Origin of the sequence: Nitrobacter sp. 62-23 (genome assembly GCF_001897285.1) — a bacterium.
Taxonomy (GTDB): Bacteria; Pseudomonadota; Alphaproteobacteria; order Rhizobiales; family Xanthobacteraceae; genus Nitrobacter.
In genome coordinates, this window is the sequence record NZ_MKSM01000083.1 from 1 (window position 1) to 47,481 (window position 47,481).

Genomic DNA, 47,481 nt, shown 5'->3' on the forward strand with positions numbered 1-47,481 from the left:
AATGTGACATTCGCCTGACAAGTTCGCTGCAAAGTGAGTAGCGAATGTCAAATTCACTCCACTAGCGACCCGCCTGCTCGCGTTGCAGGATGACGAAATGATCGAGCTCCGCCGATAATGCGTCCTGCCAGGCTGGCGTGGTCACTCCGAACCGGTCTTTCAAGCGCGACAGATCGAGCCTCGAATTGCCAGGCCGCCTGGCCTTTGTCGGGAAATCCGCAGTTGCAATCGGGGTGATCGTCTTGACTGCGAGCTTCACGCCGCGCGACTTCAACCCCGCGACAATAGCGCTTGCAAAGCCGTGCCAACTGGTCTCGCCGGCGCAGGCGAGATTAACGATACCGCTGCTGCGCGCGAACGACTGCTCGAGATTCGTCGCGTTCGGCAACACGATGGCAGCAACGGCGTCGGCTATTGCGCTTGCGGTGGTCGGCGCGCCCACCTGGTCGGCGACGATACGGAGGTCCTCGCGTTCGCCGGCAAGCCGCGCGATGGTCCGTAGAAAATTGGCTCCGCCCGCGGCGTACACCCACGAAGTGCGCGCGATCAGATGCGCGCCGCCGGCCGCCCGGATGGCGAGATCACCGGCGAGCTTGCTCGCGCCATAGACCGAGAGCGGGCCCGTGTGACTATCCTCGCGCCACGGCCCCTCACCCGATCCGTCGAAGACATAGTCGGTTGAAAAATGGACCAGCGGTACGCGATGACGCGCCGCCCACGTCGCGATCACGCCAGGCGCCTCGGCGTTGACGCGAAAGGCAAGCTCGCGCTCGTCCTCGGCGCGATCCACCGCGGTATAAGCCGCGGGATTAACGATGAGATCGGGTTTGAAAGAGTCGAGCGTCCTCGCAAGCGTCTCGGGCTTCGACAGATCGAATTCGGCGCGCAGCGGTGCGACGACCGAGCCGTCCTTATCCAGCACCGGCCGCAGCGCACCCCCAACCTGCCCGCTGGTGCCCGTCAGTAATATCCGCATCAGACCTGTCCATAGACCGGAAGATTCTTGACGTCGGCCAGCAGCGGCGCGTCCGCATCCTTGGCCGACAAAGACGGCGCCTCCACGCCCCAGTCGATGCCGATCGCAGGATCATTCCAGCGAATCGAGAGCTCATCCTTCGGACTGTAGAGATCGTCACATTTGTAAAAGAAGTCAGCGGTCTCGGAGAGAACGACGAAACCGTGCGCAAAGCCCCGGGGGACCCAGAGCTGGCGCCTGTTCTCCTCACTCAGTTCGACCGCAACGTGACGCCCGAAATTTGGACTGCCAACGCGCACGTCGACGGCGACATCCAGCACCCTGCCGCGTAGCGCAGTCACCAGCTTTCCCTGTGTAAGCGGATTTTGCAGGTGAAGCCCGCGCAGCACGCCCCGTGCGGAGCGTGACAGATTGTCCTGGATGAACGGGCGACTGACGCCGTGCTCGGCGTAACGAGGGAATTGATAGGTTTCGAGAAAAAAGCCGCGCTGGTCGCCGAACAGCCGCGGCTCGATGATGATGACCTCCGGAATCCCGGTCTCGATAACATTCATTTCATGTCACTTCGGGTTTATTAACTTACGGTAGCCGCACATTGATAACAACCTTGCTGACATAACACTATATGTTATAACGCCTGCGATATAATGCGAGGGGCCATGAAGGGGATTATTCTTGCCGGCGGGACGGGCTCGCGCCTTTACCCGGTCACGACGGTCGTCTCAAAGCAACTCCTGCCCGTCTTCGACAAGCCGATGATCTATTATCCGCTCTCGACGCTGATGTTAAGCGGCATCCGGGAAATTCTGATTATTTCGACGCCGCAGGACGCGCCGCTGTTTCACCGGCTGCTGGGCGACGGCAGCGAGATCGGCATGCGGTTCGCCTATGCCGCGCAGGCGACGCCGCGCGGGCTGGCGGACGCATTTATTCTCGGCCGCGACTTTATCGGCCCGGACGCGGTCGCGCTGGTGTTGGGTGACAACATTTTCTACGGCCACGGTTTACCGCCCATGTTATCCGCCGCCGCCACCCGCACGAAGGGCGCCACGGTGTTCGGCTATGTCGTGAACACCCCTGAACAATACGGGGTGGTCGAACTCGACGACACCGGGCGCGCGCTCTCCATCGAGGAGAAACCGAAACGACCGAAATCCAACATCGCCGTCACCGGACTGTATTTTTATGACAATGACGTCGTCGAGATCGCGGCCGGCATCAAACCCTCTCCGCGCGGTGAAATCGAGATCACGGACGTCAACAACGCCTATCTCGAGCGCGGAAATCTTTATGTCGAGGTGCTCGGGCGCGGCTTTGCCTGGCTCGATACCGGTACGCATTCTTCGCTCGTCGAGGCCAGCCATTTCGTTCAGATTCTGGAGCAGCGCCAAGGCTTGCGCATCGCCTGCCCAGAGGAGATCGCGCTGCGTCAGGGCTACATCTCGCTTCAGGCATTCGAGAAGGCAGCCGCAAAGAACGCGAAGAGCAGCTACGGCGAATATCTGAAGTCCGTTGCCCTTTCATACGAGTGTTGATTCCAGTTCACGAAGGCGATCACGATGCGCTTCAAGGCTTCGACCATTTTCGTCACCGGCGGCGCGGGGTTCATCGGCTCGGCGGTGGTTCGTCATCTCCTGCACACGACCCACGCCCGCGTGGTCAACATCGACAAGTGCACCTATGCCGCGAACCTCGACTCCCTGCCCGGCGCCAACGAAAACCTGAACTACGCTTTTGAGAAGCAGTGCATTTGCGACGGCTCCGGCCTGCGGTACCTTTTCGAAAAATACCGCCCGGACGCAGTGATGAACCTTGCTGCGGAGAGCCATGTCGATCGCTCGATCGATGGCCCCGGCGAGTTCATGCAGACCAACATCATCGGCACGTTCACCCTGCTGCAGGAGACGCTGCGCCACTGGCGCTCGCTCTCGCCCGAGAAACGCGGAACATTTCGTTTCCTTCACGTCTCCACCGACGAGGTGTTCGGTTCACTCGGCGACAAGGGCATCTTCACGGAGACGACCGCGTATGCGCCGAACTCGCCCTATTCGGCAAGCAAGGCCTCATCCGACCACCTTGTCCGCGCCTGGCGGGAAACTTACGATTTGCCGACGCTCGTAACCAACTGCTCAAACAATTACGGGCCCTACCACTTTCCGGAAAAGCTGATTCCCCATATGATTATCAAAGGCCTCGCCGGTGACCCCCTGCCCGTCTATGGCGACGGCAGGAATATCCGCGACTGGCTCTATGTCGAGGATCACGCGAAGGCGCTGGCGCTGGTGCTCGAGCACGGCGCCATAGGCGAAACCTACAACGTCGGCGGACGTAACGAGCGCACCAACCTGCACGTGGTCGAAAGCATCTGCGACCTGCTCGATGAGATTGCGCCGAAGACAACGGGCAGGCACCGCGACCTGATTACCTTCGTCGCTGACCGCCCCGGCCATGATCGTCGCTATGCCATCGACGCATCAAAGCTCGAGCGTGAACTCGGCTGGCGGGCGGAGGAGAATTTCGAGAGCGGGATCGAGAAGACGGTCCGCTGGTATGTCGACGAGCAATCATGGTGGCGCGCCATCCTGGCGCGAGGTTATGCAGCAGAACGCGTTGGCCTCAGCGGGTAATACGACCGCAACTGGTCAGGAAACGGCACGGCAGGCGCACGAGCACCTGCATCGTGGTGGTTCAGCGAGGAAGCAGCTTCTTCAACTCAGGCAGGAATTTCAGGATCGTCAGATCCTCGACATCGTTCCGGTCTCGAAGCGTAAAGAATTCCATCGCGCGGATGCGCTCGGGGTCACCTTCCCCTAGCGGCCTTCCCCGCTCCCGCTTCTTCAGAAGCTGCTGTCGGGATTTTGTGTAGTAATGATTGATGGCCAGCTTCCGGCACTTCGGCGCTGAACATCGTCCGCCGATCGGGAAAACCGGGACGCCGTCTTCCTGAACATAACATCCCAGCACAAGGGACTGATGGGGATGCAGATAGGCGACGATCATATCGGGCCGCACGATTGATTTCATTACATGGTGATCCGGAAAATCGTCAGGCGCCCGCCGCGTGAACGCCTCGATGCTGAGACCTTGCGGCCTCGTCTCGTGACCGTTGGATCCGAAATTAAGCCAATGAACCGCGACGGCCGGCGCGGCTGAGACCTCATCCAGCACATCCTTGATGCTGTTGCCCGCAACGGGATAGAGAAACTCGTCTGCATCGATAAAAGCGCACCATTCGGAACTGTTTCGATAGCTGTCGATCGCGTGATGAAATGCGCGTGCCTGACCGAAATCGCCCTCCACATAATGATACGTGATCATGTCCGACCAGGGGAAGGATTCAATGATCGATCGCGTCTCGTCGGTGCTTTCATTGTCGTACAAATAGAAGTGGTCGACGCCGACCAGCCTGTGAAAATGCAACCACTCGAGCAGATCGTCGGCTTCATTCTTAATCGCACACACGACAGACAATCGGTGTTTCTTCCCTTTCACGCCGGCATGCAGCTTACTGGCATCCATGACCCGCAGGAGACCTGCAAGTTCCCGGCGAAGATTCTCGCTCTGCGGGGCGAGAGCGAGGGCGGCAAGATAGGTGTCTTGTGCCTCTTGAGCGGAATCCATATTCAAATACGTTACCGCAAGCCGATGCAGAACACGGGAATCCGAAGCAAGCTCTCCGGCGAGACGCACCAGAATGTCGCGGGCTCGTGCAAAATCGCAGGCTTGAATAAGAACAGCGGCCTTCGCGAATTGATATTCGCTGAAATCGCCGAACTGTCCTTCCAGCTCCTTGACCGAGCGGATCAGTTCATCCGGATTCGGGTTGGCGATCCGGCCGGAAAAGAATTCTTTCAATATGCACTCAATCTCGTTCGCGGGAAGCGCATCGAGATCCCGGTCCAGTTCGAGCCTCGGCCGCGTCGAAGTTTCCGTGTTCACCCTGCAGCGCTCCACGCTTGTTCAAAACCAACATCGGCATGCCGGAAAATTCCCGCGGAACAGCGTGGTCCCGCAGGGGTGCGGTATAATCTTAACAAATATGTCCGACGACCTCACTCATTCCTGTGTGGATACACACTCCTGATGTTGTAAGGGTATTTGGAGGAAGATCAACAAATTCGTTAATGCCGCCTTCGCAAATGTTATGATGCGGGGGCGGGAGAGCGGAATGCAGGATGGCCGGTGTGACGCTGCAAACAATAGCTGCATCCGGCCCTGCCGAGCCATAAGCCGGCGCTCTGCTAAGCTGACGGAAACTGGCAGTGTCGGTCATCGCCAGGCGAGCGGCATGGTCCATTCGTTCCAATCCACAGTCCGATGGTCGGGCTGATACGGCGCGTATAATTGCTTCATCCAATAATTGAAGTTCGGATGGAGCTTGATGAATTTGTAGAATGCTTCGCCGAAATTGATCGGACTGAGGCAAGCTCGATTGACTGGCCGCCGGGCGATCGCATGGACACAGTACGACGACATGCAGGCTTTGGTCTCGTTTTCGGCGACATGGCTCAGGTTCCGATAACTGTTCGTCGAATGGAGCCGATACATATAGCGATCTGATTCCACATACCGGGGCTCGACCATGGTTACAGCGCGCAGCGCATATTCCCAGTCGTGGCAGTACTTGAGATCAGACAGCAATCCGACCTTCCGCACCAACTCCCGGCTCAGTACGAAATTGCCGGTCGAGGCGGCGATCTGCGAATCCAGAAATGCCCAGGATAGGGGGGACCCCGTTATCCGGGCCCGGTCGATGGCGTAGCGAAGGCTTGTCGGATATTGATGGGTCGTTATCCGCCCGCCCGCTTCATCGATCGGTTCGACGGCTGAAAAGCCAAAGAAAAGCTTCTCGTTGCCATGCTGGCTGGCGAATATGCGGATGCGATCCTTTGAAAACATGTCATCGGAATTCAGGAAGAAGATCATGCCTCCCTTCGCCAGCGACAGCGCCCTATTCCAGGTGCAGTGCGCTCCCAGATTGAGAGGATTCCTCACGAGCGTGCACGACACAAACCGCCTGGCGAAGGATTTCTTTCTGACGATGCGCCGCGCGATTTCAAAGCTCTTATCGGGCGAATGATCGTCGACGACGATGAGCTCGACGTCCTGGAACGTCTGTCCATAAACAGTCTCCAGGCATTCTTCGATGTAGGCTTCGTGCTTGTAGCAAGCGACGACGACGCTGGCCAACATGGGGGGCCTCAGCTCAACGGCGAACAATAATCGAATGATTGGACCTGACGAGCGCACGGCTCCCCTCGCCCACTTCCAGAATCGCGACCTGATATTCGCCGTCTGGCATATCGCGCACAAAAAAGGAAAGCTGGAAACCGAAATGGCAATCCCTGCTTTTCGTTTGCATATAGTTCTTGACGTCGAAGCGTTCGTGCCAGTCCACGACCAGGCAGTAACCGCTATGATCCTGCTTTTCAGCGTCCACTGAGAGGAGGAGCAGGAACGCTATTCTGTGCTTCGTCGCCTCAAACGTTCCGCCGGCACACACCCATCCCCGCACGAGGACAGTCGATCGCGGGTCGACCACCACCCGCTCGCTCGTTTGAGAATTGATATTCTCAATCACGAGCAATGATTCTGGCGGATTCTCCAATGCGCCTCGGGCTTCCACGGGAATCCCGCTGCGCGTGTGCTGCGAGCCCGAATGGACCAGTTCCGATCGATGAAGAGCAGCAAGCAGTTGAACATGGGTGGCCGATTCCTTCACCGCCACCTCAAGCTCCTGCCGGCTCAGGCAATCCAGCAGATCCGGATTTGAGCGGACCTGGGTCGAGATCGGCTCGGAGGATGCCACCCTCCTCACCGCCTCTAGAAATGCTCGTCCGTAGCGCGAGTCCGGCTCCAGGTGCGCTCCCTCGGCCCATTCGTTCCAGGAATTAATGAAAACGAGCGGCTCGGCAAATTGGCCTCTTCTTGCCCGACCAGCGGCATCCCTGAGCCAGACTTCGAACGCCTCCGGGCTCGACCTGTTGAAGATATGCGCGCGCGAACCCTTGCGGGGCGTATTGTCCCAGCGCGGCATGACGGCCGGGAAATAAGGAAATTCGTATGTCTTGCCCAACGACGAGCGTACGGCATCAACATAGTCGTAAACCTTTCCCGTAAAGCTCGCTGGCGCGCCCAGCTCCGGCAGAGATTGCTCCATCGTCGAGACGGTGTGCGGAGGAAACTCCACCGCCGCATCGCAATCGAGGTCGCGAGGATCGAACTCCCCGAACGTCATGGCGTTGCAGATCAGAAGCTCTCCAATTCCCAATTCCCTTGCTCTTACGCGCCAGATCTCGAACAGGCGCTGCCTGTCCGGCAGAAGCGACGGCCGATAGATGACGACAATCTTGCGACCGTCGACCGTGATGTAACGTTCGTCGAGCAGGAGCTTCGCCATATCGTCGATAAAGCGAACATCGTCGTCAAGTGAATGATTTTGCCCCAGAAGCAACTCGGCATCCGAGCCGTCCCAACGGCGCGACCAGTTTTCATTCGCCCAGCATATGCAGAACGGCAGATCTGGTTCGCCGTCTTCCAGAAGAAGCTCCAGCGGCCTTTCGAGAAGTCTGCGCCCCTGGAACCAGTAGACGTAATAGCAGAAGCCGTGGATGCCGTAGCGGCGCGCCATCTCGGCCTGTTGCCGGCGGGTGTCCTTCAACCTCACGTCATAGAAGCCGAGGTCAGCCGGAAACCACGGAGATTGATGCGTAGGAAACTGGGGACGCATGCGTGCGATATTTGTCCATTCGGAGAAGCCCGGTCCCCACCACCGGTCGTTCTCCGTGAACGAGTGGAATTGCGGCAAATAGAAACAGACGTGGCGCACCTGTTTCCCGGCCGGATCCACCGCTCCCCCGACTGTCTTGTTGTTGTTCGGAATCAGCAAGTCAGTGCAGTCATCGCTCGAAAATCCCAGTGCAACGACCAGTTCGTCGGGCGCGATATTGTCAAAGAGCGGAATCTCGAAAAATTCGCCGTCGTCCAGGCTGACGCGAAGATGGATCTGCGGCTGGCTTCGCTCCGCCAAAGCATGTCTGAGCGCGCGCGCCAGACGTCGACGCGCGCCCGCGGTCGCCAGATCAATACAGAAACCAGGTCTGCCAATTGTTTTGGTTGAACCAATTGCAACCGGAGCCGCGCGATCGGTTTTCGTCTCTTCGATCGCATGGGACCCAACAAAAAGAGAAAGAGAGACAGATGCCGCGAGCGATCTGGCATCGACGATCCAGCCCGAAATTTCCCGGCCGGAATATTCAAGTATCGCGCCACGCAGACGCGTGCCCGACTCCAGATCGCTCAGGTCCGGATCGAGGAACACGCTTTGAACGTTCTCTTCTTGCGAAATGGGACTGGCGATGGGCCGCATGCCCTTCACATTTCTGACGTCGCGCTCCGCAATCTTATTCATCGCACCCCGATCTCCTGCCAGCCGTCCCCGGCTCATGTTTTCCCGTCACGCGCTGCCGCAGACCTGAAGACAATTCCACCACATCCTTCGGGCGAGATCTTTGTCTTGAAAATCATCAGGAGCCGCACCAAGCCTTCAACGATCCATCCAGCCGGAAATGCTCAATCGTCGACCAGCGCCACGCCGATCGCGGCCAGACGGCGCGCGGCTCCTTCATGGTTTTGCCGCGCCGCCTGCCGATACCAGTGCGCCGCCGCGTCGCGGTCTTGAGCAACGCCGCTTCCCGACATCAACGCATCACCGAGCGCAACCTGCGCTGCCGCCATATCCTGCTCGGCCGCCTTCTCGAACCATTCGGCCGCCTTCTGTGGATCGGCCTCGCATCCCTGTCCCTTTCCAAGCATCACTGCGAAATTGAATTGCGCGACCTTGTGCCCCTGGCGCGCCGCCGCTTCGTACCAGCTCGCACCCTGGGCTACATCCTTGGCGACGCCCGCGCCGGTGCAATACATCACCGCGAGATGAAATTGCGCGCCCGCATGGTCGGCCTGCGCGGCTTTTGTCATCCATGCCGCCGCTGCCTTCGCATCGCTCATTGCGCTATTTTGATCGAGATACAGCAGCGCCAATGTGTACTGAGCCTCGACATGACCGGCACCAGCGGCGCGGGAGAACCACGGCACAGCGGCTTCGACATTTGCGGCACCGCCAAACCTGCCCATTTCCAAAACACCGAGTTGAAACGCAGCCGGCGCATGGCCTGTTTGAGCCGCCTCGCTCAACAGCGAGCGCACCTGCTCAAGCCGTTCAGCCGGTCCTTCTTCTTGATGCAGCAGGAAAAGCGCATAAGACAACTTGGCGTCCGGGTCCCCTCCCGTGGCTGCCTTGCTGAGCCACTCTCCCGCGCGCTTGTGATCGCGCGGCACTCCGTTGCCCGCCGAATACAGCTTGCCGAGTTGCAACTGCGCGGCGCGGATGCCGCCTTCGGATGCGCGCTCAAACCACTCGATAGCGGCTTTCACGTTGCGTTCGACGCCGGAGCCGTTGAGATAGAAGATGGCGATGTTGAACGCGGCGGTCGCATGGCCATTGCCGGCCGCGCGCTCGAACCATTTTGCAGCCTGACGGATATTCGGACCGACGCCGGTCCCCGTCGCGTAAAAGCGGCCCATGAAAAACTGCGCCTGCACGTCACCGCGCTCGGCTGCTTTTTCGTACCAGACGGCCGCTTCCCTCAAATCCGGTTCGGCGCCCGCGCCGTGCGAATAAAGATCAGCTAAAGCCTGGATTGCGGGAAAGTAGTCCTTGCGCGCCGCCTTGCGCAGCGCAGTTTCGGCCCGGTCGATATCCTTCGCAACGCCATGGCCTTTCAGACGCAAAAGGCCGATATTGTAGAGCGCGATCGCATCATCATGCCTCGCAGCGTTATGGAACAGGCGCGCGGCTTCCGTCGGAGCCTCTGGCATGCCCGTTCCTTTTAGGTTCATGAACGCGAGCGCAACCTGTGCCCTAACATGATCCCGTTCGGCCGCCTTGCGATACCAGCTTGCTGCCTGTTCGAAATCGACGGGAACGCCCTTGCCTTGATAATAGACGTCGCCAAGCGCGAATTCCGCGGCGGCGCAGTCCTGATCCGCCGCGGCCAGATACCATCCGAGCGCCGCATCAAGATCCTTCTTGCAACCGAGCCCCTCGCAATACATGTTGCCGAGAACCGTCTGCGCTTCTGCTTTGCCTCCGTCGGCTGCAGCCGATATCCAGCCGAAGGCTGCCTCGACATCCCTTTCGACGCTCGTTCCATATGGAAATACGAGATGATGGAGGTCCGATGCTTTTTCGCCCAGCCGCACGGCGGAAGACATGCGCCACGTTTCGTGGCGATAAGGACCAAGCAGCGGCTTGTCCCCCTGCAGAAGGATCAAGCCAAGTTGAAACTGCGCCTCGACATTGCCGAGCTGCGCCGCCCAGTCGTACCATGCCACGGCATCTGGCACGTTCCTGACGACTCCCTCGCCCTTCACATAGAGCATCCCCATTCGGTAGCCTGCTTCGGCCTCGCCGGCCTCTGACGCCAGCTTCCAGCACCTGATCGCTTCCAGGTAACGACCGCGCTCATATGCAGCCACTCCCTGCTCGAAAGGACCGGCGCGGGGCATTACGGACACTGGACGAATCCAATCCAGAAACGATCGCGGTGAAAGCATCATGGTTCACGCATAGCCTCGTGAATGCCCTTCAGCATTCCACCCAGCAGATACATCGCGACGGAACGCGTGCCGACATTAATATCGCCTTGCAGGGTCATGCCCGGAATCAGACGGAAGTTGCCTGGCACGCCCTTGAAATTATATGCGTCCACCGAGCACCGCGCCTTGTAGTAGGTGTAGTCAAGCGGCTTGCCGTCATCGTCGGTTGTGAACGCGCCCTCGCTGATCCAGCGCACATTCCCGCTCGCCGTGCCGTGCTCCGCCGCATTGAAGGCGTCAACCTTGATGGTGCATGGGTCGCCGGCCCGGATAAACCCGACATCGCGCGAGGAAATCCTGATTTCCGCTTCGAGCTTGGTGTCGATCGGCATCAGCGTGATGAAGGGATCTCCCGGCTTGAGCACCGAGCCGACCGAAAGCCTCGCCATCGTCAGCACCACCGAGGGTTCGGCAGCTGTCCAGCGCACCAGGTTTTGATGCTTGAGCGCCTTTTCGTAGGTCGCCCTCGCTTCGTCGAGCTTGTTGCGCGTCGTCACCAGATCCTGGCTCAATTGCGCGAACCATTGCTGTTTGAAGGCATCGCGATCGGCGATGACGGATCCCAAGGTATTCTGCGCCACGATCAGGCCATTGTGCGTATTCTCCAGTGTCCGCAGCAATTCAAGCCGGGCGTCCTGGGAGACGTACATGTTGAGCTGCGATCCCGTGCCATGCTCCGCGAGCGTCGTGCGCATCTTCTCGATTTTTTCCAGAACATCGTCGCGCTGCCGATATCGGGCATCGTCGCCGCGAAGCTTCTCGATCGTTGCCTGGGTCTCCTTGATCTTCGACTCGAAGCTGTTGATCTGGGCGGTATACTGGGCCACGCGCTGTCCGTAGAGCGCTTTCTGCAGAGCTGCATATTTCTGGAAATCCGGGTCCGACTTGTTGGCGAATACGAGTGGCTTCTGATTCAACTCGGCCTCGTCCCGCGCCACCTGCGTCTCCAGGCTCGCGATCTGCAACTTCGCCTGCGTCAGGTCGGCGGAGGTGAAGGTTGCGTCAAGCGTGGCGAGCAGTTGACCCGTCTCCACCTGCTCGCCTTCGCGCACGTTGATCGTCTTGATGATCGATGGATCCAGCGCCTGCAGGACATTGATATGACCGGCCGGCACGATATTGCCGGTCACGCTGGTGATGACGCGGTCGATCCGCGTCAGGCACAGGATTGCGATAATCGAAACGAGGAATGCGGAAAGTACGAACAGCGTGGCACGCGTGGCCAGCGGCTCGGCCGCCTCCCGGATTGCATCGGTCTCCGACTGGAATTGACGAACGGTCGCGAGCGCAGCCTGGCTATGGGACAAGGGTCGGGCTCCGGAGTTTCGGCCTGTCGCTGCGGACCGTCGGCGCGAGATGGGTGTTCTGCTGATACCAAAGCGAACTGTAGATATCGTTCCGCTCCAGCAACTCCGTGTGGCGTCCGATATCGTCGACCACTCCGCGGTCGAGCACGAGGATGGCGTCCGCCGCCGTCAGCGAGGACAACCGGTGGGAGATAATGATCAGCGTGCGGCCATTCGCTATCCGTGTGATGTTGCCGTTCACGATGGCTTCGCTGTCGGCGTCAAGCGCACTCGTGGCCTCGTCGAGAATGAGAATGGGTGGATCGACGATCAGCGCTCGCGCGATCGCAAGGCGTTGCCGCTGCCCTCCGGAAAGATTGGGCGATCCTTCATAGACACGGGTTTCATAACCGCGCGGCAGTTTGTCGATGAACTCCTCGGCGCCCGCCAGACGCGCCGCCTTGACGACGTCATCAAAAGTGGCGTCCGGCACGGCCGCACAAATGTTCTCGCGTATCGTTCCGCTAAAAAGAAAATTCTCCTGCAAAACGATGCCGACGTTCCTGCGTAGATGATCGACATCGTATTCACGAACGTCGATCCCGTCGATCTTGATCAGCCCGTCGTAATCGGAATGCAATCGCTGCAGGAGTCGCGTGATCGTGGTCTTTCCGGAGCCGCTCTTGCCCATCACGCCGAGCGTCGTTCCCCGGTTTACTTCAAAGGAAACGCCATTCAGCGTCGGCGAGACGGCGCCCTTATATCTGAAGGTGACGTTTGAAAATTCCACCCTGCCCTCGATCGGCGAGCGGACGCCATGCCCGGAACGCCCCTCTTCGGCAGGCTGGTTCACGAGATTGCGGACGGTCGCGACCGCGCTCCGCGCTTCATCGTATTGATTGATCAACTGAGCCATCTGCATCAACGGCGCCGACACCCGCTGCGACAGCATCAGGAACGCAAATAGCGCTCCGATAAAAACAGGGTCGCTGTTCGTCAGCGCGAGATAGACACCGACCGCATAGGAACCGCTCACCGCAAGCCGTTCCAGCGGTCGCACCACCGCCTGGATCGCGTTTCCGGTCATCCCTTCCGCCAATCTTGCCCTGGCGACCCGCGCAACCAGCACATCCCAGAAATGGCGCTGTCGCGCATCGAGCGCCAGCGATTTCACCGTTCGGATGCCGTTGAGCGTTTGAACCAGAAACGCGCCCTGTTCGCCTTCCGCGACCAGGACTGCGTGTGACGCCTTGCGATATGCCGGCAGCATCAGGATCAACCACCCGACAATCACCCCCGACAGCGCCAAAACGATCAGAGTCATGACCGGGCTGAAGAAAAACATCACGGGCAAAAAGAAAAACAGCGTCGTCGAATCCAGCAGCGTGCCGAACAACTGGCCCATCAGAAACGAGCGGATGCGGAACACTTCCCGGATGTCGCGCGCGACGAGGCCGACCGCCGTCTGCTCGAAATAGTCGATGGGAAGATTGAGAACCTTTTCGAAGACGTAAGTGGACAGCTTGACGTCAAGCCTGGTTGTCAGTTGATGAACAAGGACTTGCCTGAGGAACGCGAACATCGCTTCGAATGCGATGATGATCAGCATCGCAAGGCAAAGCACATAGAAGGTATTGTAAGCGTGATAGAAGAGCACCTTGTCCGACAGCAGGCGCCAGAACATGATCGGCGCAAGGCCGAGAAGTCCAAGAACCAGCGCAGCGATCGCCACATCCCGGACAATGCGTCGCTCGCGAAATATCAATGCCGCGACAAGACCGAAACTAAACGGCTGGGTTTCGTCGGAGATATCGTAGTTGCGCTTGGCGAGAATGACATCCCCGGACCAGATATCCTCGAAACGCGGCCGATCAATCACAAGCAGCGCATCTTCCGCCGCGTTCGGGTCCCTCAACGCGACCCGCGTATTGTTGGCGTCACCATCAACGCGCAACAACACCATGTAGCTTCCATTGCGCAAACCAACGATCGTCGGCAGCGCCTTTTTCAGATGAGAAAGCCCGTCCCAATCGAGTTGAACGTGCTTCGATCGCATGCCGGCCTTTTCGGCGCAGCGGACGAGCTGGCCGGGAAGCACCTCTTCGCCGCCGAGAAGATTGTCCTTGATGAGTTGCGTCGAGGTGAGATGCAGCCCGTGCTGCCGCGCGACGATGACCAGACATTCGAGTCCGGACGGAAGCAGCGGATCGATATCGGCACTCTCGGCGACGGATTGCGCGATCATGAAAACCCGGTCTGTTGTTATTACTTATCGAAGCGTATGTATCATTCCAGCCTGAACGATAACATGCTCCCATCAATAACATTAGACACAATAAAAGTGACGGAAACACGAACATTGGAGTGATAGCTGGACCTGCTGGCGGGGCGGCCCCATTGTTTCTCGTCGCCGGGCGGCGTAGCAGAGAAAGGCGTGAGCAGAAGCGCGCAGCAGCTTCTCTAGAAATTACGTAAAAACAAATGGATAGCGTATTGAAGGCGATTCTGCTTTCGCCGGATGGCTCCAGACGGCTGGGTTTCGATGCCTCGCACCGCTGCTGAAATGCCCCCGTGGTGTTCGAAGACAAATCGGCAGAGCGCGGTCATAGCGTTTTCGAGCAAAGCTCGTCCTCGGGCTTGACCCGAGGATGGATACCGGCTTGCGTGAAGAAACGCGTCAAATTAACAATTTAGGGTCGTTGACCGTTTCAGGCCACCACTTCCTGAAAGTTAAAGCCGCTTCCTAACAAAGCCTTCTTGATAGCCACGTCATCGGCCCCCGGCATCAGCGCCAATGCGCAGACCTCGAAATTTTCAGTCGCCACCGAGATGGTGGGAAAGCCCGCCATCAATAACAGATTTCCGAGCCGCTCGGCGGTGAATCCGGTGCGATGGGCCATATGCACGTGGCCTTCCTCGATTGCGCGGGAATGGCCGTAGAGCATGTCGAGCGGCCTGATGGGGCCTGCCGGAGAATGATAGGCGACGGCTGCAATGCCTTGCGCGACGATAAAATGAGCGACGGCTTCGATATCCGGAGTCATCAGCAAGGCGAATCCGTCCGGCTTCAGGATCCGCTGGAACTGGCGCAGCGTGGGAAAAACGTCGTGCGCATAAAGGTGTTCAAGGACATGCGACGACCATATCACGTCGAACGACTGCGGCTCAAAAGACTTCTCGAGTTCGAGGACCGAACCGACGACATCGGGTTGGACGCCGGGATCGATGTCGAACCGCACTTCTTTCAGATCCTGCTCATGGATCATTCGAGCAATTCGCCGCGCTGGTCCAGGCCCGGAGCCCGCATTGAGCAGTTGCTTGATACCGGACAAGATCGGCTCCTAACAACATCCGATCGGAGCTATCGGAAGCGAGTTGAACGGCTCCGGCCGACCTACCATCATCCTATCGATGTGGCCTCACAAAGGCATAAATTGTCTTTCAAGGCGTCTTCATATCACGAATTCATTTTACTAAAATTGAAGCATGACATGCTTTGACGCCTGGAAACGTCATTGCCGCATAGCCGCTTGAAAACGGCATCGTGCGTGCCTGACAAAGTAGGGGATGCGCCTCCACACATGACGGCGAAGCCGCCAAAAGCAAAAGCCCCGCCGGAAGGCGGGACTTTCGCATGTTGCGTCCTTCAGCGGCCGAACTACGAAAGTTTCGGCAGGGTGACGATCTGATCGCTAAAGTGAAGATCCTCAACTCCACTGACCGCAATCGTCTGGTCATCGCTGAAGTGGAGCGTGTAAGTGTTCGTGCTCGAATCGACGCCGATCTTGTCTACGTCGAAGAACGAACGACCGGTGAAGTCGACGGTATCCTTGCCAGCGCCGCCGAAGATCGTATCGTTGCCATGATGCGTCTGGATATGGAAGGTGTCATTGCCGGCTCCTCCCTCCAGCGTCGAATTGGCACCCGAAGCGCCGCCGTCAACCAGCCAGAACTGGTCGTTGCCCGCACCGCCCTGCATGACATCGCCTTGCACGCCAACCAGCGTGTCGTTTCCAGCGCCGCCGAGCAGCGTGCTGTGCCCCTGCACATTGCCGCCGGATCCTTGATCACCGCCGCCACCGGGTCCCTGACCACTACCCTGGTCATCTCCGTGACCATGACCGTGACCGTGACCGTGGCCATTGCCGTGCCCCTTGCCATGGTCATTCCCGTGCCCTTTGCCATGATCATCCCCATGGCCGTTGCCCTTTCCGAAGACCTGGTTGTCCGCGCTGGCAACACGCTGATTGGCATCGTGCGGCTGGCCTCCGCCGCCCGCGCCTGACGCCACCGCCCCCGACACCAGATAGTCGTTGCCCGCACCGCCGTCCAACGTGTCGTTACCGGTGCCTCCGAAGATGCTGTCATTACCGGCGCCGCCGAACAGCGAACTGTCACCGTGGCCTCCGCGGATCTCATCGTTGCCGCTGCCGCCATAGACCGTATCGTTGCCGCTATCATGCAGGTTGATGGTGTCCGAGCCCCTGCCCGCCGCGACGAATATGTCGTTGTCGCCTCCGTTCACGTCCAGCTTGGCGCTATGGTCATCCAGGATGATCGCTTTCAAGTTGGGATTCGTCTGGACGTTCGTCGATTGCGACACGTCCAAAATCTGAATGACCGGCGGAACCGGTCCGCCAGAAAACGGCCCCGACTGCAACCAACCCCTCGTGCTGTCATCGGTGTCGTGGAAGACACCGCTTTGTTCAAGCGAATCGATCAGCGCTGATCTTACGCCCGCCTCAATATTCCCGTTATGCTGGACGAAATGATCCAGTTCGGTCTTCGTTAAGTAGGAAACGGCCATGGCACCCTCTGACTGGATTCCCCAAGATCTGTGGCGAAGCAGATACCTCGGTCGACGCCAATCGACGCTAATATGCTGCGGCTCGAATGTGCTGTAGCTTGAAGCAGAACGAAACGGTCACGCCGTACGACAAAGACATCATCCCATTGTGTTAATGTTATGATGCACCGCGACATTTGTTATTCGTACGTTAATGTCGGGCGACGGATAGTGTCAAGGGTCAAATTCACGCGCTGTTAACGCACATTTGACTGATATTATCCCTGACGGGGTCGCACCGAGGGCGCCCACGCGTCCCCTGGGAGGATTATCCAGGTTGTTTTGCCGTTTTTTTGCTCGATCGAGCGGCGGATATTCGCAATTCGGGACCGAGGAACTCATGCGACGATTGCCAGGGCCCGGTTCGGGCTGATTGTTGATTTGTTATGATCGGTTAAGAGGGAGGTAACGCTGGCAGGTGTTTTGCAAGAAAATGTGAGATCATGTTATTATGACGACCGCATGAGCTTTCCCGGACCGATGCGGAGGATTATCACGGTTACCCAACGCAAAGGCGGTGTCGGCAAGACCACGATTGCGGTCTGCGCCGCCGCGGCACTCGCTCGCCGCGGACATGACGTTGCGCTGGTCGACAGCGATCCTCAACGCTCCGCTTCGCAGTGGGCGGAGCCAGGCAATCTCGAATTTCCCGTCTACGAGATGGCTTTGGAGCAAACGTCCGTGTCCGCCTGGGCCCAGGAGGTGCGCAGCATCCAAGCCGGCGTCGTGGTCATCGATACCGCTCCCAATGCGCGTGAGATGGGCGCCTCAATCGCCCTCGCCAACCTGATCCTCGTGCCATGCACGCCGTCCGGCCTCGATCTCGACGCGACACTGCAGACCCTTGCGATCATCGACGCGGCGCGAAGGCACCGGCGCGATCGAATCAAGGTGATTCTTGTGCCCAACAGGCTCGACCGCCGCACGCTTGAGGGACGGCAGTTGATCGATGAATTGAGCGGGCTTGGCGAGATCGTTGCACCGCCGGTCGCCGCCCGCACAGCCTTCGTCCGCTGCTTCACCAACGGTCAGTCGGTCACAAGCTTCATGCCGGGAGATGCCGCCGACCAGGAAATCCAGCAACTGGCGGATGCGATCGAATACGCCGAGCGAGAGGAATAGCCAATGCCGATACCGTCGATCGAAAATCGCCCGCCGACGACCTGCTACCTGGAATCTGCGGGACCGAGCAACGCCTGGATCGCGCCTTGCGTGCCTGACTGACGGGACGACGCGGTAACCGCCGCTTCCTCCAGCCTCATTTTCTCAAGCAGGAGATCCGTCACTATCTTTCGAAGCCGCTGGTTCTCCAGCTTAAGTTCCTCCAGAACATGGCGCATCTCATCCATCGCCGGCGGGCTGGTGAGCGCTTTACCGTCGTCGGCGCGATTCTGGAGAATATCCGGTTCAGGCTTGGACAGGGGCAGCTTTCTCCATCGGTGAAGCGTCATGACGCTCACGCCCAGCGCCTTGCAAACGTCCACCTGGGAATTGCCGGCGCGAGCAAGCTCGTCCGCCCGGGCCAGCTTCAAAAGAATTTCCTCGTGCGAATGCTTCTTCATCTTCCCGTCCAAATACGCCCGGTTCACTGTCCATCGACGAGTCGCCTAAGCCGACGCCAGAACCAATATAAATACACTCATCATAGAAAATAACACTATAATAGCAATATTTGGTGATTTAGTGCTAACCAGTGTCGATCATCGTCCGGTATTAGCGCAAGTTAGCCATTGGTGTTAGTTGCAGTGCAATGTAAACTGCGAACGAACAGCCAGCCGGTCCCCAGCCGGCTAATGGCTCACGTCCCGATCGAAGACGGCCAAATATCAGCCGAGCGACATCATCGCCGCATTCTACGGCGAGGCATGCCATGGGGCAGACCTGCTTCTAACAATATATCATACTCGATATCATACTCGCTTGCACATCGGGTCGATCGATGCGATTTCCCCATGCAGCGGACGCGCACGCCGGGCAACCTCCTGCAAGACTACCTGGCTGCGTCCTGGAGTCTGATCCTTTTGATCAAGCGTGATCTTACCCGAAAGCCGGTTTTCATTTTTCGGGATCATGCTCCAGGGTAGTTGCCGCAGAGCAATTGATCAGTTCGGACCGAGACGCTGTTGCGCCGATTCATATCGCACCGATCTACGCGAGGGCGGCCAGCGGAAGACGCCGCTCCTTGAGTGGCCATGTGCGAGCGACGCCGTTCTTCGAACGGGTGTGGCCGGCATGATCCGTTCCGCGAAGGCTCTCATGATAGTCATGACCAAACGGGATTCCGTGATGAAGTCAGTGGCGCTGGCTGGCAACGCATCCGCACCCCGCGCCTGGCCAGCGCTTTGAGCGAGTCTTCATGCTTCATTTTGCGCCAGGACGAGACTGCTTGGCGTAGTACAGAACCAAACCGGTGAGGCTCTCGGGGTTGGTTTCCGGCATGGCATGTGTCGGGCGCAACGTCCACGACTGAATAATCGCCTGTTGCGGACGGAACTTATATTCCTGCTCGAACAACCTGATATGACTCTTCGCGCTATCGATCCAATCTTTGTCCGTGCGATCTTTCGCCATGCCGTTATAGATAATGCCGATATCTCCTATCAGATTTTCTGCGCGCAAGACCTCCAGCTGATGGAAGAAACGCCGCGCGGCGGTCACCTGCTGCGGGCCGGCTGCAAACGGCACGTCCAGGTGCATGAATGCGAGGCTCGATCCGAGTCGATCGTGAAGTCCGCCAAGCCATTGTCGTAACTCTTCCTGCCATTCCGGCTGATACGCAACGCCACTCGGTTCGATGTCTCCGATCCGCACCGCCGGGAATGCCTCGCGATAAGCCTGAAGCACAGGCATCACGAGGTCGATGACCTGCTCGACCGGAAGGCGACAGCCCGGTTGCTTGCCCGGACGCCCTTTGTAATATCGTCCGAACCAGAGAGGCTCGTCCATGGCGATGTAAGCGATCGATCCTCCGGCGCTCTTTATCTTTTTTGAAATCAGTTTCGCACGAGCCGTCGTCGAGTAGCCCTCTACAGCGGGCCCCCCACATGCCGGATTGATCCTCTCCGGGCTGTTCATAACTCCAGCCTCGACAGCGATCGCGATATGACGTTCATTCAAGTTCTTTACGATCTTGTCGACCTGATCCTGTGGGGCGTGTTCGAGATATGAGCCGTAAAGCTGGAAGACAGTGACGGCTTGCGCTGCCTTTCGCCAGGGGGCGTCAGCATCGAACATATCAAGAAAATCAACCGCCCGATGCAGGGGAGAGGGTGGGACAGAGGCCTGAGGCGCAATCCAGATTTCGGTTGCCGACAGGCTGCCAAAGCTCGCCGAGAGCAGCAGCAGGTGGATTGAAATGATTAACCCAAGGAAACGACGCTGCTTCCTCATTTCACTTTTCCGGCGATCAGGATCGTTCCCAATTTGTGTCTGGCTGAAGCGTTTAATACCTGTCGAGTTGCGCACGCAGGTGATCGACCTTGTTCTTCATCGAAGCGATCGTATCACTGTCGATTTTCCTCAGATAACCCTTGATGTCGGTGGTGGAAATATTCGACGTCCGACTCACATATGTAACGATGCAGCCGGTCTCGGTTGACAGATGATCGAACTTTCCGACCCAATCGTCGCCCATGGCGAATATTCTGATCTCGTGCTTTCGAATATCACTCGTTTTTTGTTCCCAGGTGTTTTCTGGTATCACCAGGTCGACATATTTGCAGCTTGACAGGATTTCAGCCCTCTCCCTGTATCCGATGACCGATTTCTTTCCCTTGATTTCGTTGAATTCATCAGTGGAACACCCAACAATCAAGCGATCTCCGAGACTGCGGAGGCGTTGCAACAGGCGAACGTGGCCAACGTGAAATAAATCAAAGGTTCCGTAGGTGATAACGTTTGTCATGTTGAACCACCCTACCCCGAGCTAAGAGTGACATCGTTGGCGAGCATGAAATCCTCGTAGATTTTACGAATTGCCGGGTCAGAAAATTGTAGACCGTCGATAAAGCGCCGCAGGTGAACTGCCCGTTTCGCTTCTTTCTCGGTACCGATCAGGACTTCCAGCTTCACGCCCGGGAACAAGCGCTTCAGATCCAGGACCCAGAAGCTCTGGTCAGCACCGGTCAAGGTCACCTGGCCGAGATTGCCCTCGCAGATCATCTTCGCAGTCGCGTCGAAGTTCGCATCCGGTCGCATTTCGCACCGTCGATCCGCATCGGGAACGAATTCGGCAAGCCGCCCACGATTTAGGCTCGGCGGCAGACTTCTCACTCGTGTGGACAGCAGGGCATCATAGTCGAACTCGAACCTTTCCCAATCGGATCCCATCAGCTTAAGCGCGACCTTATCGTGCGAATGGACCACAATATTGGAAGCAACGTTACCGTATTCGTGCCGGATATCGTCCTCGTAATGACTGAAGACCCGCGCACGAAACGAATCGAGGTGAACGAAAGTGCCGGGCCGGACCCACGTCTCGGGAATTTGTTTTGTGTGGTACATGCCCCAGTTCGACAGATTCCTTATAAATCCTGATGCATCGACACTTGTGTAGAAGACGTCGATCTGCGCCCACGGCACCACAACGCGTATTCCGTCCGCAAGCTCGATGGAGGCATGGCGAGAATTCCCATCCTGTTGGAGCGCCAGAATGTGATATCCGCCGCCCGTGTATGGCGCAGCCACAGGCCAGCACACGTACCCACAGTCCCGCAGCAACGGCAGCACCACGGTCTCGAAGAGTTTAATCTGGTCTTCGAAAATGATCACATCCAGATCGTCATTCCACGGCGGCATGCGACCGTTTCGGACGTAGCCGACGATCGCGCCAGCGAATAAAAAATACTCGAGCTTATGGCGTTCGAAGACGCGCAGCACCTGTTTGTAGATCTCCCTGGATCCATCGGTTAGCTGCGCGTATTTCGCGTTGGATATCCCCGCTATCGACGTACGAATTGCCGGGAGCGAACTGTCGAATAAGGGTGTTGCTAGATTCACCTGTGAACTCGCTCCTCACACTCGCCCAGACGATTCCATGATTCCGTTGACCTCGCGGTCTGATTCAAACCACCTGAATTCAGACTGTAGCCTCATCTTTGATCGAGCATGATCGGTGGCCATAAAGCGCGCGCCCGGAGGTACCGGGCGAAAACTCTCTCCACAGGCTCAGATGAGCGTCCAGCATCTCGTCTTCGGTCCACGGCTGCTCGATAGACCGGTTAGTCGCGATCCATTGCTGTTCATTCCCGACCAGCTTCAACAGGAGTTCCGCCAATGATCGACCATCGCGCGGCAGGAAGGTGAACCCGTTTTTCTGCGGAATGACCCTTTCCTTCAGACCTGCAATTGAAGAAGCGATGACCGGTCTGCCGAACATCCACGCTTCAGAAACGACGAGACCGAAAATCTCCCACCACGTCGAGGGCACGATAACCCAGTCAATCGAGGCCATCCTCTCAGCCAGTTGATCGCGGGCGTATGCACCGTTCTCGCGCACGGTAATCTTGCCGGATTGAGATTTGCGCAGTTCCTCGACCTGCTGATTGATTTTCTCCAGATAGGGGCCGGATGCGTAATGCTTGTTACCGCCATTTATCTCGATCACGATGCCCGCCGCCGGAAGCCGCTGCTCTTTTGCGAGTAACAGCAAGGCGTCCAGTATGACGTCGACTCCCTTGTTATCGATGAATTGACCGAAGAAGCCGAAGCGATTGACCTGCCGGGAATGCTGATTGCGGTCAAACGCAGCACCCAGGTTTGCCTGACCGTTTGGTATGACGACACACTTGTCCTGGGGTAATCCCCATTCCACGTATCGCTCGGCGATAAACTCTGACGGAAAGACGAAAACGTCGCATTCCGCGAGAGCCGCTTTCAGACGCGTGGATCGGAGCGTAACGAACTCCGGACGAAGATCGGGGAAACACTTGTTGCACGAGACAGGAGAAGACGATCGGCAGAGATCGCGCGAGCCGCGCTTCACCATCTGCCCGTCAGCCATGCATATGGCCATCATTTCATGGAATGTAAAACAAATGACCGCATCCGGCGCTGCGATCCTGGCCGCCCGGATCGATTCCACTCCCACCCGATGATAGTGATGAAAATGAATGACATCCGGCTTGATCCGTTCGATCAGTTCTCGAAAAAACTGGATCGAGCGCCAATCGCCTACAGAAAGATGCAGAAAATCATAGTACTGCGGGAAGTAAAAATATTGCCGCTCTTCTCCCTGCACAGGAACGATGGGCGCACCGGGCTTGCCGTAGATCTGATCATGATTGGCCTCGAGTGCGGCGATAAAATAGGCTTCGTGTCCTTGCTTCAGGCTGGCCTGAAACATTTCAAACGCGACCTGTTGAGCGCCACCTGGTGCTACCGAAGGATGAAGGTAGCTAACGTAGATAACTTTCATGGCGCCCGCCTGCTCACCTTGGCGAGATGCTTGTCAAAGTACTCGCCATGTTCCACTGTGAAAAAGTAGCGATTTGCCATGGAGGCACCGCGGTATTCCTCGCCTCGGGCGCGTGAACCCTGTCCCTCCAGATGCACGAGGCGGATCTGGGGGTGTATGCAAACGGGCCCGTTCGATGCGCTCCAACGCAAAGATAAATCGGCATCTTCGTAGTGGCCATAGATGTAACGCGTGGAGAACCCGCCCAGCTTTTCGAACATGGGCTTTTCAAAGCCCATCACCGCGCCGGTTATCGCCGGCACGACCTTGGGTTTCTTCCACTCCCGTTCGGAGAAAGGCACTCCCTTGTCAAAATGCTCGACACGTAGCAAACGTCCGGATGGAGCGAGCAGGGAGTCGTCCGTCCGGTTCAGAGAATTGCGTCGCACGAACGAATCGTTATCGATGAACATGCCCGAATGCATGAGATTGTGATCATCGTAGAACAGCAATCCGCCCCACAATGTTTTTCCCAATTTGGCCTCGGCAAGCACTTGCTTCATCTGCCGGGCGTAGGCCGGAACCGCATATACATCGGGATTGATAATGAAGATCCGGCTGCTTGCAGCGTGATCGATGGCGACATTGTTTGCTGCGCCAAACCCCGCATTGTCACCCAGAACAATGACGGTGATCATCACGTCGTACAGGTCCGACATCAGGCGCGCGTATCGCAACACCTCGTCAGCGTCCTCGGGCGAGTTGCAGACGTAGATCCACTCGCCGAAGTCTATTCCGGCTGCACGAAACAGCATCGGCTGAAGCTTGATCGGTTCGGTCGAACCAAACAGCACCGTCACGAACGAGCTGAATACCTTGCGCGGCCTGAATCGCTCGACGTACGAGCTGGAAATAGCCGATGCCACGTGAGACCGGAAAAGCTGGATGAGGGCTTTTCCCGAAGCTCCACAGAGAAAGCCATTCAGAGCCGCTGGTTTTCCAGAATGCGATTCACACGTCGCGATGATTTGCAACAACGTATTAAGAACGCGCTTGTCGGATACGATCTCAGGAGTAACCTTTGTCTGAAAGGTTCCGGCCAGCGAGGCGACCTGGAACAGCAGCGACTGCTTCAGCAGAGTCTTTGAAGGCGATTGCCCAAAGGCAATAAATCCGTAGTCGTAAGCGCCGTCCCGGACGTGTTGCTCGACATCCTTCCGGGCCTGCCTGAAACAGGCCGTTCGCGGCAGATCGATGGTGAACTCCCCGCCGATAAGCTTCATGCGCGGGGTCTCGCAACCTTCATCGGCAAGCCATCCGATAATCAGGCAAAAGCCCGACTCCGACACCAGGTACCGCTCGACCGAACAAGCCACGGCCCCGGTTTCGCGGCGAATGGTAGAATGCTTGTTCTCGTCGATGCCGAACCGAAGATAATGGTCCAGCGCGCTGACTGCTTCACCCGAGGTCAACGCGGTGCGCGCGAGCGGATTGGATTCGAGGTAGCGGGACTCGTCAAAGTTACGAATGGCGACAGGAAGCAGCGGCACTTCTAACATGTTCGTTCCTCAACCAAAAATCAGCGAGGCGCAGCGGGGAGCGCCAACCCGCGGTATCCGCGCCTGACAAAATCGTCATGCGCGTGTTTTTCTTCGACCGTTTGCCGAACGCGCATGTAGCGACGCGCGTACCATTTGGCGTCGACACCCGGCTTGGATGGCAACCTTCCTTCGGCATATCCGAAATTTTCGAAGTGCTCCGCAGCGCTGGCGATTTTTCCCTCGAGCATCGCCTGTGCAACGTCGGGATAAGTTTCAAGATACCATTCGCTGTCTACGATCGGTCGCGAGCCAAGGCGCCCCTCAAGATATCCGATCGCTCGAAAGTGCGCCCATCCCGATGGAAACCGACTATTGCTGACAGCATCCGCGATATCAGGGTAAGTCGTGAGATACCAATCTTCGTCGAAATCCCATGAGGAAATGTATAAATCGAGAAGCCCCACCAGTATTTTCCGAGGGAGTCTGACCTCGTCTGCATCGGTTTTGAATTGATCAGGCAAATCACCAAAAGCAACCCGGGGATGCGGGATATTCACCATTCGTCCTCGTCCTCATTAGAATTCCTCAACATGTGCTCCGCGCCCCCCTCAGGTCCACGGAAGCATATCTCAAGGCAACGACCCTTGATGCGTTTCTCCCCTTTGTCGGCAATGGTGAAATTCGGCATGTCGTTGAACTGCTGTCATCGATAATTCGCACAAGCTGTTTTTCCGTTCACAAAATACGAGTGCTTTAATTACAATCCGAACCTCGATGCACCATTCATGTAACGACATCTGCGAGGGGATATCTCGTCTCGACCCTCAGGCGGTGTATCCGCGCTATCTATTGCGCGCCGTATGCGTAAAGCGATTTAGGTCAATCAAGAAGTCGCGCGACAGGTTTAGACAATCTTCGGATGTGGACCCGCCCTTGAATCAAATTGCAAAAAGCGGACCTGGCTCCCTTGATGTCGAGTATCCCAGGATGTGTTCCGAGTTTTCAGAGGCGGGCTCAATCCATTTCATCGTTATCGATTGACGACATCTCGAAGGCCTTGACGCCTGGCATCCGGGTCGCCTTTTCGTCATTGATCTGGTGCGTCAGCGGCGCAACAGTTCGGATCGTGCCGCTTTTCGATTTACGTGCGCGCGATCCCCCAACGTGGTCGGCACTCATAGCTGGCGAACTCGACTTCGGTTTCAAGCTGCGCAAGAGCATCCATCAGCAGATCGATGACACAGGGCGCAGTTGAGCAGCCGGACGAGAAAAGGATGGACGGAGCGAAGCGCTCAAAGGCAAGCGCAGCACGCACACAGATTCTCGCCGAGATCAGGACGAGTGCCTACGCCGCACATGGGATCAAGCTGTTGTCGGGAGAAGCCACAAGTTGCGATAGCGGCCCCAGGCTTTGACGCACGCAAACTCCTCAAGCTGCCGCAGCCTATAGGCAGCATGGCAGCCTGGAAACGAATTCGGATCCAGCCCCCGAGTCGAACAGCATCAATTGCGCGCGGGCTGAATGACATCACAGGTATTCGCAGACAAGCAGATGGCGCATAGCAGCGTCGCCAAAATGACGCTAACTCGAATGGTTTCTTCTCGGATATGCTCTGCTGGCCGGTGTCAGTGTCGCCGGCAAAATGGGGCTGCCGGTCTTACGTACCCGTTGACTGGCAGCCCCGATCAGACCTGCCGTGCTGTACGCTGAACATCGGATCGGTCCGTTGGGATGTGGTATACGAGCCCGGCGATCGGCTGTGGGGCTATTGAAATATCGCGCTGATATCGGTGTGCTGGCAGTGATTGGTTTCGCTGGTCCAGGGATAGTCTTTGCCAGGTTGGGTAAGGCTTCAAGGCAGATTCACTGGTGTTGACGTGTTTTCCGTCGTCTCGGGTTATTTGATCACTCCGCAGTTCTACCGCTGACATCGGAAACAGCGAATTCTCCATCTTGAGATTTCACGACCGGCGCGACAGCCATATGGGCGTTGTCTAGCAGCACCGATCCCGCTATGCGCCTGCAATCGCGCGCGCCACCATACGGTCATGTTCGATCGGCTTCGCGCGGTTGGCCTTCGATGAGATGCAGGCCGTGATGCCTCGGGCCACGAGCGCCTGGCGGAGCCAGTTGGCGTCGTAGCCCTTATCGCGAAGCAACTGCTTCGCGGGCGGCAGCGCATCGGTCATCAAAACCGCGCTCTTACACTCGCTCATCTGGCCTTCGCTGAACAGCATGACGACAGGGCGGCCTGGACCATCGCACAGGGGCAATTGCTGGAACCGACCCGTGCGGAACCGCGCAGACTGATCAACGTCCGCGCCTGAAAGGCAGATGGAACAAGCAAGGATCCGTAGATGTTGATGAGGTCATGAGATATCATGTTTCAGAAGGGCTGCGGTGAATAGCTTTCGGCCCGGCGGCAAGGCGAACTGCCTGCTTTCCCTAGCTGTAAAGTGAACGCCCGGTCTCGAACCCCTGCGATGCTGATTGGCAACGGTGCGTTCGCATGACCAGTTCAACACCAGCGTCTACAGCTTCAACACCAGCGTCTATGGCTACGACGATGGCGATCGCTGCGTTTACAGCGGCCATGCAGCGGCATCGACGGAGCGTTATTTAACGAGGAGAGACGGGGCTTTGTAAAGGGAGGAGCGGCAATGTTGCCTGAGATTCTCGACCCCGTAACTCTCTCGCGCGCGCAATTCGCCTTCACGGTATCGATCCACTTCATTTTCCCGGCTTTCTCGATTGGACTCGCAAGCTATTTGATGGTGCTCGAGGGGCTGTGGCTCGCGACGGGTCGGGATGTCTACGCCCATCTCTTTCGCTACTGGCTGAAGATCTTCGCAGTGGTGTTCGGCATGGGCGTCGTTTCCGGTATCGTCATGTCTTACCAGTTCGGAACAAACTGGTCGGTGTTTTCGAACAGGGCCGGGCCGATCATCGGGCCGTTGATGGCCTATGAGGTTCTGACGGCATTCTTTCTCGAAGCCGGCTTTCTGGGCGTGATGTTGTTTGGCATGACGAAGGTCGGGAAAGGCCTGCATTTCTTCGCGACCTGCATGGTGGCGCTCGGAACACTCATCTCGGCGACATGGATCATCGCGGTCAATAGCTGGATGCAGACGCCGGCGGGCTTCGCGATCAACGACAAGGGGCAATTTGTTCCGGCCGGATCGTGGCTGCCGATCATTTTTACGGCAAGCTTTCCCTACCGCCTCGTCCACACGGTGATCGCAGCCTATCTCACGACCGCTCTTGTCGTCGGCGGCGTCGGTGCCTGGCACTTGCTCCGGGACCGGACAAATCCAGGCGCGCGCAAGATGTTTTCGATGGCGATGTGGATGGTGGCCATCGTCACCCCGATTCAAATTCTGGCGGGGGACGCGCACGGGCTGAACACTTTGGAGCACCAGCCAGCGAAGGTGCTTGCAATGGAAGGCGATTTTGAGCCGAGCCCCAATGGAGCGCCGCTTGTCCTGTTCGGCCTGCCGAGCAATGAGGCGGCGCGCGTGCGCTACGCGTGGTCGGTGCCGCATATCGGTTCGTTGATCCTCAAGCATGATCCTTACGCGCCGCTTCAGGGGCTCAAGGACTTCCCGCAAGATCAATGGCCTCCGGTGGCAATCGTTTTCTGGTCATTCCGGATCATGGTCGGACTGGCGATTGCGATGTTCGGTCTTGGCCTCTGGAGTCTGCTTGCTCGCCTCCGGGGAAGGCTTTTCGACTGGCCCTGGCTGCACCGCGCCGCGATACTGATGGGACCAGCCGGCTTTGTTGCAGTGATCGCAGGCTGGGTCACGACGGAAGTCGGCCGCCAGCCTTTCACGATCTACGGCCTGATGCGCACCGCCGACTCTCATTCACCCATCGCGGCACCGGCGGTGGCGGCCTCGCTGATTGCCTTTATCCTGGTCTATTTCGCCGTCTTCGGCGCAGGCACCTACTACCTTCTGCGGTTGATGTCGAAGCCACCCGGACCCGGAGAGGAAGAACCGGCTCGTATGCCGCTGCGCGCTACGGGGATCACGCCAGCAGCAGGCGTTATCTCAGACCCCATGGTGTCGGAGTAAACACGATGGGCAGCATCGATCTTACTCTCATATGGGCCGGCATCATCGGGTTCGCGGTCATGGCTTATGTCGTGTTGGATGGTTTCGACCTCGGTATCGGCATTTTGTTCCCGACCTTGGCGGTCGGGGATGAACGCGACCAGGCGATGAACTCGATCGCACCGGTCTGGGACGGCAACGAAACCTGGCTTGTCATGGGCGGAGGTGGGCTCCTTGCGGTCTTTCCACTGGCATATGCAATCATTTTGCCGGCAACGTATCCGCTCATCATCGCGATGCTGCTCGGGCTTATCTTCCGTGGCGTCGCCTTTGAATTCCGTTGGCGTCATCCACGTCATCGACCACTCTGGGATTTTGCCTTTTCGCTCGGTTCTCTGGTTGCGGCTTTTGCACAAGGCGTCACGCTCGGCGCGATCCTGCAAGGAATCCCCGTCGAGAATGGCGCGTATGCGGGAGGCTGGCTCAACTGGCTAAGCCCGTTCAGCATGCTGACAGGCGTGGCCGTGGTGATCGGCTATGCATTGCTCGGCGCGACCTGGCTCATCTGGAAAACGGAGGGAACGAACCAGAGCCACGCCCGGCGCGCAGCGTTTTGGCTCGGCATCGGAACACTCGTCGCGCTTGCCGCGGTCAGCGCGGCCACGCCATTTCTGAGCTATGACTACTGGCGACGATGGTTCGCCATGCCCGGCGTGCTGCTCACCGCGCAGGTCCCGCTGCTCGTTGTGATCTGCGCGGCGACGTTCTTCTGGAGCCTGCGCGCCAGGTCTGAACGACTGCCCTTTCTGATAGCGCTGGCTCTATTCCTTTTGAGTTTCGTCGGGCTTGGCATCAGCGTCTATCCGTATGCGGTCCCGCGCGCGGTGACGATCTGGGATGCGGCTGCACCACCCCAGAGCCAGTTTTTCCTGTTGGTTGGAACGCTCATCATCATCCCGCTCATACTTGCCTACACGAGTTGGGCATACTGGGTGTTCCGAGGCAAAGCCGGTCGAACGGGCTATCATTGATGAAAACAGCCTCACCGCTTTGGAAGCGACTCGTCTGGATGGGCGTAATCTGGATCGCGAGCGTCGCCGCGCTCGGCGTCGTTACCGCGGTGATCCGGTTGTTTCTGAAAGGCTGACTTGCGGCCGGCTCTTTGATCGTTTCAGGCGGGAAGCATAGCTGCGCATTCAAATTCCAATTGACGAGGCCGGCATGTCCGACAACACGAAGGCGGTCGTTGACCGAACGCTGCTGAAGACATGCGCCGTCAGCAGACAAAAAGGTGAATCCGTACACTTTGAACAACACGCCCTCATGAAAGCGGATGTGCCAAACGAGCTTGGGTGAACGGGGTCTCTGCACACCGGTGCGCCGCGGGTGGATATTCCGGCGCGTTACGCGCCCGAATCCAATCTTGCTTCACTGTCAACTTGGGACTGTCAGCCTCGCCGAGCCTTCTTGATCGCCGCGACGTCGATCTTCTTCATGGTCATCATCGCGCTGAACGCGCGTTTCGCTTCGTCGCCGCCGGCAGCCATCGCTTCGGTCAGCACGCGCGGCGTAATCTGCCAGCAGATGCCCCATTTGTCCCTACACCAGCCGCACGCGCTTTCTTGACCGCCATTGCCGACGATGGCGTTCCAGTAGCGGTCAGTTTCTTCTTGATCATCAGTGGCGATCTGGAATGAGAAGGCCTCGCTGTGTTTGAACGCGGGACCGCCATTGAGACCGAGACAGGGTATGCCGGCGACCATGAATTCGACCGTCAGCACATCGCCCGCCTTGCCGGACGGGTAGTCGCCTGGGGCATGGTGAACGGCGCTCACCGAACTGTCAGGAAAGGTCTCGGCGTAGAAGCGGGCCGCAGCCTCGGCGTCCTTGTCGTACCACAGGCAGATAGTGTTCTTGGCAATTGCCATCGCTTGTCCTTCCGCCCTGGAAGTTAATTCCGACCCAGTTTTTTTCGCACGTGGGGAGCCTCGATCATCTGTCCACTTTAGGTCAAACCGACGGCGCCTCAAATACTACTCAAGAGTGACTTTCCCGATCAGATCTCGCCAATGCAGTCGCAGAGCACGCTCGCAACCGGATCGAGCGATTCATTAGCCAGATCAAGCGCGGCCCCTCGGGCACCAAGTTTACGACAGGCGCGGCGCCAATTATGCCTCGGCGATGGCCGTATGAATTAATGATATCCACGCCCCAAACAGACAGGAGTCCATCATCGCAGGAATGGACTGCCACCGTCCGGTGGCAGTCTGGATCGAACGATGTCTCCGGCCTCGGCCTCCCAAAACGGGGATATCCCGAACGTCAGCCGGAGACTTTTGGCATTTCAAGCGCCTCCAACCATGAAAGGGGGTGCACGGAGGCGAAAGCTGAATGCACAAAACCCGCCATTGGCGGGGCCTTTCGCTAATCTTTTGGAGATTTCAGAAAATATCAGACCGGCTGGCTGGGGCGGGAGGGATCGAACCTCCGAATGGGGGAATCAAAATCCCCTGCCTTACCGCTTGGCTACGCCCCAATGGCCCGGAACGCGCGGAGCGCAGTTCTTGCGGAGTCCTCCGGCCCCGACGGTCTATAGACAGTATCCTGTTTTTTCAACCGGCCGAAGACGCCCGAAGGCGGTTTGGCACGCTTCAAACTTCTTCGGAAAGCCGCCCGGTTGAAACCGGCCTGAGGGCCCAAAGCCGGATCACTCCCAGTTCCGCGGGATGTGGGCTCATCACCCATAGTATATGTAGTATGACGGAGAGCTCGCCCCTGTCGGCCATTGCTCGCGAGGCACGCCATGACCTATCGCGCACCGATCAACGACATGCTACTCGCTCTCAATTACGGTGCCGGGCTAAAGGCCGCGGTCGAAGCCGGCCATTACGGCGACTACGATCCCGAAATCACCGCTGCGGTGCTTGAGGAAGCCAGCCGGTTCGCGAGCGAGGTGCTGGAGCCGCTCGACCGCATCGGCGACCAGCATGGCGCCAAACTGGAAGATGGCCACGTGACGACCGCGCCCGGCTGGCCTGATGCCTACCGGCGCTGGACGGCCGCGGGCTGGAACGCCGTCTCAGGGCCGGAGAATTTTGGCGGACAAGGGTTGCCGCTCGCGATCAACGCCGCCTGCACCGAAATCTGGAGCGCGGCGAATGTCGCGTTCGGTCTGTGTCCGCTGCTGACGCTCAGCGCGATCGAGGCGCTCGCCGTACACGGCAGCGATAACCTGAAAAACATCTATCTCGCAAAACTGGTATCCGGCGAATGGACCGGTACGATGCAACTGACCGAGCCGCAGGCGGGCTCGGACGTCGGCAGCCTGCGCAGCCGGGCCGAACGGGCCGCCGACGGCAGCTATCGCATCTCCGGCACCAAAATCTTCATCACCTATGGCGACCATGACATGACCGAGAACATCGTGCATTTCGTGCTCGCGCGCCTGCCCGAAGCGCCGGCGGGCACCAAAGGGATTTCCCTTTTTCTCATCCCGAAATTTCTCGTCAACGCTGACGGCTCGCTCGGGGCGCGCAATGACATCCACGCCAGCGGCATCGAGCACAAGCTCGGGATTCATGCCTCGCCGACCTGCACCATGACCATGGGCGACGACGGCGGCGCCGTCGCCTTCCTTGTCGGCGAGGAAAATCGCGGCATGCAATGCATGTTCACGATGATGAACCAGGCCCGGCTCGGCGTCGGGCTCGAAGGCGTCGGCATCGCCGAGCGCGCCTATCAACGCGCGCTGGCTTACGCGCAGGAGCGCAAGCAGGGCCGCGCGGTGGGCAACTCCGGCGACGGCATGGACGCCATCATCGTGCATCCCGACGTCAAGCGAATGCTGATGCAGATGCGCGCGCGCACCGCCGTCGCCCGCACGATCTGCTACGCCACCGCCGTTGCGCTGGATGTGGCGGCGCGTGCGCGCGATCCTGACCTGCGCACGGCCGCCGCCGCCCGCGGCGCGCTGCTGACGCCGGTGGCAAAGGCGTTCTCGACCGACATCGGCAACGAGGTCGCCTCCCTCGGCATTCAGGTTCACGGCGGCATGGGCTTCATCGAGGAGACTGGCGCGGCGCAGCATTATCGGGACGCCCGCATCACTTCGATCTACGAAGGCACCAACGGTATCCAGTCGATCGATCTGGTGACGCGAAAGCTCGGCGCCGACCGCGGCGCAGCGGTGTTCGCGCTGCTCGACGAACTGTCGCAGACCGTCCAGCGCGTGGAGGCTTCGAACGATCCCGCGTTCGGCACCACCGGCATGAGACTGCGCGACGCGGTCGGGTCTCTCGAACGCGCCAGCAAGTGGCTGCTGCAGCGGCTGGCATCGTCGCCGAATGATGCGCTCGCCGGCGCGACACCCTATCTGCGGCTGTTCGGATCGACGCTCGGCGGTTGCAAGCTCGCCGAAGAAGCCCTCGCGGCGCATGACGCCGGCGAGGAATTCGGCGACGCCAGCCGCTACGTCACGCTGGCGCGCTTCTTCGCCGAGACCGTCGCGGTGCAGGCTCCGGCGCTGGAGCGCACGGTGATCGATGGCGCCGATACCGTGAACGGCGCCGATTCGGTGTTGCTCTCCTAGAGTCATTCCGCTTCTGATAGAGTTCGAAGCGGGGTTCTGATTTTGATTTGACGCGTTTTCTTCACGCGAACCGGTATCCACTTCGCTCGAAAACGCTATAGATCGCGCGACACGGGACAACGAAACACATCATGACCGGACATGTCATAGTCGCCGACGACAACGCCGTCCGGATTATTTCCATGCGCCGTCCGGAGAAGAAGAACGCGATCACCCGCGAGATGTATCGCACGATGAGCAAGGCGATCAATGCTGCGCAAAACAACCCGGCGATCCGCTGCATCCTCATCACCGGCGGCTCGGGCGTGTTCACGGCGGGCAACGACCTCGACGACTTCCCAAAGGACAGCGCATCCGGCAGCAGCGGCGGGCCCCGCGCGTCCGACGCCGTCACATTCCTTCACGCGCTGGCGCACAATACAAAATCGCTGATCGCAGCGGTGGAAGGCCTCGCCATCGGCATCGGCGCCACCATGCTGTTCCATTGCGACCACGTCATCGCCGGCAGCACGGCGACGTTCTCGACGCCCTTCATCCACCTCGGCCTGGTGCCGGAAGGCGGGTCCAGCCTGCTGGCGCCGCGGACCATGGGATATCAGCGCGCCTTCGCCATGCTGGTGCTGGGCCGCGCGCTCGGCGCGGAGGAGGCCCGCGAAGCGGGTTTCGTCACCACCGTGGTCGTGCCGGGCGAGGCCGAAGCCGAAGCTAAAAAAGTCGCCCGCGAGATCTGCGCGCTGCCCGTGGAAGCCGTCGCCATTTCGCGCAAACTTCTGAAGCCGCCGCCGGAGGAACTGACACGCAGGATCGATCAGGAAGCCTGCCTGTTCGCCGAGCGGCTGCGTTCGGAGGAAGCGATCGCCGCGTTTCAGGCGTTTTTCGCGCGCAAAAAGGAATGACAGCCAAGTCCGTGGGACCGCCCGACACCTCCCGTGATCCGCCGAAGTGGATCTCGCCGGCGGCATCAGGACCGCGATACCTTTCGGAACCTGGCATAACCCGGTAGATTGATCCTTCGCTGTCGCGCGCGATGCTCGCGCGGCGGTCAGGATATAGCATGACAACGCTCGTTCTCACCCATCCCGCCAGTCTCGATCATCTGACGCCGCCCGGCCATCCGGAGCGGCCGGATCGGATTCGCGCCATCGACAAGGTGCTGACCGAGGATCGTTTCAAGGGTCTGGCGCGCGGCGAGGCGCCGAAAGGATCGCTGGATTCGGTCGCGCTCTGTCATAGCGAGCACTATATTGCCGAACTCCGGCATAGGTCGCCAACGGATGGGCTAGTCTATCTCGACGGCGACACCTCGATGTCGCCCGGGACATGGGAAGCCGTCATGCGTGGCGTTGGCGGCGCGATCGCGGCGACCGAGGCGGTCATCGCCGGCCGCGCCAGCAACGCGTTCGTCGCCACGCGCCCGCCCGGACATCATGCCGAGGCCGGCCGGGCCATGGGCTTCTGCTTTTTCGACCAGGCGGCGATCGCGGCGCGTCATGCCCAGCGCAAGCACGGTATCGACCGCGTGGCCGTGGTCGACTTCGATGTCCATCACGGCAATGGCACACAGGACATCTTCTGGGCCGATCGAACGGTGATGTATTGCTCGACCCATCAGATGCCGCTGTTTCCCTACAGCGGCGCGACCGACGAACGCGGCGATCACGACACCGTCGTCAATGCGCCGCTGGCAGCGGGCGATGGCGGGATCAAATTCCGTTCCGCGTTCGAGAACCTGATCCTGCCGCGCGTTCGGACTTTCGCGCCCGAACTTCTCATCATTTCCGCCGGCTTCGACGCCCACAGGCGCGATCCACTGGCAAGTCTCAATCTGGAGGCGAGCGATTTCGGATGGGTGACGCGCAAATTGATGGATATCGCCGATTCGACCGCGGACGGCCGAATTGTCTCGGTGCTCGAGGGCGGCTATGATCTTCAAGGCTTGCGGGAATCGGTGGCCGCGCACGTCGCCGCATTGATGGGTGCGTGACATTCTGCCGCGCTAAGGCCGAAACGCTCCCATAACCTGCAAGCAATCGATTCCGGAAAACATCAGATGGCCGAAAATACCCTCGCCAACACACTTGCCGACGTGAAGAGGCTGTCCTTCGAGCATGCCATCGCGGAGCTTGAATCCATCGTCAAGCGCCTGGAGGACGGCAAGGTCCCGCTCGAGGAATCGGTCGTGATCTATGAACGCGGCGAAGCGCTGAAGCGACGTTGCGAGGAACTGCTTCGGCAGGCCGAAGCGCGGGTGGAGAAAATCACCACGGACGCGTCCGGCCGCCCGACGGGGACGGAACCGCTGGATGTGCAGTAGAAAACTCCACGCCGGAATGTTCCATCGACGGAGGCCGATCCGGAACCCGTGAGGGCCCAAGGCTTTAATTCAAATTAAGTATCCTTGAACTAATTATCCTTGATTATTGTGCAGTCGCGGTTCCGCAGGGCTGCAACTTCAGCCCGTTGGTGGCGTTAGCTTTCCACTTTCCGGCAGGCCGGGTTGCGACATTGAACCTTCGGCAGGGCCAGCCCAACCCAAAGGCTGCCCGTTGGCTTTGGCCGCAGGTTTGGTGTAATGCTTTTTGAACTGCGCGCTGCCGAACCTGCTCCGCGACCGGCGCTGAAGCGGGTAAGTGCCTTAAGCAGCTCACAAAAACGATTTGGATCGGTGATACGATATAAAGAGTGACGTCTACTACAGTTCTCGGCCGGAGCGTCAGCCAAACTTCAAGCATGTCAGCGCCTGAAGTTTCGCGACCCTGGGGACGTCTGTTGCGCGACGGCGCCGCTGTCCTATCTCCGTCTGAGGCTCCCGGACATACAAAATTGGAATGCCGCAGTGACTGATTTCAGTAAGACCCCGCTTCTGGATACCATCCGCACCCCCGCCGACTTGCGCAAGCTCAAGTTGGAGCAGATCCGGCAGGTCGCGGACGAGTTGCGCCAGGAGACCATCGACGCGGTGTCGGTGACGGGAGGACATTTCGGCGCGGGCCTCGGGGTGGTCGAACTGACCACCGCAATCCACTACACCTTCGATACTCCGCGCGATCGGCTGATCTGGGACGTCGGCCATCAGGCCTATCCTCACAAGATCCTGACCGGCCGCCGCGACCGAATCCGCACGCTGCGTACCGGCGGCGGGTTGTCCGGATTCACCAAGCGCACGGAGAGCGACTACGATCCGTTCGGCGCCGCGCACTCCTCGACATCGATCTCGGCCAGCCTCGGCATGGCGGTGGCGCGCGACCTCTCCGGCGGCAAGAACAACGTCATCGCCGTGATCGGCGACGGCGCGATGTCGGCGGGCATGGCGTACGAGGCGATGAACAACGCCGGCGCGATGAATTCGCGGCTGATCGTTATTCTGAACGACAACGACATGTCGATCGCGCCGCCGGTCGGGGCGATGTCGGCCTATCTGTCGCGGCTCTACTCGGGCAAGACCTACCGCTCACTGCGCGAAGCCGCCAAACAGCTCGGCAAACACCTGCCGAAAATGATCGCCGACCGCGCCGAGCGCGTCGAGGAATATTCGCGCGGCTTCATGGTCAACAGCGGCACACTTTTCGAAGAGCTCGGCTTCTACTACGTCGGTCCGATCGACGGCCACAACCTCGACCACCTGCTGCCGGTGCTGAAGAACGTCCGCGACATGGAGAACGGCCCGATCCTGGTTCACGTGGTCACGCAAAAGGGCAAGGGCTATCCACCCGCCGAGGCCGCAGCCGACAAGTATCACGCGGTGGTCAAGTTCGACATTTCCACCGGCGCGCAATCCAAATCCAAGCCGAACGCTCCCGCCTATCAGAATGTGTTCGGCCAAAGCCTCGTCAAGGAGGCCGAAAAGGACGACAAGATCGTCGCCATCACCGCGGCGATGCCGTCGGGCACTGGCGTCGACATCTTCAACAAGGCGTTCCCGAAGCGCACCTTCGATGTCGGCATCGCCGAGCAGCACGCGGTGACCTTCGCCGCTGGCCTCGCCACCGAGGGCTACAAGCCGTTCTGCGCGATCTATTCGACCTTCCTGCAACGCGGCTACGATCAGGTGGTGCACGACGTGGCGATCCAGTCGCTGCCGGTGCGCTTCGCCATCGATCGCGCCGGCCTCGTCGGCGCCGACGGCGCGACGCATGCCGGGTCGTTCGACAACGCCTATCTCGGCTGCCTGCCGAACTTCGTCATCATGGCCGCCGCCGATGAGGCCGAGCTGGTGCACATGGTCGCGACACAGGTCGCGATCAACGATCGCCCGAGCGCGGTGCGCTATCCGCGCGGCGAAGGCCGCGGCGTCGAGATGCCCGAGGTCGGCGTCCCGCTTCCGATCGGCAAGGGCCGCGTCATTCGCCAGGGCAACAAGGTCGCGCTTTTGTCGTTCGGCACCCGCCTCGCCGAGTGCGAGAAAGCGGCAGACGAGCTTGCCGCGCACGGCCTCTCCACGACCATCGCCGACGCGCGTTTCATGAAGCCGCTCGACGTCGATCTGGTGATGAAGCTCGCGCGCGACCACGAGGTGCTGATCACCATTGAGGAAGGCTCGATCGGCGGCTTCGGCTCGCATGTCATGCAGACGCTGTCGGACAACGGCATGCTCGATGGCGGGTTGCGGATGCGCGCGATGATCCTGCCGGACGAGTTTCTCGATCACGACACGCCGGCGGCGATGTACGCCGTCGCCGGGCTCGATGCCAAGGGGATCGTCGCCAAGGTGTTCGAGGCGCTCGGCAAGGACGTCAACACCGAGACCGTCAAGCTGGCGTGATCCAATCGGGACTCTTGGCCCGCCTTGCCTTTGGCCAACTTGGAGCCGGATGTGGCTAGGGGCTGATAATGGCGAAGCGCGAGAGCACCATGTCCCCTCCTCGCAAGCGCGCCGACGTGTTGCTGGTCGAGCGCGGCCTGTTCGAGAGCCGGGCGCGGGCACAGGCTGCGATCGAGGCCGGACTCGTGACCGCCAACGGCAAGGCGGTGAGCAAAGTCTCCGAGACCATCCCGGAGAGCGCCACGCTCGAGGCACATCCTGCGCACCCCTACGTGTCGCGCGGCGGCGTCAAGCTCGCCGGCGCGCTGGAGCGCTATCCGATCGAGATCGAAAACCATGTCTGCCTCGATGTCGGCGCCTCGACCGGCGGCTTCACTGAGGTACTGCTCGCGAACGGCGCGAGCCTGGTCTTCGCCGTCGACGTCGGACACGATCAACTGCATCCAAGCCTGCGCGACCATCCGCGCGTGGTGTCTATGGAATCCACCGACATCCGCTCTTTCGAGGGCAAGCGTCTGCCGCAGCGGCCGGACGTGGTGGTGATGGATGCGAGCTTCATTTCGTTGAAGGCCATTCTTCCGGTCGCGTTATCGCTGGCGGCCGCGCCGATGCATCTCCTCGCGCTGATCAAGCCGCAATTCGAGGCGCCGCGCGCCGCGATCAAGAAAGGCATCGTGCGCGACGCGGCGGTGCATCGCGCGGTGTGCGACGACATCGCGGCCTTTGCGGCAACGCTCGGATGCACCGACATCGATGTCTTTCCGTCGCCGATCGCCGGCGGCGACGGCAACGCCGAATTCTTCCTCGGTGCGCGCCGTGGCTAGAGCGGGATGGGTTTATTTTGAATTGATTGAGATTCCCAAATCAGAATGCATCTGATTCAACATGCTGACTGGGAAGGAGGCCAGCATGGATGGGACAAGCCTATTCGAACGACCTTCGTGAGCGGGTAGTGCGTGCTGTCGTTAAAGGTGGCCTGTCGCGGCACCAGGCTGCGGCCCAGTTTGGGGTGGGCATCAGCACGGCGATCAACTGGGTACAACGCTTCCACGAGACCGGCAGCGTCGCGCCAAGCCAGATCGGCGGCTACAGGCCAAAGAAGATTGCGGGGCCGCACCGCGAATGGCTGCTGCAACGGTGCCGAAAGGACTTTACCGTGCGCGGGCTGGTGGCCGAACTTGCCGAGCGTGGCCTTAAGGTCGATTACCGCACGATGTGGGAGTTCGTTCACGCTGAGAAGCTCAGTTACAAAAAAAGACGCTGATTGCCGCAGAGCAGGATCGTCCCGATGTCGCCCGTCGGCGAGCGCAATGGACCAGGTATCGAGATCGGATTGATCCCACTCGGCTGGTGTTCATCGATGAGACCTGGACCAAAACCAATATGGCGCCGCTGCGGGGCTGGGCGCCGCGCGGTCAACGCATCAAAGCCAAGGTGCCGCATGGCCGCTGGCAGACCATGACCTTTATGGCCGCTCTGCGCCACGATCGCATCACCGCGCCGCGCCGTGGTTCATCGAGGGGCCGATCAACGGCGAAGCCTTTCTTCTCTACATCGAGAAGGTTCTGGTCCCGACCCTGCGGCACGGCGACATCGTCATCATGGACAACCTCGGCTCGCACAAGGCCAGCGCCGTGCGTCGCGTCATCCGTGCCGCCGGTGCCCGGCTCTTCTACCTGCCGAAATACTCGCCTGATCTGAACCCGATCGAGCAATTCTTTGCCAAGTTCAAACACTGGCTACGCAAAGCCGCCCAGCGAACCACCGAGGCCGTCTACAATGCTATCGCTCCGATCCTCGAAACCGTTGCACCGGCTGAATGCGCCAACTACTTCGTCAATGCAGGATACAACCAAATCTAAACTCATCATGCTCTAGCGCATGATGATTTTTGATCGAGATCGGTCAAAAATCATCGACGTGGTCGATTCAATGTCTTGAGAAGCGGGATGCGGGCGGAAAACCGCACCGCAGTTTTCTCGTCCCGCTCTAGAAGGTGGCCTTCGCCTTGAGATAGAACGTGCGTCCCGGCTGCGGCAGACCCCAGGCCAGTTCGTAGTTCTGGTCGAACAGGTTCTTGACGCCGCCCGCCAGCTCGACGTTCTCCATCAGCATATAGCTGACGTTGACGTTGGCGAGCGTATAAGCTCCGGTGCGGATATAGGGGGCGGGAAAGGCGTTATACACCACTCCGCTCCCGGAGGTGTTGACCTCGCTCCAGCGGTCGCTGGCGATCTCCAGGCTCGGCGTGACGGTAAGCAGATCGATCGGCCGCCACGATGCATAAAGGAACGCCTTGTGTGTCGGCACGCCACCCGGCTTGAACCCGGGAACGGACACGTCACTGACGTCACGCTCGATGAAAGTATAGTTGCCGCCGACCGTAAGCTGCGGCGAAAGCTGCGCGTCCAGTGACATCTCGAAGCCGTAGAACTCGCCTTTGTTGATGTTGCGCGTCTGTGACTGCGTCGAACTGACACGAACCGCCTGGATCAGATCGCGCACGTCACTATAGAAGATCGCAGCCGAGCCCTTCAGGTTGGGAGCGATGCGACCCTTCCAGCCCAGTTCGTAGTTGGTGGCGCGCTCGGGGCCGAGGTTGGGGTTGGGAATCGCGGTACCGAACCGCTGGCTGTAAAGCTCGAAGATGGTCGGAAAGCGCGCGCGGTCGGATACGCTGAAATGAACCTCCGCGGTGTCGCTGTAACGCCAGATTGCCGCCGTCTGCCAGTTGAAGGAATTGGCGCCCCCTTTGGGGTATTCGTAAATCCCGCGAGCACTGTTGTATTCCTGGGCCTTGCTGATCCAGTAATCGTCGTAGCTGATGCCACCGACCAGATCGAAGTCCGGCCTGACGTGGAACGTGTTTTCCAATGCGAGCGAATACGTCGTCTGCGCCTGATTCTGCTTCGGCTCGACAAAGCCTCCAGAGGGTAGCGTCGGCTGGTTGTGATTCCATTCGGTGTGGGAATCCTCACGGTAATGAAACGCCGCCTTCAGCGTGTTCATCGGGATCAGTTCGGTGCCGGCCTCGACCGAGCCGCCGCGCGCGTTGTCGTCATAATAGCTGTTAAAGCCTCGGCCAAGCGCCTGCTTCGTATAGGTGATGTCGTCGAAGGCCGAGAGCAGGTTGTAGAACGTGTTGTAGTAAAGCTTGGTCTTGACGTAGGAGGCGTCGCCGAGTTGCGTGCTCGACATGAACGACAGGTTCTGAATATCCCACGCCGGCCAGAGCCAATAGTTCTGTGGCTGTGGCGGATTGTTGTAAACGTTGAGCGGCGCGCCCTTGGAGCCGGACTGCTTGATGAAGTTGATGCTATATTCGTCGGTGGCGTTCGGAGTAAAACCAGCCTTGAGGTTGACGCGCCAGTCGCGGCTGTCCGAACCGTCGCGCCGGCCGCCATCCTGAAGCGAACCACGATAGGAGCCCTGCGCCGGGAAGGGACGGTAGTCGCGCGACAGCGACCAGAAGTCCTGGTCGAGATAGTTGGCGCTGCCCTGAACGTAGAATTTTTCCTGACGCGAGCCGAGCATCGCGTAGCTGTTCCAGCCCTGGTACGCGCCGCGATTGTCGAATGCGGCGCCGCCGCTGAATTCGCCCTCGAACGGCTTCACCGGTTTGCGCGAGACCAGGTTGATGGCGCCGCCCATGCCGCCGGGGCCGTCGAGCACCGAGGCGTAACCCTTCTGGATCTGAATTTCGGCGATGTCGTTGGTGAGAAAGCGGCTGAAATCGAGCCGGTTGTCGGCGGGCAGATAGACCCGCACGCCGTCGATCATCAGCGGCACCTGCCAACGGCCGAAACCGCGGACGAAGATGTCGGTCTCGTTGCGCTGGCCATTGGGAGACAATGTACTGACCACGCCGGGCACCAGATTCACCGCCTGGTCGAGGGTTTGCTTCCCGAACGTCCACATCTCCTCGCGCGTGATCGTCGAACCGCCGACGCCGGTCTGGCCCTGCCCGGCCCCCGAAACATAGATCTCGCCCAGTTGATAGACCCCGTCACGATCCTGCGCTTCGGCGCCGACCGACATCGCGACAATGGCTACCGATGACAGGAGCACACTCCTGCCCGCAAACCTCGTTGATCGTCTCACGCCTGCCCCCTTGCCCCTTACGATTCGTTATATTCAACTGAATATATTGATATCGAAGAACGCGAGGTTTCGGCATAGGTGACATATTGACGCATATATAACGCAAGGCAATGACCCAGAAATAAAGGTGTCACCCTGCGGATTGACCTGACCGCCGACGCCGCCGCTTCCATGTCCGCGCCGGCCGAAAACCGGCGGCGTTTGCCGGAAACGTTAACCCTTCGCTAACCATACACCGGGCAAATTTTGCCGGGCGGAATCCGGGTGACGTGGAGCGTCGCTGGCTGCGCGAACGGGAGGAGCCCGTGGACGCCAGCGCGGCACTTCACTTACGCGGCGCAGACGGCTCGGGACGCGCGGACAGCATTCGCGGGGGAAACGGCAACCACAATGAGCATCACGGCGGGTCAGGGCGCGGGCGCGCAAGTCTCGGGTTTTCCGAGTTTCAGCGAAATCGTAACCATGCTGCGGCGCGGCGATCTCGCGCTGGCCTTCGGCATTCTCACGATTCTCGTCGTCCTGATCCTGCCGCTGCCCTCGGTGGTGCTGGACCTGTTCCTCGCCATCTCGATCACGCTGTCGATCCTGATCCTGATGACGTCGCTGTTCATCCAGGCTCCGCTGGAATTCTCCGCATTCCCGACCGTGCTCCTGATTTCGACCATGCTGCGCCTGTCGCTCAACCTGGCCTCGACCCGCCTGATCCTGTCGCACGGTCACGAGGGCACAGCCGCCGCCGGCCATGTCATCGAAGCCTTCGGCAACTTCGTCATGGGCGGCAACTTTGTGATCGGCATCATCGTGTTCGCGATTCTTGTGATCGTGAACTTCGTGGTCATCACCAAGGGTTCGGGCCGCATCGCCGAAGTCGCGGCGCGCTTTCAACTCGATTCGATGCCCGGCAAGCAGATGGCGATCGACGCCGACCTCTCCGCGGGTCTGATCGATGAAAAGACCGCAAAGGAGCGGCGCAAGGCGCTCGAGGACGAAAGCGGTTTCTTCGGCGCCATGGACGGCGCCTCGAAGTTCGTGCGCGGTGACGCCATCGCCGGCCTGCTCGTCGTCTTCATCAACATCATCGGCGGCATGATCATCGGCATCGCCCAGCAGGGCTTGAGCTTCGGCGACGCGGCGCACAGCTACACCGTGCTCACCGTCGGCGACGGTCTGGTGACGCAGATTCCGGCGCTGATCGTGTCCACAGCCGCCGGCCTTCTGGTGTCGAAAGCCGCCGTCACCGGCGCCGCCGACAAGGCGCTCATGAAACAACTCTCCGGCTATCCGCAGGCGCTCGGCATGTCGGCGGGGGTGATGCTGGTGCTGGCGATGCTGCCCGGCATCCCGATGCTGCCGTTTCTCGCGCTGGGAAGCGGTGCGGCGGCGCTGGCCTGGACCTCGCGCAAACGTCACAGCATCGCGGCTGCGGAAGCGCAAGCGGCGGCATCGTCCGAAGCGAAGGCCGCGACGGCCCAGGCAGCCGCCGAGGAGCCGATCTCCGCGGCGTTGAAGATCGACGACCTGAAGATCGAACTGGGTTATGCGCTGTTGCCGCTGGTCAATGGGCCGGACGGCCAGGATCGCCTCACCGAACAGATCAAGGCGCTGCGCCGCTCGCTGGCGATCGAGATGGGATTCGTGATGCCGGCGGTGCGGATTCTCGACAACGTGCAACTCGAAGCCAACACGTACATCATTAAAATCAAGGAGGTCGACGCCGGCTCCGGCCGGATCTGGCCGAACCAGTACATGGTGATGGATCCCACCGGCGATCAGGTCGATGTCCCCGGCATCCACACCACCGAGCCGACCTTCGGCCTGCCGGCAACATGGGTCGATGCCTCGCTGAAGGAGGAGGCTTCGCTGAAGGGCTATACCGTGGTCGATTCCGCAACGGTGGTTTCGACCCATCTCACCGAACTGCTCAAGACCAACATGTCGGACCTGCTCTCCTACGGCGAGGTGCAGAAACTTCTGAAGGATCTGCCGAAGGAACAGGGCGAACTGGTCAAGGACATCGTCCCCGCCCAGATCACGATCTCCGGGATCCAGCGCGTGCTTCAGCTTCTGCTTGCCGAGCGCATCTCGGTCCGCGATCTCTCCACCATCCTCGAAGGCATCGCCGATGCGCTGGCCTTCTCGCGCAATCCGGCGACGCTGGTCGAACATGTGCGCGCCCGCCTCGCGCGCCAGATCTGCGCCCAGAATACGTCGGGCGCCGGTTACCTGCCGCTGGTCGCGCTTTCGGCAAAATGGGAGCAGGCCTTTGCCGAATCCATCATCGGCCAGGGCGAAGAGCGCAGCCTTGCGATGCAACCCTCCAAGCTGTCCGAATTCATGACGGCGGTGCGCGACCGTTTCGAACAGGCTGCGCGCGAAGGCGAGGCACCGGTGTTAGTGACCTCAGCCGCAATCCGGCCGTTCGTCCGTTCGCTGGTCGAGCGGTTCCGCGCCCAGACCCCGGTGCTGTCGCAAGCCGAGATCCATCCGCGCGCCCGGCTCAAGACCGTCGGAAGCATCTGATCACCATCGAATCACGACGCCGTGGATGCGGCATTTTGGCATCAGACAAGTGATTTAAGTCTGACACGACAGGAGCGGCCCCCGATGGCCGGATCGAACTGGAATTTAACGTTAAAACGCTGATATAATTGTAAAATCATGGATTCACCGGCATCTTTCAGGCTGACCTGATCGCGCTGCTTCACACCTTTTCACGGCCTTGTGATGGCCTCTTCGGAACGGTGAGGACACTTCCTACGTTTTCAGGGCGCGAAACCATGAACCTGTGGGCAGACGACGGAGACAAATCTCCAAAGGAAGTTAACGGCAGGAGGGCTTCCAATGAACCACTCGATTTACAGCGCGGATCGGACGACCCACCTGAAGATCGTGGTGGTCGCTCTCATCGCAGGGATCGCGGTAGCAGGCTTTGCTGTTTCGGCGCGCATAAACGCAGACGACGGCTATACGCAGACCGCGCGCGTTATCAAGGCCGGCAAGCCGATGGCGGTCACGAGTTCCGACGCAATGGTGGTTCGCTGATGAATTTAAGGAATCACGAGGCTTCTTTACTTTGCCCCCCGAAGTCGCCGCGTGAGTCGTAGAGTACCCCACTAACCCCAAGTGGACTACGATGGAAAACGCCCGCCCCCCACGGGCGTTTTCTTTTGCGCCTTTTCTTTTGCGCCAATGAAACGTGCGCCGACGAAACGCGGCGTCCCAGTCGTCGATCCGGGGCGGGCCGCCTGAGCATTATCCGCTTTCCGTCGTCGGCGCAGCTTCGAGCACATGAGCTGCGCAAAAACAAACCCGGGCCAAACAGCCCGGGTTTGTTGAATGTGAACTCTCGATCTGTTGTTCAGGCGATGGCGGCGTTCATGCGCGCCCGCATCTGACCGATACTGTCGAGATCGGCCTGCTCGCGCGCACTCTCTTCCGCGCGCTCGCGTGCCTGGTCGCGTTCGTCCAGCAATTCGACCTTCTTCAGTTCCTCAAAGGCTTCCGCCAGGTTAATTTTGGCCTCTTCGAGCTGGACACGCAGTTCGTCCGCCGAGCGGGTCAGGTTTTCGCGACGCTGGATCGCCGCCTTGGCATAGGTCGGATAGGCGAAGTGCGCTGGATCGTTGATCCCGGCGCGCTCCTGCTCGATTTCGATCTCACGCTCCAGATCGACCGACATGCGCTGAAAGTCAGCGATCATGCTCTCGATCTGGGCCACCCTCCGTCGCTTTTCCTCGACCTGGAATTTCCTCAGGCGGATCAGCGTTTCACGCGACTTCATCGACTCGTACTCCCTCCAGAAGTCCCCATCCGAGCAGGACACACTGGCCACCGCTTGCGGGCCTCGCCGGCACCTCTCCGATAACAAGCAGATGATGACCCGACAAAGTTAGCTTTCCGTTTCCAAGGTCTTAAGGATTTGCTGCAACCGCAGATAGCCGTCCTCGATGCTGGTCACCTCGTCCTTGGCCTGACGCAGGAAATCTTCCAGGACGGGATTGAGCCGGATCGCCTCGTCGACCTCGGCGTTGGAACCGCTCCGGTAGGCTCCGAGGCGGATCAGTTCCTCCATGTCGGAATAGGTGGCCATCACCTGCCGCCCGCGCGTGATGACCGGGAGGAAGGCCGGATCGGCGGATTTCGGCATAGTGCGCGACACCGATTTCAGGACGTTGATCGCGGGATAGCGGCCGCGCTCGGCGATCGAGCGCTCCATCACGATATGGCCGTCGAGAATGCCGCGTACCGCGTCGGCCACCGGTTCGTTGTGATCGTCGCCATCCACCAGCACCGTGAAAATGCCCGTGATGGTCCCCTTGTCGGAGCCCGGACCGGCCCGCTCCAGGAGTTTGGGCAGTTCGGTGAACACAGTCGGGGTGTAGCCTTTCGTGGTCGGCGGCTCACCGGTCGATAATCCGATTTCGCGCTGCGCCATCGCAAACCGCGTCACCGAATCCATCATGCACATGACATCCTTGCCCTCGTCGCGGAAATATTCCGCGATGGCGAGCGTCAGATAGGCAGCCTGCCGCCGCATCAAGGCGGGCTCGTCGGAGGTCGCGACCACGACCACGGATCGCGCAAGCCCTTCCTCGCCGAGATCATCCTGCAGGAATTCCTGCACCTCGCGGCCACGTTCGCCGACCAGCCCGATCACCGAAACGTCGGCATCCGCGTTACGCGCCAGCATCGACAGCAGCACCGATTTGCCCACGCCGGAACCGGCGAAAATGCCGAGCCGCTGGCCGCGGCAGCAGGTCAGGAACGTGTTCAGCGCGCGCACCCCGAGATCGAGCGGCTTGCCAACGCGCTTGCGCGAATGCGCGGGCGGCGGCGAATTGCGAAACGGCATCGATACCGATCCCTGTGGCAACGCCCCCTTGCCGTCGACCGGTTCGCCCATGGCATTGAGAACACGGCCAAGCCAGGCGGCGGACGGGCGCACCTGACCGGAGGCATTGGCGATCACGGCGCGGCAGCCGCGCCGCACCCCCTCAAGGCCGCCGAACGGCATGACCACCGCATTGTCGCCGCTGAAGCCGACCACCTCCGCCGGGATGATGCGGTCGTCGCCGGTCTCGATCACGATGCGCGCGCCGACCGACATGGCATGGATGGGTCCAGCGACCTCGACCATGAGGCCACGCACCCCCACGACACGGCCATAAATATTGACGCGTTCGATATCGCCGACCTGGTCGGCGAGGCCCTTCATCGCGAAAACCTTAAGTTTCCGCGCATTAGCAGACCCCCTTTAACCTCGTGTTTACCCGC

At 59.5% G+C, this 47,481-nt stretch carries 37 protein-coding genes, 1 tRNA gene and 1 pseudogene; 15 read left to right on the plus strand and 24 right to left on the minus strand.

Translation table 11 applies throughout. The features are described from left to right. Positions 1–61 precede the first annotated feature (61 nt). Together rfbD and rfbC are read right to left on the minus strand one after the other, a co-directional pair. Complete coding sequence (gene rfbD, locus BGO16_RS07450) at positions 62–976, minus strand: dTDP-4-dehydrorhamnose reductase (protein WP_292617985.1); 915 nt, start codon at positions 974–976, stop codon at positions 62–64. Continuing rightward, complete coding sequence (gene rfbC / locus BGO16_RS07455) at positions 976–1,530, minus strand: dTDP-4-dehydrorhamnose 3,5-epimerase (RefSeq protein ID WP_292617986.1); 555 nt, start codon at positions 1,528–1,530, stop codon at positions 976–978. The genes rfbD and rfbC overlap by 1 nt, the downstream gene beginning before the upstream one ends. Positions 1,531–1,635: 105 nt before the next feature. Here rfbC and rfbA point away from each other — a divergent pair, with 105 nt between their 5' ends. Next, a complete protein-coding gene (gene rfbA / locus BGO16_RS07460; protein ID WP_292617987.1) occupies positions 1,636–2,511 on the plus strand; it encodes a glucose-1-phosphate thymidylyltransferase RfbA in 876 nt (291 codons plus the stop codon). A 24-nt stretch (positions 2,512–2,535) separates the two neighbouring features. Continuing rightward, positions 2,536–3,603, plus strand: coding sequence for a dTDP-glucose 4,6-dehydratase (gene rfbB, locus BGO16_RS07465; RefSeq protein WP_292617988.1), 1,068 nt, complete (start codon positions 2,536–2,538; stop codon positions 3,601–3,603). A gap of 61 nt (positions 3,604–3,664) precedes the next feature. Here the strand turns inward: rfbB and BGO16_RS07470 are convergent, their stop codons facing one another. The 8 genes from BGO16_RS07470 to BGO16_RS07505 all read right to left on the minus strand — a co-directional run bounded on the left by BGO16_RS07470 (position 3,665) and on the right by BGO16_RS07505 (position 16,726). Next, on the minus strand, positions 3,665–4,915 hold the full coding sequence (locus BGO16_RS07470) for a glycosyltransferase family 92 protein (RefSeq protein WP_292617989.1): 1,251 nt from the start codon (positions 4,913–4,915) through the stop codon (positions 3,665–3,667). Positions 4,916–5,245: 330 nt separating this feature from the next. Further along, entirely contained in the window at positions 5,246–6,226 is a 981-nt protein-coding gene (locus BGO16_RS07475; protein WP_292617990.1) for a glycosyltransferase family 2 protein, read from the minus strand. Further along, on the minus strand, positions 6,183–8,387 hold the full coding sequence (locus BGO16_RS07480; protein WP_292617991.1) for a glycoside hydrolase family 99-like domain-containing protein: 2,205 nt from the start codon (positions 8,385–8,387) through the stop codon (positions 6,183–6,185). Before BGO16_RS07480 ends, BGO16_RS07475 begins: the two co-directional genes overlap by 44 nt. A 161-nt stretch (positions 8,388–8,548) precedes the next feature. Further along, positions 8,549–10,543, minus strand: coding sequence for a tetratricopeptide repeat protein (locus BGO16_RS07485; protein WP_292618020.1), 1,995 nt, complete (start codon positions 10,541–10,543; stop codon positions 8,549–8,551). A gap of 47 nt (positions 10,544–10,590) precedes the next feature. Continuing rightward, positions 10,591–11,940: an HlyD family type I secretion periplasmic adaptor subunit gene (locus BGO16_RS07490; protein ID WP_292617992.1), complete on the minus strand. Its 1,350-nt coding sequence runs from the start codon at positions 11,938–11,940 to the stop codon at positions 10,591–10,593. Then, positions 11,930–14,164 carry a peptidase domain-containing ABC transporter gene (locus tag BGO16_RS07495; protein WP_292617993.1) on the minus strand — a complete coding sequence of 745 codons (2,235 nt, stop codon included), beginning with the start codon at positions 14,162–14,164 and terminating at the stop codon, positions 11,930–11,932. Before BGO16_RS07495 ends, BGO16_RS07490 begins: the two co-directional genes overlap by 11 nt. Before the next feature lie 463 nt (positions 14,165–14,627). Next, a complete protein-coding gene (locus BGO16_RS07500; protein WP_292617994.1) occupies positions 14,628–15,185 on the minus strand; it encodes a methyltransferase domain-containing protein in 558 nt (185 codons plus the stop codon). Between the two features lie 392 nt (positions 15,186–15,577). Further along, positions 15,578–16,726 carry a calcium-binding protein gene (locus tag BGO16_RS07505; RefSeq protein WP_292617995.1) on the minus strand — a complete coding sequence of 383 codons (1,149 nt, stop codon included), beginning with the start codon at positions 16,724–16,726 and terminating at the stop codon, positions 15,578–15,580. A gap of 501 nt (positions 16,727–17,227) precedes the next feature. Here BGO16_RS07505 and BGO16_RS07510 point away from each other — a divergent pair. Then, complete coding sequence (locus BGO16_RS07510) at positions 17,228–17,887, plus strand: ParA family protein (RefSeq protein ID WP_292617996.1); 660 nt, start codon at positions 17,228–17,230, stop codon at positions 17,885–17,887. Positions 17,888–17,931: 44 nt separating this feature from the next. Here the strand turns inward: BGO16_RS07510 and BGO16_RS07515 are convergent, their stop codons facing one another. From BGO16_RS07515 to BGO16_RS07555, 9 genes are all read right to left on the minus strand, one after another. Beyond that, positions 17,932–18,327, minus strand: coding sequence for a transposase (locus BGO16_RS07515; protein WP_292617997.1), 396 nt, complete (start codon positions 18,325–18,327; stop codon positions 17,932–17,934). Between the two features lie 799 nt (positions 18,328–19,126). Further along, the gene (locus BGO16_RS07520) at positions 19,127–20,230 is read right to left on the minus strand and encodes a hypothetical protein (RefSeq protein WP_292617998.1); all 1,104 of its coding nucleotides are present in this window, start codon (positions 20,228–20,230) and stop codon (positions 19,127–19,129) included. Further along, positions 20,208–20,669, minus strand: a complete 462-nt coding sequence (locus BGO16_RS07525) for an adenylyltransferase/cytidyltransferase family protein (protein WP_292617999.1) — start codon at positions 20,667–20,669, stop codon at positions 20,208–20,210. The genes BGO16_RS07520 and BGO16_RS07525 overlap by 23 nt, the downstream gene beginning before the upstream one ends. An 11-nt stretch (positions 20,670–20,680) precedes the next feature. Beyond that, positions 20,681–21,643: a LicD family protein gene (locus tag BGO16_RS07530; protein WP_292618000.1), complete on the minus strand. Its 963-nt coding sequence runs from the start codon at positions 21,641–21,643 to the stop codon at positions 20,681–20,683. A 199-nt stretch (positions 21,644–21,842) separates the two neighbouring features. Further along, complete coding sequence (locus tag BGO16_RS07535; protein ID WP_292618001.1) at positions 21,843–23,180, minus strand: glycosyltransferase; 1,338 nt, start codon at positions 23,178–23,180, stop codon at positions 21,843–21,845. Then, the gene (locus BGO16_RS07540) at positions 23,177–24,718 is read right to left on the minus strand and encodes a glycosyltransferase (RefSeq protein WP_292618003.1); all 1,542 of its coding nucleotides are present in this window, start codon (positions 24,716–24,718) and stop codon (positions 23,177–23,179) included. Before BGO16_RS07540 ends, BGO16_RS07535 begins: the two co-directional genes overlap by 4 nt. Before the next feature lie 20 nt (positions 24,719–24,738). Next, positions 24,739–25,260 carry a hypothetical protein gene (locus BGO16_RS07545; RefSeq protein WP_292618004.1) on the minus strand — a complete coding sequence of 174 codons (522 nt, stop codon included), beginning with the start codon at positions 25,258–25,260 and terminating at the stop codon, positions 24,739–24,741. A 454-nt stretch (positions 25,261–25,714) separates the two neighbouring features. Further along, positions 25,715–25,906 (minus strand): hypothetical protein, encoded by a 192-nt coding sequence (locus tag BGO16_RS07550; RefSeq protein ID WP_292618005.1) that lies wholly within the window; start codon positions 25,904–25,906, stop codon positions 25,715–25,717. An 807-nt stretch (positions 25,907–26,713) separates the two neighbouring features. Then, complete coding sequence (locus tag BGO16_RS07555) at positions 26,714–26,938, minus strand: hypothetical protein (RefSeq protein WP_292618006.1); 225 nt, start codon at positions 26,936–26,938, stop codon at positions 26,714–26,716. 426 nt (positions 26,939–27,364) lie between these two features. Here BGO16_RS07555 and BGO16_RS07560 point away from each other — a divergent pair, with 426 nt between their 5' ends. The 3 genes from BGO16_RS07560 to BGO16_RS07570 are packed head-to-tail and all read left to right on the plus strand — an operon-like array spanning position 27,365 to position 29,903. Next, positions 27,365–28,777, plus strand: coding sequence for a cytochrome ubiquinol oxidase subunit I (locus BGO16_RS07560; protein WP_292618021.1), 1,413 nt, complete (start codon positions 27,365–27,367; stop codon positions 28,775–28,777). 5 nt (positions 28,778–28,782) lie between these two features. Then, on the plus strand, positions 28,783–29,787 hold the full coding sequence (cydB, locus tag BGO16_RS07565; RefSeq protein WP_292618007.1) for a cytochrome d ubiquinol oxidase subunit II: 1,005 nt from the start codon (positions 28,783–28,785) through the stop codon (positions 29,785–29,787). Then, positions 29,787–29,903 carry a DUF2474 domain-containing protein gene (locus BGO16_RS07570; RefSeq protein WP_292618008.1) on the plus strand — a complete coding sequence of 39 codons (117 nt, stop codon included), beginning with the start codon at positions 29,787–29,789 and terminating at the stop codon, positions 29,901–29,903. Before cydB ends, BGO16_RS07570 begins: the two co-directional genes overlap by 1 nt. A 301-nt stretch (positions 29,904–30,204) precedes the next feature. Here BGO16_RS07570 and BGO16_RS07575 read toward each other — a convergent pair whose 3' ends face one another. Together BGO16_RS07575 and BGO16_RS07580 are read right to left on the minus strand one after the other, a co-directional pair. Beyond that, entirely contained in the window at positions 30,205–30,678 is a 474-nt protein-coding gene (locus BGO16_RS07575) for a VOC family protein (RefSeq protein WP_292618022.1), read from the minus strand. Positions 30,679–31,217: 539 nt separating this feature from the next. Beyond that, a tRNA-Gln gene (locus BGO16_RS07580) sits at positions 31,218–31,292 on the minus strand. Between the two features lie 267 nt (positions 31,293–31,559). Between BGO16_RS07580 and BGO16_RS07585 the strand changes: the two genes are divergently transcribed. The 7 genes and pseudogenes from BGO16_RS07585 (at position 31,560) to BGO16_RS07615 (ending at position 39,968) form a co-directional block, all read left to right on the plus strand. Next, a complete protein-coding gene (locus BGO16_RS07585; protein ID WP_292618009.1) occupies positions 31,560–33,344 on the plus strand; it encodes an acyl-CoA dehydrogenase in 1,785 nt (594 codons plus the stop codon). A gap of 131 nt (positions 33,345–33,475) precedes the next feature. After that, a complete protein-coding gene (locus BGO16_RS07590; RefSeq protein WP_292618010.1) occupies positions 33,476–34,240 on the plus strand; it encodes a crotonase/enoyl-CoA hydratase family protein in 765 nt (254 codons plus the stop codon). A gap of 158 nt (positions 34,241–34,398) precedes the next feature. Further along, a complete protein-coding gene (locus tag BGO16_RS07595) occupies positions 34,399–35,328 on the plus strand; it encodes a histone deacetylase family protein (RefSeq protein WP_292618011.1) in 930 nt (309 codons plus the stop codon). Positions 35,329–35,394: 66 nt separating this feature from the next. Then, positions 35,395–35,658, plus strand: coding sequence for an exodeoxyribonuclease VII small subunit (locus BGO16_RS07600; RefSeq protein ID WP_292618012.1), 264 nt, complete (start codon positions 35,395–35,397; stop codon positions 35,656–35,658). Positions 35,659–36,180: 522 nt separating this feature from the next. Next, complete coding sequence (gene dxs / locus BGO16_RS07605) at positions 36,181–38,106, plus strand: 1-deoxy-D-xylulose-5-phosphate synthase (RefSeq protein WP_292618013.1); 1,926 nt, start codon at positions 36,181–36,183, stop codon at positions 38,104–38,106. Between the two features lie 89 nt (positions 38,107–38,195). Then, positions 38,196–38,930, plus strand: coding sequence for a TlyA family RNA methyltransferase (locus BGO16_RS07610; protein WP_292618014.1), 735 nt, complete (start codon positions 38,196–38,198; stop codon positions 38,928–38,930). 89 nt (positions 38,931–39,019) lie between these two features. Further along, positions 39,020–39,968 (plus strand): annotated as a pseudogene (locus BGO16_RS07615) (IS630 family transposase). 127 nt (positions 39,969–40,095) lie between these two features. On the opposite strand, the gene BGO16_RS07620 reads toward BGO16_RS07615, so the two are convergent. Further along, a complete protein-coding gene (locus tag BGO16_RS07620; RefSeq protein WP_292618015.1) occupies positions 40,096–42,207 on the minus strand; it encodes a TonB-dependent receptor in 2,112 nt (703 codons plus the stop codon). A gap of 390 nt (positions 42,208–42,597) precedes the next feature. On the opposite strand from BGO16_RS07620, the gene flhA reads away from it, so the two are divergent. Beyond that, on the plus strand, positions 42,598–44,727 hold the full coding sequence (flhA, locus tag BGO16_RS07625; protein ID WP_292618016.1) for a flagellar biosynthesis protein FlhA: 2,130 nt from the start codon (positions 42,598–42,600) through the stop codon (positions 44,725–44,727). A gap of 321 nt (positions 44,728–45,048) precedes the next feature. Next, positions 45,049–45,249, plus strand: coding sequence for a hypothetical protein (locus BGO16_RS07630; RefSeq protein ID WP_292618017.1), 201 nt, complete (start codon positions 45,049–45,051; stop codon positions 45,247–45,249). Between the two features lie 316 nt (positions 45,250–45,565). Here BGO16_RS07630 and fliJ read toward each other — a convergent pair whose 3' ends face one another. Both fliJ and fliI read right to left on the minus strand, forming a co-directional pair. Further along, on the minus strand, positions 45,566–45,988 hold the full coding sequence (gene fliJ / locus BGO16_RS07635) for a flagellar export protein FliJ (RefSeq protein ID WP_292618018.1): 423 nt from the start codon (positions 45,986–45,988) through the stop codon (positions 45,566–45,568). 108 nt (positions 45,989–46,096) lie between these two features. Continuing rightward, positions 46,097–47,422, minus strand: a complete 1,326-nt coding sequence (fliI, locus tag BGO16_RS07640; RefSeq protein WP_292618019.1) for a flagellar protein export ATPase FliI — start codon at positions 47,420–47,422, stop codon at positions 46,097–46,099. Between the last annotated feature and the right edge of the window lie 59 nt (positions 47,423–47,481).

Excerpts from the sequence above, each read along its gene's own strand:
- BGO16_RS07555 (WP_292618006.1), bottom strand. The coding sequence starts at position 26,938 with ATGCTGTTCAGCGAAGGCCAGATGAGCGAGTGTAAGAGCGCGGTTTTG.
- BGO16_RS07535 (WP_292618001.1), bottom strand. The coding sequence starts at position 23,180 with ATGAAAGTTATCTACGTTAGCTACCTTCATCCTTCGGTAGCACCAGGT.
- cydB (WP_292618007.1), top strand. The coding sequence starts at position 28,783 with ATGGGCAGCATCGATCTTACTCTCATATGGGCCGGCATCATCGGGTTC.
- rfbC (WP_292617986.1), bottom strand. The coding sequence starts at position 1,530 with ATGAATGTTATCGAGACCGGGATTCCGGAGGTCATCATCATCGAGCCG.
- BGO16_RS07630 (WP_292618017.1), top strand. The coding sequence starts at position 45,049 with ATGAACCACTCGATTTACAGCGCGGATCGGACGACCCACCTGAAGATC.
- BGO16_RS07610 (WP_292618014.1), top strand. The coding sequence starts at position 38,196 with ATGTCCCCTCCTCGCAAGCGCGCCGACGTGTTGCTGGTCGAGCGCGGC.
- rfbA (WP_292617987.1), top strand. The coding sequence starts at position 1,636 with ATGAAGGGGATTATTCTTGCCGGCGGGACGGGCTCGCGCCTTTACCCG.
- BGO16_RS07510 (WP_292617996.1), top strand. The coding sequence starts at position 17,228 with ATGAGCTTTCCCGGACCGATGCGGAGGATTATCACGGTTACCCAACGC.
- BGO16_RS07515 (WP_292617997.1), bottom strand. The coding sequence starts at position 18,327 with ATGAAGAAGCATTCGCACGAGGAAATTCTTTTGAAGCTGGCCCGGGCG.
- flhA (WP_292618016.1), top strand. The coding sequence starts at position 42,598 with ATGAGCATCACGGCGGGTCAGGGCGCGGGCGCGCAAGTCTCGGGTTTT.
- BGO16_RS07585 (WP_292618009.1), top strand. The coding sequence starts at position 31,560 with ATGACCTATCGCGCACCGATCAACGACATGCTACTCGCTCTCAATTAC.
- BGO16_RS07590 (WP_292618010.1), top strand. The coding sequence starts at position 33,476 with ATGACCGGACATGTCATAGTCGCCGACGACAACGCCGTCCGGATTATT.
- BGO16_RS07495 (WP_292617993.1), bottom strand. The coding sequence starts at position 14,164 with ATGATCGCGCAATCCGTCGCCGAGAGTGCCGATATCGATCCGCTGCTT.
- BGO16_RS07595 (WP_292618011.1), top strand. The coding sequence starts at position 34,399 with ATGACAACGCTCGTTCTCACCCATCCCGCCAGTCTCGATCATCTGACG.
- BGO16_RS07570 (WP_292618008.1), top strand. The coding sequence starts at position 29,787 with ATGAAAACAGCCTCACCGCTTTGGAAGCGACTCGTCTGGATGGGCGTA.
- rfbD (WP_292617985.1), bottom strand. The coding sequence starts at position 976 with ATGCGGATATTACTGACGGGCACCAGCGGGCAGGTTGGGGGTGCGCTG.
- BGO16_RS07600 (WP_292618012.1), top strand. The coding sequence starts at position 35,395 with ATGGCCGAAAATACCCTCGCCAACACACTTGCCGACGTGAAGAGGCTG.
- BGO16_RS07505 (WP_292617995.1), bottom strand. The coding sequence starts at position 16,726 with ATGGCCGTTTCCTACTTAACGAAGACCGAACTGGATCATTTCGTCCAG.
- fliJ (WP_292618018.1), bottom strand. The coding sequence starts at position 45,988 with ATGAAGTCGCGTGAAACGCTGATCCGCCTGAGGAAATTCCAGGTCGAG.
- BGO16_RS07540 (WP_292618003.1), bottom strand. The coding sequence starts at position 24,718 with ATGTTAGAAGTGCCGCTGCTTCCTGTCGCCATTCGTAACTTTGACGAG.
- BGO16_RS07545 (WP_292618004.1), bottom strand. The coding sequence starts at position 25,260 with ATGGTGAATATCCCGCATCCCCGGGTTGCTTTTGGTGATTTGCCTGAT.
- BGO16_RS07525 (WP_292617999.1), bottom strand. The coding sequence starts at position 20,669 with ATGACAAACGTTATCACCTACGGAACCTTTGATTTATTTCACGTTGGC.
- BGO16_RS07485 (WP_292618020.1), bottom strand. The coding sequence starts at position 10,543 with ATGCCCCGCGCCGGTCCTTTCGAGCAGGGAGTGGCTGCATATGAGCGC.
- fliI (WP_292618019.1), bottom strand. The coding sequence starts at position 47,422 with ATGAAGGGCCTCGCCGACCAGGTCGGCGATATCGAACGCGTCAATATT.
- BGO16_RS07500 (WP_292617994.1), bottom strand. The coding sequence starts at position 15,185 with ATGATCCATGAGCAGGATCTGAAAGAAGTGCGGTTCGACATCGATCCC.
- rfbB (WP_292617988.1), top strand. The coding sequence starts at position 2,536 with ATGCGCTTCAAGGCTTCGACCATTTTCGTCACCGGCGGCGCGGGGTTC.
- BGO16_RS07480 (WP_292617991.1), bottom strand. The coding sequence starts at position 8,387 with ATGAATAAGATTGCGGAGCGCGACGTCAGAAATGTGAAGGGCATGCGG.